Annotated in this window: 58 protein-coding genes, 1 tRNA gene and 1 pseudogene (2 of these 60 cut by a window edge); 27 read left to right on the top strand and 33 right to left on the bottom strand. The window is 72.4% G+C overall.

Annotated features, from left to right (window positions below):
* Both HNR21_RS10080 and HNR21_RS10075 read left to right on the top strand, forming a co-directional pair.
* On the top strand, positions 1-576 hold the final stretch of the coding sequence (locus HNR21_RS10080) for a class I adenylate-forming enzyme family protein (RefSeq protein WP_182704991.1). 996 nt of this gene lie to the left of the window's left edge; 576 of the gene's 1,572 nt are visible here — the last part of the coding sequence; its start codon lies off the left edge, out of view; it ends in the stop codon at positions 574-576.
* Positions 577-652: 76 nt separating this feature from the next.
* Positions 653-1,465 (top strand): phytanoyl-CoA dioxygenase family protein, encoded by an 813-nt coding sequence (locus HNR21_RS10075; protein ID WP_182704990.1) that lies wholly within the window; start codon positions 653-655, stop codon positions 1,463-1,465.
* Here HNR21_RS10075 and HNR21_RS10070 read toward each other — a convergent pair whose 3' ends face one another.
* Positions 1,466-4,684, bottom strand: a complete 3,219-nt coding sequence (locus HNR21_RS10070; protein WP_182704989.1) for an AfsR/SARP family transcriptional regulator — start codon at positions 4,682-4,684, stop codon at positions 1,466-1,468.
* A gap of 169 nt (positions 4,685-4,853) precedes the next feature.
* Here HNR21_RS10070 and HNR21_RS10065 point away from each other — a divergent pair, with 169 nt between their 5' ends.
* Positions 4,854-6,440, top strand: a complete 1,587-nt coding sequence (locus HNR21_RS10065; protein ID WP_182704988.1) for an MFS transporter — start codon at positions 4,854-4,856, stop codon at positions 6,438-6,440.
* 15 nt (positions 6,441-6,455) lie between these two features.
* On the top strand, positions 6,456-6,887 hold the full coding sequence (locus tag HNR21_RS10060; RefSeq protein ID WP_312880961.1) for a pyridoxamine 5'-phosphate oxidase family protein: 432 nt from the start codon (positions 6,456-6,458) through the stop codon (positions 6,885-6,887).
* Between the two features lie 103 nt (positions 6,888-6,990).
* On the opposite strand, the gene HNR21_RS10055 is transcribed toward HNR21_RS10060, so the two are convergent.
* From HNR21_RS10055 to HNR21_RS10015, 10 genes are all read right to left on the bottom strand, one after another.
* Positions 6,991-8,244, bottom strand: a complete 1,254-nt coding sequence (locus tag HNR21_RS10055; protein ID WP_182704987.1) for a S8 family peptidase — start codon at positions 8,242-8,244, stop codon at positions 6,991-6,993.
* 236 nt (positions 8,245-8,480) lie between these two features.
* Positions 8,481-8,789, bottom strand: a complete 309-nt coding sequence (locus HNR21_RS10050) for a DUF1416 domain-containing protein (RefSeq protein WP_119726914.1) — start codon at positions 8,787-8,789, stop codon at positions 8,481-8,483.
* A 59-nt stretch (positions 8,790-8,848) separates the two neighbouring features.
* On the bottom strand, positions 8,849-9,688 hold the full coding sequence (locus HNR21_RS10045; RefSeq protein ID WP_119726913.1) for a sulfurtransferase: 840 nt from the start codon (positions 9,686-9,688) through the stop codon (positions 8,849-8,851).
* The gene (locus HNR21_RS10040; RefSeq protein ID WP_182704986.1) at positions 9,685-10,122 is read right to left on the bottom strand and encodes a DUF4395 domain-containing protein; all 438 of its coding nucleotides are present in this window, start codon (positions 10,120-10,122) and stop codon (positions 9,685-9,687) included. The genes HNR21_RS10045 and HNR21_RS10040 overlap by 4 nt, the downstream gene beginning before the upstream one ends.
* 73 nt (positions 10,123-10,195) lie before the next feature.
* Positions 10,196-10,261, bottom strand: a complete 66-nt coding sequence (locus tag HNR21_RS36615; protein WP_376766623.1) for a putative leader peptide — start codon at positions 10,259-10,261, stop codon at positions 10,196-10,198.
* A gap of 124 nt (positions 10,262-10,385) precedes the next feature.
* A complete protein-coding gene (locus HNR21_RS10035; protein WP_182704985.1) occupies positions 10,386-10,808 on the bottom strand; it encodes a TlpA family protein disulfide reductase in 423 nt (140 codons plus the stop codon).
* Between the two features lie 54 nt (positions 10,809-10,862).
* Positions 10,863-11,585, bottom strand: a complete 723-nt coding sequence (locus HNR21_RS10030) for an anti-sigma factor family protein (RefSeq protein ID WP_182704984.1) — start codon at positions 11,583-11,585, stop codon at positions 10,863-10,865.
* Positions 11,582-12,091 carry a sigma-70 family RNA polymerase sigma factor gene (locus HNR21_RS10025; protein ID WP_312880960.1) on the bottom strand — a complete coding sequence of 170 codons (510 nt, stop codon included), beginning with the start codon at positions 12,089-12,091 and terminating at the stop codon, positions 11,582-11,584. Before HNR21_RS10025 ends, HNR21_RS10030 begins: the two co-directional genes overlap by 4 nt.
* Before the next feature lie 54 nt (positions 12,092-12,145).
* Complete coding sequence (locus HNR21_RS10020) at positions 12,146-12,835, bottom strand: LmeA family phospholipid-binding protein (RefSeq protein WP_182704983.1); 690 nt, start codon at positions 12,833-12,835, stop codon at positions 12,146-12,148.
* 118 nt (positions 12,836-12,953) lie between these two features.
* Positions 12,954-13,208, bottom strand: coding sequence for a MoaD/ThiS family protein (locus tag HNR21_RS10015; protein ID WP_182704982.1), 255 nt, complete (start codon positions 13,206-13,208; stop codon positions 12,954-12,956).
* A 148-nt stretch (positions 13,209-13,356) separates the two neighbouring features.
* On the opposite strand from HNR21_RS10015, the gene HNR21_RS10010 reads away from it, so the two are divergent.
* From HNR21_RS10010 to pstB, 6 genes are all read left to right on the top strand, one after another.
* Entirely contained in the window at positions 13,357-14,070 is a 714-nt protein-coding gene (locus HNR21_RS10010; protein WP_119726906.1) for a winged helix-turn-helix transcriptional regulator, read from the top strand.
* 83 nt (positions 14,071-14,153) lie between these two features.
* Entirely contained in the window at positions 14,154-15,047 is an 894-nt protein-coding gene (gene mshD, locus HNR21_RS10005) for a mycothiol synthase (RefSeq protein ID WP_182704981.1), read from the top strand.
* A gap of 306 nt (positions 15,048-15,353) precedes the next feature.
* Positions 15,354-16,460 carry a phosphate ABC transporter substrate-binding protein PstS gene (gene pstS / locus HNR21_RS10000; protein WP_182704980.1) on the top strand — a complete coding sequence of 369 codons (1,107 nt, stop codon included), beginning with the start codon at positions 15,354-15,356 and terminating at the stop codon, positions 16,458-16,460.
* A 98-nt stretch (positions 16,461-16,558) separates the two neighbouring features.
* Positions 16,559-17,545 carry a phosphate ABC transporter permease subunit PstC gene (gene pstC / locus HNR21_RS09995; RefSeq protein ID WP_233358907.1) on the top strand — a complete coding sequence of 329 codons (987 nt, stop codon included), beginning with the start codon at positions 16,559-16,561 and terminating at the stop codon, positions 17,543-17,545.
* Positions 17,542-18,453 carry a phosphate ABC transporter permease PstA gene (gene pstA, locus HNR21_RS09990; RefSeq protein WP_312880959.1) on the top strand — a complete coding sequence of 304 codons (912 nt, stop codon included), beginning with the start codon at positions 17,542-17,544 and terminating at the stop codon, positions 18,451-18,453. The genes pstC and pstA overlap by 4 nt, the downstream gene beginning before the upstream one ends.
* Positions 18,454-18,465: 12 nt before the next feature.
* Positions 18,466-19,242 (top strand): phosphate ABC transporter ATP-binding protein PstB, encoded by a 777-nt coding sequence (gene pstB / locus HNR21_RS09985; protein ID WP_119726904.1) that lies wholly within the window; start codon positions 18,466-18,468, stop codon positions 19,240-19,242.
* Positions 19,243-19,477: 235 nt separating this feature from the next.
* On the opposite strand, the gene HNR21_RS09980 is transcribed toward pstB, so the two are convergent.
* The 5 genes from HNR21_RS09980 to HNR21_RS09960 all read right to left on the bottom strand — a co-directional run bounded on the left by HNR21_RS09980 (position 19,478) and on the right by HNR21_RS09960 (position 26,740).
* Entirely contained in the window at positions 19,478-20,464 is a 987-nt protein-coding gene (locus tag HNR21_RS09980; protein WP_119731586.1) for an inorganic phosphate transporter, read from the bottom strand.
* Between the two features lie 220 nt (positions 20,465-20,684).
* Positions 20,685-21,302, bottom strand: coding sequence for a DUF47 domain-containing protein (locus HNR21_RS09975; protein ID WP_119726903.1), 618 nt, complete (start codon positions 21,300-21,302; stop codon positions 20,685-20,687).
* A 386-nt stretch (positions 21,303-21,688) separates the two neighbouring features.
* Entirely contained in the window at positions 21,689-21,931 is a 243-nt protein-coding gene (locus tag HNR21_RS09970; RefSeq protein ID WP_220501325.1) for a hypothetical protein, read from the bottom strand.
* A gap of 124 nt (positions 21,932-22,055) precedes the next feature.
* Complete coding sequence (locus HNR21_RS09965) at positions 22,056-25,913, bottom strand: ATP-binding protein (protein ID WP_182704979.1); 3,858 nt, start codon at positions 25,911-25,913, stop codon at positions 22,056-22,058.
* Positions 25,914-26,206: 293 nt separating this feature from the next.
* Positions 26,207-26,740 (bottom strand): gamma carbonic anhydrase family protein, encoded by a 534-nt coding sequence (locus tag HNR21_RS09960; RefSeq protein ID WP_376766622.1) that lies wholly within the window; start codon positions 26,738-26,740, stop codon positions 26,207-26,209.
* Between the two features lie 392 nt (positions 26,741-27,132).
* Here HNR21_RS09960 and HNR21_RS09955 point away from each other — a divergent pair, with 392 nt between their 5' ends.
* Entirely contained in the window at positions 27,133-28,200 is a 1,068-nt protein-coding gene (locus HNR21_RS09955) for a hypothetical protein (RefSeq protein ID WP_246442061.1), read from the top strand.
* 98 nt (positions 28,201-28,298) lie between these two features.
* A complete protein-coding gene (gene def, locus HNR21_RS09950) occupies positions 28,299-28,823 on the top strand; it encodes a peptide deformylase (RefSeq protein ID WP_233358905.1) in 525 nt (174 codons plus the stop codon).
* Between the two features lie 420 nt (positions 28,824-29,243).
* Here the strand turns inward: def and arfB are convergent, their stop codons facing one another.
* Entirely contained in the window at positions 29,244-29,669 is a 426-nt protein-coding gene (arfB, locus tag HNR21_RS09945; protein ID WP_119726899.1) for an alternative ribosome rescue aminoacyl-tRNA hydrolase ArfB, read from the bottom strand.
* A gap of 93 nt (positions 29,670-29,762) precedes the next feature.
* Between arfB and HNR21_RS09940 the strand changes: the two genes are divergently transcribed.
* A complete protein-coding gene (locus tag HNR21_RS09940; RefSeq protein ID WP_182704978.1) occupies positions 29,763-30,596 on the top strand; it encodes an oxygenase MpaB family protein in 834 nt (277 codons plus the stop codon).
* A gap of 64 nt (positions 30,597-30,660) precedes the next feature.
* Here the strand turns inward: HNR21_RS09940 and HNR21_RS09935 are convergent, their stop codons facing one another.
* The 5 genes from HNR21_RS09935 to HNR21_RS09915 all read right to left on the bottom strand — a co-directional run bounded on the left by HNR21_RS09935 (position 30,661) and on the right by HNR21_RS09915 (position 35,698).
* On the bottom strand, positions 30,661-31,521 hold the full coding sequence (locus HNR21_RS09935; protein WP_312880957.1) for a S1C family serine protease: 861 nt from the start codon (positions 31,519-31,521) through the stop codon (positions 30,661-30,663).
* 223 nt (positions 31,522-31,744) lie between these two features.
* On the bottom strand, positions 31,745-33,301 hold the full coding sequence (locus HNR21_RS09930; protein WP_182704976.1) for a sensor histidine kinase: 1,557 nt from the start codon (positions 33,299-33,301) through the stop codon (positions 31,745-31,747).
* Positions 33,298-34,002 (bottom strand): response regulator transcription factor, encoded by a 705-nt coding sequence (locus tag HNR21_RS09925; protein WP_119726895.1) that lies wholly within the window; start codon positions 34,000-34,002, stop codon positions 33,298-33,300. Before HNR21_RS09925 ends, HNR21_RS09930 begins: the two co-directional genes overlap by 4 nt.
* Positions 34,003-34,146: 144 nt before the next feature.
* A complete protein-coding gene (locus tag HNR21_RS09920; RefSeq protein WP_119726894.1) occupies positions 34,147-34,911 on the bottom strand; it encodes a crotonase/enoyl-CoA hydratase family protein in 765 nt (254 codons plus the stop codon).
* A gap of 13 nt (positions 34,912-34,924) precedes the next feature.
* Complete coding sequence (locus HNR21_RS09915; RefSeq protein WP_119726893.1) at positions 34,925-35,698, bottom strand: SDR family oxidoreductase; 774 nt, start codon at positions 35,696-35,698, stop codon at positions 34,925-34,927.
* A 186-nt stretch (positions 35,699-35,884) separates the two neighbouring features.
* Between HNR21_RS09915 and HNR21_RS09910 the strand changes: the two genes are divergently transcribed.
* Both HNR21_RS09910 and HNR21_RS09905 read left to right on the top strand, forming a co-directional pair.
* On the top strand, positions 35,885-36,733 hold the full coding sequence (locus HNR21_RS09910; protein ID WP_182704975.1) for an SDR family oxidoreductase: 849 nt from the start codon (positions 35,885-35,887) through the stop codon (positions 36,731-36,733).
* 59 nt (positions 36,734-36,792) lie between these two features.
* Complete coding sequence (locus tag HNR21_RS09905; protein ID WP_119726891.1) at positions 36,793-36,987, top strand: DUF2795 domain-containing protein; 195 nt, start codon at positions 36,793-36,795, stop codon at positions 36,985-36,987.
* Between the two features lie 155 nt (positions 36,988-37,142).
* On the opposite strand, the gene HNR21_RS09900 is transcribed toward HNR21_RS09905, so the two are convergent.
* Positions 37,143-37,328, bottom strand: a complete 186-nt coding sequence (locus tag HNR21_RS09900) for a hypothetical protein (protein ID WP_119726890.1) — start codon at positions 37,326-37,328, stop codon at positions 37,143-37,145.
* A 60-nt stretch (positions 37,329-37,388) separates the two neighbouring features.
* On the opposite strand from HNR21_RS09900, the gene HNR21_RS09895 reads away from it, so the two are divergent.
* Positions 37,389-38,414, top strand: a complete 1,026-nt coding sequence (locus tag HNR21_RS09895; RefSeq protein WP_182704974.1) for a DNA topoisomerase IB — start codon at positions 37,389-37,391, stop codon at positions 38,412-38,414.
* Here HNR21_RS09895 and HNR21_RS09890 read toward each other — a convergent pair.
* The 4 genes from HNR21_RS09890 to HNR21_RS09875 all read right to left on the bottom strand — a co-directional run bounded on the left by HNR21_RS09890 (position 38,411) and on the right by HNR21_RS09875 (position 40,598).
* Positions 38,411-39,148: a metallophosphoesterase family protein gene (locus tag HNR21_RS09890; protein WP_119726888.1), complete on the bottom strand. Its 738-nt coding sequence runs from the start codon at positions 39,146-39,148 to the stop codon at positions 38,411-38,413. The genes HNR21_RS09895 and HNR21_RS09890 overlap by 4 nt on opposite strands.
* Entirely contained in the window at positions 39,145-39,399 is a 255-nt protein-coding gene (locus HNR21_RS35150) for a BON domain-containing protein (protein ID WP_119726887.1), read from the bottom strand. Before HNR21_RS35150 ends, HNR21_RS09890 begins: the two co-directional genes overlap by 4 nt.
* Entirely contained in the window at positions 39,396-39,971 is a 576-nt protein-coding gene (locus HNR21_RS09880; protein ID WP_182704973.1) for a nucleotidyltransferase family protein, read from the bottom strand. Before HNR21_RS09880 ends, HNR21_RS35150 begins: the two co-directional genes overlap by 4 nt.
* 231 nt (positions 39,972-40,202) lie before the next feature.
* The gene (locus tag HNR21_RS09875; protein ID WP_182704972.1) at positions 40,203-40,598 is read right to left on the bottom strand and encodes an SCO5389 family protein; all 396 of its coding nucleotides are present in this window, start codon (positions 40,596-40,598) and stop codon (positions 40,203-40,205) included.
* Positions 40,599-40,782: 184 nt separating this feature from the next.
* Here HNR21_RS09875 and HNR21_RS09870 point away from each other — a divergent pair, with 184 nt between their 5' ends.
* The 5 genes from HNR21_RS09870 to HNR21_RS09850 all read left to right on the top strand — a co-directional run bounded on the left by HNR21_RS09870 (position 40,783) and on the right by HNR21_RS09850 (position 43,695).
* Positions 40,783-41,076, top strand: a complete 294-nt coding sequence (locus HNR21_RS09870; RefSeq protein WP_119726884.1) for a YiaA/YiaB family inner membrane protein — start codon at positions 40,783-40,785, stop codon at positions 41,074-41,076.
* A 668-nt stretch (positions 41,077-41,744) separates the two neighbouring features.
* Positions 41,745-42,242, top strand: coding sequence for a C40 family peptidase (locus HNR21_RS09865; protein ID WP_182704971.1), 498 nt, complete (start codon positions 41,745-41,747; stop codon positions 42,240-42,242).
* Positions 42,243-42,354: 112 nt separating this feature from the next.
* Positions 42,355-42,430 (top strand) — tRNA-Lys (locus HNR21_RS09860).
* A gap of 392 nt (positions 42,431-42,822) precedes the next feature.
* A complete protein-coding gene (locus tag HNR21_RS09855; RefSeq protein WP_182704970.1) occupies positions 42,823-43,494 on the top strand; it encodes a DUF4241 domain-containing protein in 672 nt (223 codons plus the stop codon).
* Between the two features lie 30 nt (positions 43,495-43,524).
* The gene (locus HNR21_RS09850; RefSeq protein ID WP_246442059.1) at positions 43,525-43,695 is read left to right on the top strand and encodes a phosphoribosylaminoimidazolesuccinocarboxamide synthase; all 171 of its coding nucleotides are present in this window, start codon (positions 43,525-43,527) and stop codon (positions 43,693-43,695) included.
* A 138-nt stretch (positions 43,696-43,833) separates the two neighbouring features.
* On the opposite strand, the gene HNR21_RS09845 is transcribed toward HNR21_RS09850, so the two are convergent.
* Positions 43,834-44,778: an SMP-30/gluconolactonase/LRE family protein gene (locus HNR21_RS09845; protein ID WP_312880955.1), complete on the bottom strand. Its 945-nt coding sequence runs from the start codon at positions 44,776-44,778 to the stop codon at positions 43,834-43,836.
* Positions 44,779-45,471: 693 nt separating this feature from the next.
* Here HNR21_RS09845 and HNR21_RS09840 point away from each other — a divergent pair.
* The 6 genes and pseudogenes from HNR21_RS09840 to HNR21_RS36330 form a co-directional block, all read left to right on the top strand.
* On the top strand, positions 45,472-47,178 hold the full coding sequence (locus HNR21_RS09840) for a sensor histidine kinase (RefSeq protein WP_182704969.1): 1,707 nt from the start codon (positions 45,472-45,474) through the stop codon (positions 47,176-47,178).
* A gap of 30 nt (positions 47,179-47,208) precedes the next feature.
* Positions 47,209-47,643, top strand: a complete 435-nt coding sequence (locus HNR21_RS09835) for a roadblock/LC7 domain-containing protein (protein ID WP_182704968.1) — start codon at positions 47,209-47,211, stop codon at positions 47,641-47,643.
* Positions 47,640-48,005, top strand: a complete 366-nt coding sequence (locus HNR21_RS09830) for a DUF742 domain-containing protein (RefSeq protein ID WP_182704967.1) — start codon at positions 47,640-47,642, stop codon at positions 48,003-48,005. The genes HNR21_RS09835 and HNR21_RS09830 overlap by 4 nt, the downstream gene beginning before the upstream one ends.
* Positions 47,986-48,567 carry a GTP-binding protein gene (locus tag HNR21_RS09825; RefSeq protein ID WP_182704966.1) on the top strand — a complete coding sequence of 194 codons (582 nt, stop codon included), beginning with the start codon at positions 47,986-47,988 and terminating at the stop codon, positions 48,565-48,567. The genes HNR21_RS09830 and HNR21_RS09825 overlap by 20 nt, the downstream gene beginning before the upstream one ends.
* A 32-nt stretch (positions 48,568-48,599) precedes the next feature.
* Positions 48,600-49,178, top strand: a complete 579-nt coding sequence (locus HNR21_RS09820; RefSeq protein WP_182704965.1) for a GAF domain-containing protein — start codon at positions 48,600-48,602, stop codon at positions 49,176-49,178.
* Between the two features lie 132 nt (positions 49,179-49,310).
* A pseudogene (locus tag HNR21_RS36330) lies at positions 49,311-49,895 on the top strand (helix-turn-helix domain-containing protein); the annotation flags it as partial.
* A gap of 131 nt (positions 49,896-50,026) precedes the next feature.
* Here HNR21_RS36330 and HNR21_RS09810 read toward each other — a convergent pair.
* The 5 genes from HNR21_RS09810 to HNR21_RS09790 all read right to left on the bottom strand — a co-directional run.
* A complete protein-coding gene (locus HNR21_RS09810; RefSeq protein WP_182704964.1) occupies positions 50,027-51,529 on the bottom strand; it encodes an acyl-CoA dehydrogenase family protein in 1,503 nt (500 codons plus the stop codon).
* Positions 51,530-52,166: 637 nt separating this feature from the next.
* Entirely contained in the window at positions 52,167-53,777 is a 1,611-nt protein-coding gene (locus HNR21_RS09805) for a tyrosine-type recombinase/integrase (protein WP_182704963.1), read from the bottom strand.
* Positions 53,778-54,053 carry a helix-turn-helix domain-containing protein gene (locus tag HNR21_RS35145; protein WP_182704962.1) on the bottom strand — a complete coding sequence of 92 codons (276 nt, stop codon included), beginning with the start codon at positions 54,051-54,053 and terminating at the stop codon, positions 53,778-53,780.
* Between the two features lie 274 nt (positions 54,054-54,327).
* Positions 54,328-55,209, bottom strand: a complete 882-nt coding sequence (locus HNR21_RS09795; protein ID WP_182704961.1) for a TRM11 family SAM-dependent methyltransferase — start codon at positions 55,207-55,209, stop codon at positions 54,328-54,330.
* Positions 55,206-55,533 carry the end of a hypothetical protein gene (locus HNR21_RS09790; protein WP_182704960.1) on the bottom strand. 395 nt of this gene lie beyond the right edge of the window, so 328 of the gene's 723 nt are visible here — the last part of the coding sequence; its start codon lies off the right edge, out of view; the stop codon is at positions 55,206-55,208. The genes HNR21_RS09795 and HNR21_RS09790 overlap by 4 nt, the downstream gene beginning before the upstream one ends.

Below are 55,533 nucleotides of genomic sequence, written 5' to 3'. Positions count from 1 at the left end.
GCCCGCACCTACAGCCGGCGGCGCTCCCCCGACGCCGACGGCCGGTGCGTGGGCGTGCCGTTCCCCGGCATGACCGACGTGCGGGTGGTCAGCCGCGACGGCCGCCGGCCGACCCGCAGCAACCCCGGCTACATCGAGGTGCGCAGCGACGGGCGGATCGTGACCTACCTCGGCGAGCACGAACGCTGGGAGAAGCAGGCCAAGGGCGACTGGTGGCGGATGGGCGACCTGGGCTACCGCACCCGCTGGGGATGCCTGCACCTGCTGGACCGCGAGGTCGACGAGATCGAGGGCATCGACAGCACGCTGGAGCTGGAGGACAAGCTGTTCCTGCGGCTGCCGGAGCTGGTCGAGGTGGTGATCATCCCCGACGAGAACGGCCGTCCGCTGCCCGTGGTGGCCACCCGCGACGACAAGCCGCTGGACCGGACGGCCTGGGAGGCCGCCGTGCGGGACCTGCCGCCGCTGGCCGAGCCGGTCCAGTTGCGGCACGACGAGCTGCCGCAGACCGCCACCACCAAGATCAAGAGGTTGGAGCTGGCCAGGACGCTGCGGGCCGCCGGCCAGGCGGGCTGACCCGCCGGACGGCCCGCGGCCACGACCGCGAACCCGGCCGGACCCGACCTGACCAGGCCAGGAAGGAGTTGCACACGTGCTGGACACCCAGGAGCTCACCACGCCGGACACGCTGCCGGAGGAGTTCGTCACCAGGTTCCGCGAGCAGGGCTTCGTGCACGTGCCGAACGTGCTGACCACGGAGGAGATCGCGGAGTTCCGCGCGGAGGCGCAGCGGCTGCTGACGAACGAGGACAAGAAGACCTGGGACATGGGCGACGGCGCGATCGCCCTGGACTGGGTCGCCGACGCGCACCGGGTCAGCGAGATCATGCGGCGGCTGGCCGCGCACCCCCGGGTCGCCGGCATCGCCGAGCGGCTGGCCGGCGGCCCGCTGCGGCTGTTCAAGAGCGAACTGCTGCGCAAGGAGGGCAAGGCGGGCACCACCATCACCCCGCCGCACGCCGACCGCAGCATCCTGCCGTTCACCAGCCCGACGGGGGCGCTGACCGCGTGGGTGCCGCTGATGGACGTGCCGGTGGAGCGGGGCTGCATGAGCTACATCCCCGGCTCGCACACCCGGCCCGAGAAGCCGGAGGCCGGGCCCGACGCCGACGAGTACCCGCTGGAGCACTGGCCGGAGCTGGTGTGGCAGCCGCGGATCACGGTCCCGGTCCGCGAGGGCGGCGTCAGCTTCCACCACTGGCGGACCGTGCACGTGGCGGGCGTCAACGAGACCGACCAGCCCCGGGTGGCGCTGGCCACCATCTACATGGGCGCCGACGCCACCTACGTGCCCAACCCCTACTACCGCGAGCTGTACGCCGAGGACCCCGACCTCGGCGGGCTCGACGAGGGGGCTCCGCTGCAGGGCGACCGGTTCCCCCTGGTCGGCACCGGCCAGGGCTGATCATCCCTCCGCGGCGGCCGGCGGTGGCGCACCGCCGGCCGCCGCGCCCGTGAAGGCGGCGAGCTGCTCGCCGGGCCCGGTGTCCCGGCCGCGGGCCAGCTCGGCCGCGAAGACCTCCTCCCCCAGCGCCCGCCGCGCCGCCGCCGCGATCCGGTCCACCTCGGAACGTTCGGCGGGCGGCAGCGGCGCGCCCACCGCCTCCCTGGTCGCGGCGGCGGTGCCGAGCAGGCGGGCCGCGTGGGCGTGGTCACCGGCGCGCGCCCGCACACCGGCCAGCCCCTCCAGGGCCAGCGCGACCGCGCGGGGGTCGCCGGTGGCCCGCGCGGCGGCGCTTCCCTCCAGGTGCAGGGCCAGCGCCTCGTCCACATCGCCCCGCCGCTCGGCCAGGAACCCCAGGTCGGCCAGGGTCTGGGCGATCCCGGGCTCGTAGCCGATCCGGCGGTAGCCGTCGAGGGCCTCGCGCAGGTGCCGTTCGGCCAGGTCGGTGTCGCCCCGCCGGCGGGCCACGGCGCCCAGCCCCGCCACGGCGACGATCTCCCAGAACCGGTTGGACTGCTCGGCGGCCATCCGCCGGGCCCGCCCGTACAGCTCGGCGGCCCGCGCGGGGTCGCCGGTCAGCAGCGCGATCCGGCCGAGCCCGGCCAGCTTGACCGGCACGTCGGTCCACAGCCCCAGCTCCTCGGCGATGGCCAGCCCGTCCCGGTGCAGCCGCGCGGCCTGCGCGTAGTCCCCGGTGATCTCGGCGAGCTCGGCGAGGTTGTCGGTGGCCTGCAGCTGCCCCCAGCGGTCGCCGAGGGCGCGGAACAGCTCGTGGCTGCGCTCGGCGTCGCGGCGCAGCGCCGCCAGGTCGCAGCGGACCAGCGCGTACCATCCCAGCGTCCACAGCGCCGCCGCCTCCCCCCACCGGTCGCCGAGGGCGCGGAAGTCGGCCAGCGCGCGGGTCGCCACCCGTTCCCCGGCCGTGCGGTCGCCGAAGTTGAACAGCGCGGCGCCCAGGAACCAGTGCGCCCTGGCCAGCCGGACCGGATCGCCGTCCCGCCGCTCGTACGGCGGGGGCAGCCGCACCGCCTCCCCGGTCATCAGCCCGACCCCGGCCCGCCAGGCCGCGGCCTCGGCCGCCGCCCCCGGCGGGCCGTCCAGCGCCAGCGCCCGGTCCAGCGACCGGGCGGCCTCCCGCAGCCGGCCGCGCAGGATCCAGTACCAGGCCAGCGCGTTGACCAGGCGCAGCGCCGAGTCCGCGGCCCCGTCCCGGACCGCCCCGTCGAGCGCGGCGCGCAGGTTGGCGGTCTCGGCGTCCAGGACCGCCAGCCAGCGCCGCTGCCCGTGGCCGCGCAACTGCGGTTCGGCCTCCTCGGCCAGCGCGGTGTAGTGACGCAGGTGGCGGGCGGTCGCCCGGTCCAGCTCGCCGGCCTCGCGCAGCCGTTCGGTGCAGTACGCCGCGACCGTCTCCAGCAGCCGGTAGCGGGGGCCGTCCGCCCCGTCGGTCACCGCCACCAGCGACCGGTCCACCAGCCTGGCCAGCAGCCCGGGGACCTGCCCGGCGGCCACCGGCGCGCCCGCGCAGGTCCGCTCGGCGGCGTGCAGGGTGCAGCCGTCGGCGTGCACGGCCAGCCGGCGCAGCACCGCGCGTTCGGCGTCGCCCAGCGGCTCCCAGCTCCAGTCGATCATCGCCCGCAGCGTGCGCTGCCGGGGCGGAGCCGCCCGCCGGCCCGAGTCCAGCAGCCGGAACCGGTCGTCCAGCCGGTGCGCCAGCTCGTGCACCCCCATCGCGCGGACCCGGGTGGCCGCCAGCTCCAGCGCCAGCGGGATGCCGTCCAGCCGGCGGCAGATCGCCGCGACCGCCGCGGCGTTGCCCGCGTCGAGGGCGAATCCGGGCGCCGCCGCCGCGGCCCGCGCCGTGAACAGCCGCGCCGCCGCCGACCCGGCCACCGCCGCCGGGTCCGCGTCCGGGGCGGGCACCCGCAGCGGCGCCACCACCTCCACCTGCTCGCCGGGGATGCCCAGCGGCACCTGGCTGGTGACCAGGATCCGCAGGTCCGGCGCGTACTGCAGGAGGAACTCGGCCAGCTCGGCGGCGGTGTCGGCGACATGCTCGCAGTTGTCCAGCACCAGCAGCGACCGCCGGGCGCGCAGCGCGCCCACCAGCCGGTCGCCCGGGCCGCCGGGCCGGGTCCGGCCGGGCGCGTCGCGCAGGCCCAGGACGGTCGCCACGGCCTCCTCCAGCGCCGCCCGGTCGGCCGAGGCGCCCAGCGTCCCCAGCTCCACCAGGTGAACGCCGTCGGGGAACGCCTCGCCCTGCCGCCGGGCCACCTCCACGGCCAGCCGGGTCTTGCCCACCCCGCCCGGGCCGGTCAGCGTCACCAGCCTGCCCCGGGCCAGCAGCGCGTCCACCCGTTCCAGCGCGTCCTCCCGGCCGATCAGGTCGGTGAGCGGCGCGGGCAGCCCGGCGCGCCGGGGGGCGGGCGGCGGCCGCGGCGTCGTGTCCTCGCGCAGCACGGCCTCGTGCACCGCCGCCACCTCGCGGCCCGGATCCAGGCCCAGCTCGTCCCGCAGCCGCTCGCGCAGCTCCCGGTACACCTCCAGCGCCCGGCTGCGCCGCCCGGCCCGGTGCAGCGCCAGCATGTACGCCGCGTGCAGGCGCTCCCGCAGCGGATGCTCGGCCACCAGCGCGCCCAGCTCGTCGGCCAGCGCGGCGTGGTCGCCGGTCTCCAGCCGCGCCTCGGCCCACTCCTCCAGGACGGTCAGCCGCCGCTCCTCCAGCCGGGTGATCTCCGCCCGGGCGAAGCCGCGGTCGGCGAAGTCGGCGTAGGCCGCGCCGCGCCACAGCGCCAGCGCGTCGGCCAGCAGCGCCGCGCGCTCCCGCGGATCGGCGGTCTGGCGGGCCCGGTCGGCCAGGGCGGTGAACCGGCCGGCGTCGACCGCGTCCGCGTTCACCCGCAGCAGGTAGCCCGGCGGCCGGGAGGCCACCAGCTCCCGGCCGCCCGGCTCGGCCCGTTCCAGCGCCCGCCGCAACTGCCAGATCTTGGTGTGCAGCGCGCCGGACGGGTTGCCGGGCGGCGCGCCCTCCCACAGGTCCTCGGCCAGCCGGTCCGCCGACACCGGCCGCCCCGCGTGCACCAGCAGGTCGGCCAGCAGCGCGCGCACCGTCGCCCCCGGAACGTCGACCGGCCGGCCGTCGGTCGTCCACACGCCGAGCGGGCCGAGCACACCGAACCGCATGGCGCCACCGTAGCCCAGTGCCGTGAGCGGGCTGTGAGACGGCTGTGAGACGGCCCCGGCAGGCTGGTCACGGATCCGCCCGGCCGGCTGGACCCTGCCTCGACGCGGCCGGCGGCCACAGGTGTTGTGAAGGGCTTCCGTCGTTCAGCGTCGAGAGGAGGTCACTGCGATGTCCGCGAACGCCACCGCGGCGTCCCCCGTGCGGGCGGGGCCGCGCGAATGGCTCGGGCTGGCGGTGCTCACCCTGCCCATCCTGCTGATCGCCATGGACAACACGGTGTTGTTCCTGGCGCTCCCGCACATCAGCGCCGACCTGGACGCCAGCGGCGTGCAGATGCTGTGGATCCAGGACGTCTACGGGTTCGTGGTGGCCGGATTCCTGATCACCATGGGCACGCTGGGCGACCGGATCGGCCGCCGCCGGCTGCTGCTGATCGGCGCGGCGGCGTTCGGCGTCGCCTCCATCGTCGCCGCCTACTCCACCAGCGCCGAGATGCTGATCCTCACCCGCGCCCTGCTGGGCGTGGCGGGGGCCACGCTGGCGCCGTCCACGCTGGCGCTGATCCGCAACATGTTCCCGGACGCCCGGCAGCGCACCGCGGCGATCTCCATCCTGATGACCTGCTTCATGCTGGGCGCCACGGTCGGCCCGGTGGTCGGCGGGGCGCTGCTGGAGCACTTCTGGTGGGGCTCGGCGTTCCTGATCGGCGCGCCGGTGATGGTGCTGACGCTGGTGCTGGGGCCGGTGCTGCTGCCGGAGTACCGCGACCCGCGGGGCGGCCGGCTGGACCTGTTCAGCGTGGCGCTGTCGCTGGCGGCGATCCTGCCGGTCATCTACGGCATCAAGGAGATCGCCGAGGACGGGCTCGCGGCCGTGCCGGCGGCGCTGATCGTGGTCGGCGCGGTGTTCGCGGCGCTGTTCGTGCGCCGGCAGAACCGGCTGGCCGCGCCGCTGCTGGACCTGCGGCTGTTCCGGGTCCGGGCGTTCCGCGGGGCGCTGGGCACGCTGCTGGCCGGCCAGTTCATCTGGGGCGGCGTCTTCCTGCTGCTGTCGCAGTACGTGCAGCTCGTGCTGGGCGAGTCGCCGATCGGCACCGGCCTGTGGCTGCTGCCGGCCACGATCGTGATGGCGGCGGCCGCGCTGGTGGTGCCGGGCCTGGCCGCCCGCCACCGGCCGGACCTGGTCATCGCCGGCGGGCTGCTGGTCGCCGCCGCCGGGTTCGTGCTGCTGGGCCTGCTGGACGCCGGGTCCGGGCGCGGGCTGCTGGTGGCCGGGATGGTGCTGGCCTTCGGCGGGCTGGCCCCGCTGATGCTGCTGACCACGGACATGGTGGTGGCCTCCGCGCCGCCGGAGAAGGCCGGCTCGGCGGCGGCCATGTCGGAGACCAGCAGCGAGTTCGGGATCGCGCTGGGCATCGCGGTGCTGGGCAGCGTCGGCGGCGCGGTCTACCGTGCCGGACTGGACGGCTCCCTGCCGGCCGGCCTGCCGGAGCGGACGGTCGAGGCCGTCCGTGACAGCCTGGTGGAGGCCGCCGCGGCGGCCGAGCGGCTGCCCGGCGCGCTGGGCGACCAGGTGCTGGACGTCGCCAGGGAGGCGTTCACCGGCGGGCTCAACGCGACCGCCCTCACCGGCGCGGTGCTCGCGGTGGGCGTGGCGGCGGCGGTGGTGCGGCTGCTGCGCGGCGTGCGCCCCGCCCCGGAGGGCCAGGACGAGGACGCCGCGGACCGGCCGGACGGCGTGCCGGCGCACAACTGACGACGGGAGGCGGTCGTGTCGACGCGGATGAGCGTCCAGGAGCGGGAACGGTTCCTGGCGGACGTGCACGTCGGGGTGCTGAGCGTGGCCGACGTCGACGGCCGCGGGCCGCTGGTGGTGCCGATCGGCTACGACTACGAGCCGGGCGGCGAGATCCGCTTCTCCACCGGCGCCCGCAGCCGCAAGATGGAGCTGATCCGGGCCGCGGGCCGGGTGGGCTTCCTGGTGCAGACCGAGGAGATGCCCGTCCGGTACGTCTCGGTCGAGGGCCCGGTCGTCGCCGAGGAGCCGGTGGACCCCGACGAGCAGCTCGCCAGGTCCATCAAGTACCTGGGGCCCGAGGAGGGCCGGGCCTGGTTCGAGGCCACCAAGGGCACCCTGGCCGACATGGTGACCGTCCGGGTCCGCCCGGAACGCTGGCGCACCTACGACTCCTCCCGGGGGTGACCCCGCAGCCGTGAAGGCCCGCGCCCGCCGGGGCGTCCCGGCGGGCGCGGGCCTCGCGGTCGTGGTGCGGCGCCCGCCGGGAGTCCGCGGCGGGGCGTCCGGCTCAGGAGGCCGGGTCGCGGCGGGTGGGCCGCCAGCCCCGGCGGCGGCCGGCGGGGATGACGACGCCGGCGGCTATGGCGGTGGCGGCCAGGGCCAGGGCGCCGCCGGCCACGGACAGGGCCAGGTTGCGGGTGAAGGCGTCCTCGGGTTCGGGGCGGGCGATGGAGACGGTGCGGGGCCGGGTGGTGGGGATGACGCCGCGGGACTCGCCCTCGAGGACGGCGGTGACGGCGTAACCCGGGTTGACCATGCCGCCGCCGGTGCCGGTCACGGTGCCGCCGTCGGCGGTGAGCTCGAGACGGCGCTTGACCTGCCGGTAGTTCAGGCGGGGATAGTACGAGCGGACCAGGGCGGCGACGCCCGCCACGTAGGGGGCGGCGAAGCTGGTGCCGCTGTCGCTCTTGTAGGTGCCGCCCGGCCAGGTGGTGATGATGTTCTCGCCGGGGGCGATCACGCTGACCGGGGTCTTGGCGTTGGAGAACTGGGCCAGGGAGCCCTCCGGGCCGATCGCGCCGACCGAGACGACGCCCTCGTAGGCGGCGGGGTAGGCGGCGGTGGCGGTGCCGCGCTGCTCGTCCTGGATGTTGCCGGCGGCCGCGACGATCAGCGCGTCCTTGCTCTGGGCGTACTCCACGGCCTCCTGCAGGAACCGGTAGTTGGGGGTCTGCGAGGAGACGTTGATGACCTTGGCGCCCATGTCGGCGGCCTTGCGGATGCCCTCGGCGGTCCAGCGGGGGTCGTTGTCGGTACGGCCCACCGCCGCCTTGATGGAGATCAGCTTCACCCCGGGGGCCACCCCCAGGAACGGGATCCGCTGGTGGCGCATGTCCCGGGCGGCGATGATCCCGGCCGCCTCGGTGCCGTGCCCGACGCAGTCCTGCAGGCCGCTGCCGGTGACGTCGACGCTCTCGGCGACCTTCCCCCGCAGTTGCGGATGGGAGGTGTCGACGCCGCTGTCGACGATGGCGACGGTGACGCCCCCGCCCTTGGTCTGCTGCCACACGTCGGTGAAGCCGAGCCGCTGCTGGGCCCACGGCTCGCCCTGGATCTGGCTGGCCGGGCTGCCCTGCTCGAGCTGGCAGTTGCTCTGCTGCCGGGGGCGCTGCGGCTGGGGCGCCGGGCGGGCGGACCGGGTCGGCTTGGCCTTGGCCGTCCGGGTCGGCGACGGCGAGGGGGCGGCCGCCGCCATTCCGGTGGTCGTGAGCTGTGCGGCCAGCAGCACCGTCGTGCACCATGCCACCCGTCGCGCGAGCAAGCCCCGATCCCTTCCCGAAAACGTCCCCGAATGCAGGGTCGTAGCAGACTCTAGAGCATTACCGGCCACCCGGGCATATCCCCGGAAAGGCCGGATGAGGCCTGTCCGATGGCCGATGCCGGCCGGGCCCATTTCACCGGGCGGGCGTTTTCCCGCACGCCGCGTTCCGGCGGAAAACACCGGGCCCCGCCGCCCGGAGGTCCGGGGGCGGGGCCCTGGTCGGGCGTTCCGCCGGATCAGATGGCGACCTCGACGGCGGCCACCTCGCCGGTCTTGGCGGTCACCGCGGTGTCCACGCTCACGCCGCCGGCGGCCAGCACGCGCACGGTCCACTCGCCGTCGGCGGCGAAGAAGCGGAACACGCCCTCCTCGCCGGTCACGACCTCGGCGGTGAACTCGCCGGAGGAGTCCAGCAGCCGGGCGTAGGCGTTCGGCACCGGGACGCCGCCGCGGGTGACGGTGCCCTGGATGACCGCCTCGTTGGCCAGGTCGACGGTCGCGGGCAGGTGGGCGGTCTGGGCGGGCGCTGCGCAGCCCTGGGTCATGGGTGTCTCCTGCTCTCGAAGTTCGTCGGATGAGGGGGACGACGCCGCGCCCCCGCCGCTTACTTGGGCTCGCCCAGCTCGATCGGGACGCCGACCAGCGAGCCGTACTCGGTCCAGGAGCCGTCGTAGTTCTTGACGTTCTCCAGGCCCAGCAGCTCGCGCAGCGCGAACCAGGTGTGCGAGCTGCGCTCACCGATCCGGCAGTAGGCGATGGTGGGCTTGCTGAAGTCGACGCCCGCCTCCTCGTAGAGGGCGCGCAGCTCCTCGTCGGACTTGAAGGTGCCGTCGTCGTTGGCCGCCTTGGACCACGGGATGCTGCGGGCGGTCGGCACGTGGCCGGCGCGCTGCGCCTGCTCCTGCGGCAGGTGGGCGGGCGCCAGCAGCTTGCCGGAGAACTCGTCGGGCGACCGCACGTCGATCAGGTTGTGCTTGCCGATGGCGTCCACGACCTCGTCGCGGAACGCGCGGATCGACAGATCCTGCTCCTTGGCCCGGTACTCGGTGCGCGGGCGCTCGGGCACCTCGGTGACCAGCTCGCGGGAGTCCAGCTCCCACTTCTTGCGGCCGCCGTCCAGCAGCTTGACCTTCTCGTGGCCGTACAGCTTGAAGTACCAGTACGCGTAGGCCGCGAACCAGTTGTTGTTGCCGCCGTACAGGATGACCAGGTCGTCGTTGGCGATCCCCTTGCGGGACAGCAGCTCCTCGAACCCGGTCTTGTCGACGAAGTCGCGCCGCACCGGGTCCTGCAGCTCGGTCTTCCAGTCGATCTTCACGGCGCCACGGATGTGGCCCTTGTCGTAGGCGGACACGTCCTCGTCCACCTCCACCAGGACCAGGCCCGGGTCGTCGAGGTGGGCCTCCACCCAGTCTGCGTCCACCAGGACGTCGGAGCGGCTCATGCTGGAACCTCCCTGTCGGAGCGGTTGTTGGGAATCACGCGACGGATCAGCAGATACATTTCGCAGCCGAGGCAGAACCCGAACGCCGCGTTCAGGAACGCCGCCCCCAGCGCGAAGGCGGTGGCACCGATGCCGAGCCACTCCGTCCCCAGGGCGTATCCGGCCACTCCCACCGCGGCGAAGACCAGCCCGACGCCCTGCGCGAAGCGCGGCGGGGCCTGGTCCTCGAGCTCGGCGGGCGGCCCGATCCGAGGCCTGACCAGGACCTGGTAGAGGATGCCGTACGGGGAGAACCGCAGGCCGATCAGGGCTCCGATGGCGAACACCACGGCCTGGGCGGCGAGCAGTGCCCAGCTCCCGGTCACCAGCACGAGCACCAGGACGAACGTGGTGATGCCCGCGGCCACACGCTGCCCGCGCGGATCAACCTGCATCAGGGTGCTCCAGGTGCTGAGACGTGGTCCGAGCTGGGGAACTCAGAGGGGCTCTGAAAAAGGGCTCGATGCCTCAGACCATGCGACAGAGCGAGGCGGACACGCGGCAGAAGTCGACCGCGCGACGCTTCGTGAGCATCTGCTCTGTCCAGTAACGCACGAGTTGATGGTAAGCGCTGTCTCGAGAGATGTCACATCTGTCTCGAGCGGCGAGACGGATGTCTTGCCGCAACGACACCTTCCGCCGTGCGGACCGCCGGGGGTCAGTCGATCGCCTCGCCCAGGGCGGCGATCACGTCGGGCTTGCGGGGGGCTCCCGCGGCGCGCCGCACCACCCGCCCGGCGGCGTCCAGGACCAGGACCGTGGGGGTGCGGACGACGCCCGCCCGGCGCACCAGGTCCAGGCGGGACTCGGCGTCGATCTCGATGTGGGCGACGCCGTCGACCATGGCGGCCACCTCCCCCAGGATCCGCCGGGTGGCCCGGCAGGGGGCGCAGAACGCCGTGGAGAACTGCACCAGCGTCGCCCGCTCGCCCAGCTCCGCGCCCAGGTCCGCGGCGGTCAGCCGGTCGCCGTCCAGCACGTCGCCCTTCCCTTCGCGCAGCCGCCCGTCACGGTGCCGGCGCCACAGCCCGAACACCGTCGCCGCCAGCAGCACCACGGCCGCGACCAATGCACCCGTCATCGTGCCGACACAACCCTCCGGCCGCCTTCTTTCTTCCCGCCGGGCGTCCTCCCGCTAGGCGGGGATCCTCAGGAGGGTCTCGCCGTCCTCGGTGACCACCTCGAAGGCCGTGATGTGGTCGCGCCGGAACATCGAGGAGCCGACGTGGGGATAGCTGCGGTAGGCGATCTCCCAGCTGCCCATGGAGTCGCGGCGGCCGTGGCGGTCGACGGCCTCGAGCCGGCAGCGGCTGCCCAGGGGGACGCCCTCGAGGCGGAGTTCGGCCTGGGTGCCGGACTTCTTGGTCCTGACCAGGAGGGTGGCGGAGATGCCCGTCCTGGGATCGGCCGCCGACAGCTCCTCCTCCGGGACCGGGTAGGAGTGCCCGCTGGAGGTGGGGGTCGGCGGCCGGGCGGCCCTGTCGGGGGAGCCTCCGAAGCGGTCACCCAGGAAGCCGCCGAAGAGGGCCAGGACCAGGACGACCACGGCGGCCGCGGCGACCAGCGGGGCCCAGCGGCCCGGACGGTCGAGCCGGCGGAACGGGGTGCGGCGGCGTTCGGCCGCGGCGGCGGCCAGCAGCGGCTCCAGGAGGTCGTCGGGGGGCTCGGCGAGGGCGGCGAGCTGGTCGGGGGCGACCCGGCCGAGCAGGGCGGGCAGGCCGGCCAGGCCGGCCAGCTCGTCGCGGCAGGCCGGGCACTGGGTCAGGTGGGCGTCGACGGCGGAACGTTCGGCGGGGTCGATGGCCCCCAGCACGTACACGCCGAGGGAGAGGCGGACCTCGTCACAGGTCATGGTCATGGCGCCAACCCCCGCTCCTCCAGGGCGAGCCTCAGCGCGCGCAGCGCGTAGTAGGTGCGCGACTTGACGGTGCCGGGCGGGATGCCCAGCACCCGGGCGGCCTCGGCCACCGAACGGCCCCGGTAGTAGGTCTCGAGGATCACCGCGCGGTGCGCCGGGCTCAGGTCGGCCAGGGCCTCGGCGACCGTCCAGGACTCCAGCGCCCGGTCCAGGTCGTCCTCGGCGGGCAGCGGGGCCTGCTCGCTCAGGCCGGTCTCGGGGGGCCGGGACTGCCGGGCGCGGTGGGCGTCGACGGCGAGGTTGCGGGCGACGGTGAACAGCCAGGGGCGGACCGGCCGGCCGGTGAGGGCGTCGGGATGCCGCCAGGCGCGCAGCAGCGTCTCCTGGACGATGTCCTCGGCCTGCTGGCGGTCGCCCTGGGTCAGCCGCAGGGCGTAGCCGAGCAGCGGGCCGCCGTGCTCGGCGTACAGCGCCCGCAGCAGGCGTTCGTCGGCGGTCGGTCCCACGTCGATGACACGTACGCCTTCTCCGTCCGGTTCAGCGGACGCCCGGGGGAATGCTCACAGACCGCCCAGGTGGACGTTCCGTGCGGTGGCGGTCACCCGCAGTCCCTCCGGGGTGACCCGGATGTCGGTGAGGCGGGCGGCGATGGGCAGGCGCTGCACGGGCACGGTCCACGACAGCCGCTGCCGGACCAGGTTGACCGGGATCCGCAGGCCGCCGGTGGCGACGGACCGCGGGACGACCCGCACGCCCTCGGGGGTGGCCTCGACGGAGACCACGGCGGTGCCGTTCACCGGGAGGCCGCCCAGGGTGCCCGACAGCTCGACCTCCAGGTCCTCGCCCTTGGCGCGGATGCCCCTGACCTGGTCGGGGGCGTTCCGCCGCATGAGCTCGTACGGCAGGATCGCCGAGGCCGTCGCGGTGCCCGCCACGACGTTGCTGGTGACGCCGTTCATCAGGTCGCCGAGGGGCGCCCGCAGGTCGCGCATCTCGACCCGGACGTCCTGGACGGTGACGTCGCGCTGGGTGAACTCGCGGATGCCGACCTCGATGCGCCGGTACTCGCCGCCGATCGCCTGGGTGAGGAACGGGACGCCGTGGATGGTGACGTCGGGCCGTTCGGTCAGGTCGTACTGGGCGGCGACCTCGGCGGCGATCCGGTCCTCGGCGATCCGGACGCCGATCCGGTCGGCCGCGACCAGCCCCACGACCAGCACGATCACCAGAGCGACCAGAACCTTGCGCATGTCGATCTCCCTCACGCCCGCGTGCCCGCAAACCCTAGCCGGGCCGGTCGCCGGGCTTCACCTGTTGGACCGCGGCGACCGGCCGGCAGGTTCGCGAACCGGGCGAAAAGGTGTGAGATCAGCCACCCGCGAACGGCGGGAGCACCTCGATGACCGCGCCGTCGCGCAGGGCGACGGAGTCGTGCGGGCGGGTGCCGACGGGAGTCCCGTCGACCAGGAACGAACTGCGCGCCACGACGCGGGCGAACTCCGCGTCCCTCGCCGCACCGGCGCTGTGCAGCGCCTCGGCCAGCGTGGCCGCCTCGTACGGCTCGGACTCCACGCCCGCGGCGGCGCGCGCCGCCGCCCAGTACCTGATCGTGCCCCTGGCCATGTGTTCCAGGATCTCATCCGCGCGACGGCGTGAACCGGACGGACACGGGCCATTGCCCCGTTCGCCGCCTCGGATATGCTCGTCTCGAAGGATCCGGGCGATGAGGCCCCCGGATCCTCTACGTCTTTTATGGGCGGGAGGCGGCCCTTTGAGCAGCTTGCTCTTGCTCACCAACGCGCTGGAGCCCTCCGACGAGGTCCTCCCCGCGCTGGGATTGCTGTTGCACTCGATCCGCGTCGCTCCGGCGGAGGCCTCCGCCCTGATCGACGCCCCTCCGGCCGATGTGGTGCTCGTCGACGCGCGGCGCGACCTGGTGCAGGCCAAGAGCCTGTGCCGGCTGCTGCGCACCACCGGGCTGGACTGCCCGCTGCTGGCGGTGGTCACCGAGGGCGGCCTGGCGGCGCTCAGCCCCGAGTGGGGGCTGGACGACGTGCTGCTGCAGGGCGCGGGCCCGGCCGAGGTGGAGGCCCGGCTGCGGCTGGCGATCGGGCGGGTGGCGGCCGGTGAGGCCGACGACGTGCCCGGCGAGATCCGCAGCGGGGACCTGACCATCGACGAGGCCACCTACACGGCGCGGCTGCGCGGCCGGGTGCTGGACCTGACGTTCAAGGAGTTCGAGCTGCTGAAGTACCTCGCGCAGCACCCGGGCCGGGTGTTCACCCGCGCCCAGTTGCTGCAGGAGGTGTGGGGCTACGACTACTTCGGCGGCACCCGGACCGTGGACGTGCACGTGCGGCGGCTGCGGGCCAAGCTCGGCGCCGAGTACGAGTCGCTGATCGGCACCGTGCGGAACGTGGGCTACCGGTTCGTCCCCGACCACCGGCCGGGCGAGTCGGAGGCCCGGGAGCCGGTCCGCTCCTGATCCGCGGGTTTCCGCGGGACGTTTTTGGAACGCTCCTTTGATCCCGGTGCGTCCGGTTCGCCGGGCCGACTAGGGTGGCCGGCATGGGCGAGCGCGACGTGCGTGACATGACCGCGGCGGACGGCCTGGCCGCGCCGCTGGTGGAGCGGGTCCTCGCGCTGGCGGAGGCCGCCGCCCGGCACGACGGGGTGGCCCCGCTGTCGGAGCAGGCGCTGCTGACCCTGCGCGCCGGGCGTTCCCACGCCCTGGTGCGCCTGGTGGACGAGACCGTGGTCGCCTACGCCCATCTGGATCCCGCCTCGGAGGAGGAGAGCGCCTCCGGGGAACTGGTCGTTCACCCCGGGCACCGCCGCCGCGGGCACGGCCGGGCGCTGCTGCGGGCGCTGCGGCGGGAGGCCGGCGGCCCGCTGCGGGTGTGGGCGCACGGCGACCTTCCCGCCGCCGCCGCGCTGGCCGAGGCGGAGGGCCTGACGAGGGTACGGGTCCTGCTGCAGATGCGGCGGCCGTTCGACGGCGTTCCGCTGCCCGAGGTGAGGCTCCCCGACGAGGTGCGGATCCGCACCTTCGAGGTCGGCCGGGACGAGGAGTCCTGGCTGCGGGTGAACGGCCGGGCGTTCGCCGACCATCCCGAGCAGGGCGCCTGGACGATCGAGGACGTGCGCGCCCGCCAGGCCGAGCCGTGGTTCGACCCGGCGGGACTGTTCCTGGCCGAACGGGACGGCCGGGTGATCGGCTTCCACTGGACCAAGGTGCACCCCGAACCGGTCGGCGAGGTGTACGTGGTGGGCGTGGACCCCGACGCCCAGGGCCTGGGGCTGGGCCGGACCCTCACCCTGGTCGGCCTGCACCACCTGCGGGAACGCGGGCTCCCGGCGGTGATGCTGTACGTCGACGAGGCCAACCGCCCGGCGGTCCGGCTCTACGAGTCGCTGGGCTTCGCCCGGCACGCCGTCGACGTCATGTACGGCACCCGCTGACCCGGGCCCCGCGAAGCGCAGGCCGGGCGTCCCGCCGCGCGCTCGCCTGACCTGCGGGGCGTCCCGCTGTGCGGTCTCCCAGACTTTTCACCCGCTGTGGTTGATCACGGTGACCAGCGGTGTTAACCGAGCATCCATCAGGAATCGACCCAACCTTCCCGGTGGTGCCCAATCCAGTTCACTCCTCGTTCACCTGGATCAGGGTGGCTATACACCTGGCCTGCCTAGCGTCGCCTGCGACGGTGATCCCAACGCCTCCTACGACTACGGGGATCCACCGCACGACGACCTAGAGGAGAATCCCCGGTGAAGAACGGCTCTCGGCTCGCCGCGCTCGGCGGCGTGTTCGTCGCGGGCGCGCTCGCGCTGTCCGCGTGCGGCTCCGACAACAACACGGGCGGCACCAGCGCCTCGAACGCGCCCAGCAACGTGGACTGCGTCAAGGGGACGGTGAACGCGGCCGGCGCCAGCTCACAGAAGAACGCCATCGAGGAGTGGAAGAAGCTGTACGCGCAGGCCTGCGCGGGCGCCACCCTCAACTACAACCCGGCCGGCTCCGGGGCCGGCATCCAGGCGTTCACCGCCGGGCAGGTGGCCTTCGCGGGCTCGGACTCCGCGCTGGACCCCGACGAGGCCGCCAAGGCGCAGCAGCGCTGCCAGGGCAACCCGGCTTGGAACCTTCCCATGGTGGTCGGCCCGGTCGCGGTGATCTACAACCTGCAGGGCGTGGACGGCCTGCAGCTCAAGCCCGCCACCCTGGCCGCGATCTTCGCCGGCAAGATCACCAAGTGGAACGACCCGAAGATCGCCGCGGACAACCCGGACGCGCAGCTCCCGGCCACCGACATCAAGCCGATCCACCGCGCCGACGAGTCCGGCACCACCGAGAACTTCACCGAGTACCTCGGTGCGGTCGCCAAGGACGAGTGGAAGTGGGAGGCCGAGAAGAAGTGGCCGACCGAGGCCGGCGGCCAGGGCGCGCCCAAGTCCGACGGCGTGGTGACCGTCCTCAAGCAGACCCAGGGCGGCATCTCCTACGTCGAGATGTCCTTCGCCAAGAAGAACAGCCTGCAGACCGCCAAGATCCAGAACGGCGCGGGTGAGTTCGTCGACGTCTCCGAGCAGAGCGTGGGCAACGCCCTGGACGGCGCCAAGCAGGTCGGCCAGGGCAACGACCTGGCGCTGGAGCTGGACTACAACGCCAAGACCCCGGGCGCCTACCCGATCTTCCTGGTCACCTACGAGGTCGTGTGCTCCAAGGGCCTGCCGGCCGAGCAGGCCGAGTTCGTCAAGGCCTTCCTGAAGTACACCGCCAGCGAGGACGGCCAGAAGGTGCTCTCCAACGTCGGATACGCCCCGCTGTCGCCGGGCCTGGCCGCCAAGGTCCGCACCGCCGTCGAGGCGCTGTCCTGACCGACGCCAGAACCGCCGCAGCAAGCCCCGCCACCGGCCGCACCGGTGGCGGGGCCGCTGTGGGTTCTGCACCCGGCACCTGAGAAGGAGATGAACACGTGACCAGCGAGATCGACGTAGGCTCCCGGGCCGGCGTCAAGGGCGGCGGCGACATCGCCGGACGCCGGATCGGCACCGGCCGGCGCGGCGACCAGGTCTTCGCGCTGTCCGCCCGCGCCTCGGGCATCCTGCTGCTGGCCATCATGGCCGCCATCGGGGTGTTCCTGGTCTGGCGGGCCATCCCCGCGCTGCAGGCCAACGAGGCCAACTTCCTGACCGAGGAGGAATGGAACCCGAACGCGACCCCGCCGGTCTTCGGCATCGCCCAGCTGGCGTTCGGCACCCTGATGTCGTCGTTCCTGGCGCTGCTGATGGCCACCCCGGTGGCGATCGGGATCGCGCTGTTCATCTCCTTCTACGCGCCCCGCCGGCTGGCCGCCGGGCTCGGCTACCTGGTCGACCTGCTGGCCGCGGTGCCGAGCATCGTGTACGGGCTGTGGGGCCTGCACTACTTCAACACCAAGATGGACGACGTCGGGCGGTTCCTGAACGAGTACTTCGGCTGGATCCCGCTGTTCGGCGGGGACAGCGTGGGCGGCCGGTCGCTGCTGACCGCCTCGGTGATCCTGGCGATCATGATCCTGCCGATCATCTCCTCGATCACCCGCGAGGTGTTCCTGCAGGTGCCCAACGCCAACGTGGAGGCCGCCCTGGCGCTGGGCGCCACCCGCTGGGAGGTCATCAAGCTGGCGGTGCTGCCGTTCGGCCGGTCCGGCATGATCAGCGCCGCGATGCTGGGCCTGGGCCGGGCGCTCGGCGAGACCATCGCGGTCGCCATGGTGCTGTCCACCGCGGCCGGGATCAGCATCCACATCCTCAAGGACGGCGGCAACACCATCGCCGCCAACATCGCCAACAGCTTCGCCGAGGCCGGCGAGACCGGCCGGGGCGCGCTGATCGCCTCCGGCCTGGTGCTGTTCGTGATCACCCTGGTCGTCAACATGACCGCCCGCGCGATCGTGGCCCGGCGTAAGGAGTTCGTGTGAGCGTCGTGACCGTCAAGGGCGACAGGGCGCCGGCCGGCGGCGCGCTGCCCCGGATCTCCCCCCGCCGGCGGGTCGCCGACAAGGTCGTGCAGGCGCTGGTCTACGTGGCGTTCGTGATCGCGATCGTGCCGCTGGTGTCGGTGCTGTGGATGGTGATCACCCGGGGCCTGGAACGGCTGGACATGACGTTCCTGACGTTCTCGATGAACGGGCTGTCCAGCGGCGACGAGGGCGGCGGCGCCAACCACGCCATCGTCGGCACCCTGCAGCAGGTCGGGCTGACCTCCGCGATGGCGGTGCCGCTGGGCATCCTGACCGCCGTCTACCTGGTCGAGTACGGCGGGGCCAGCCGGCTGGCCAGGGTCATCACCTTCTTCGTGGACGTGATGACCGGCATCCCGTCGATCGTGGCGGGCCTGTTCGTGCTGGCGTTCTGGCTGCTGGCGCTGGGCTTCGACTACTCCGGCTTCGCCGGGTCGCTGGCGCTGGCCATCCTGATGCTGCCGACCGTGGTGCGGGCCACCGAGGAGATGCTCAAACTGGTCCCCAACGACCTGCGCGAGGCGTCCTACGCGCTGGGCGTGCCGCGCTGGCGGACCATCTGCTTCGTGGTGCTGCCGACCGCGCTGACCGGCATCGTCACCGGGGTGATGCTGGCGGTGGCGCGGGTGATGGGCGAGACCGCCCCGCTGCTGCTGCTGATCTTCATCACCGACGCGATCAACTCCAACCCCTTCGAGGGGCCGCAGGGCTCGCTGCCGACGTTCATCTGGTACCAGGCCGGCGACCCCAACCCGCAGGCCATCGAGCGGGCCTGGGCCGCCGCGCTCACCCTGATCCTGATCATCATGCTGCTCAACCTGGGTGCGCGGCTGCTGTCCCGGCTCCGCAAGCCCGTGTCCCGATAGGAGTCGACCCCCATGGCCAAGCGCATCGAAGTCTCCGGGCTGCACGCCTACTACGGCCAGGTCCACGCCATCGAGGACATCTCGATGACGATCGAGCCCCGGTCGGTCACCGCGTTCATCGGGCCCTCCGGCTGCGGCAAGTCCACGTTCCTGCGCACCCTGAACCGGATGCACGAGGTGATCCCGGGCGCCCGCGTCGAGGGCAAGGTGATGCTGGACGACGAGGACCTGTACGGGCCGGGGGTGGACCCGGTGGCGGTCCGCCGGGTGGTGGGCATGGTGTTCCAGCGGCCCAACCCGTTCCCCACCATGTCGATCTACGACAACGTGGCCGCCGGGCTGAAGCTGAACGGCATCCGCCGCAAGTCCCAGCTCGACGAGATCGTGGAGCGGTCGCTGCGGGGCGCCAACCTGTGGAACGAGGTCAAGGACCGGCTGAACCGCCCCGGCGCCGGCCTGTCCGGCGGTCAGCAGCAGCGGCTGTGCATCGCCCGGGCCATCGCGGTCGAGCCCCAGGTCCTGCTGATGGACGAGCCCTGCTCGGCCCTGGACCCGATCTCCACGCTGGCGATCGAGGACCTGATCGCCGAGCTGAAGAGCCAGTACACCATCGTGATCGTGACCCACAACATGCAGCAGGCCGCCCGGGTCAGCGACCGCACCGCGTTCTTCAACATCGCCGGCACCGGCAAGCCCGGCAAGCTCATCGAGATCGACGACACCAGCAAGATCTTCACCAACCCGTCCGAGAAGGCCACCGAGGACTACATCACCGGAAGGTTCGGGTAGGCAGGAGGAAGTGATCGGGGCCTGGCCGCACCATGCGGCCAGGCCCCGATCGTTGGAGCGCCGGACGGCCTCAGACTCTGCACCCGAAGGCACCGAAGGCCACCGCGAGCGGGCCCGCGTGGTCGTGAGGAGGAGCGGGGCAAGATCACGAGGAACGAGCGATCTTGCCCCGCGACGACGAACGGCCGCGCGTTCAAAGGCCCGCGAGCCGCCGCGCCGGAGGCGCGGCCATAAGTCACGCGCCGAACAGGTGGACGGTCCAGTAGACGACGGCGGCGACCAGGGCGGCCATGGGCATGGTGAGGACCCAGGCCATCACAATGTTGCCGGCCACGCCCCAGCGGACCGCGGACAGGCGCTTGGTGGCGCCGACGCCCATGATGCAGGACGTGATCGTGTGGGTGGTCGAGATTGGAGCGTGCCAGACGTATGCGGCCAGGTAGAGGATGGACGACGCGGTGGCCTCGGCGGCGAAGCCCTTGGGCGGGTCCAGCTCGATCACCCGGCGGCCCAGGGTGCGCATGATCCGCCAGCCGCCGGCGTAGGTGCCGGCCGCCAGCGCGCCCGCACAGGCCAGCACCACCCACAGCGGGACGGTCTCGCCGTCCGAGTAGCCGGTGGTGACCAGCGCCAGCACGATGATGCCCATGGTCTTCTGGGCGTCCTGCAGGCCGTGGCCGAGCGCCATCGACGCGGCCGACAGCGACTGGGCGATCCGGAACCGGCGGCCCACCCGGCCCGGATGGGCCCGGCGGAACATCCACAGGATGGCCACCATCACCAGGTACGCCAGGCAGAAGCCGGTGACCGGGGAGACCACCATCGGGATGGCGACCTTCTCCACGACGGTGCTCCAGCTCACCGTGGACGCCGAGGCCAGGCCCGCGCCCACCACGCCGCCGATCAGGGCGTGCGAGGACGAGGAGGGCAGCCCGAAGTACCAGGTGATCATGTTCCAGGTGATGGCGCCGAGCACCCCCGCGGCCACCACGGTCAGGCCGTGCAGCCCGGTCGGCGGCGTGATCACGTCGCTGACCGTCTTGGCGACCTCCACCCCGAGCAGCGCGCCCAGCAGGTTCATCAGCGCGGCCATCACCAGCGCCGCGCGCGGCGTCAGCGCCCGGGTGGACACCGAGGTCGCGATGGCGTTGGCGGCGTCGTGGAACCCGTTGGTGTAGTCGAAGCCCAGCGCGATCACGATGACCAGCACCAGCACGGCCATCTGCTGGTCGGCGCGCAGCCCGATGGCGCCGGCCACCACCACCGCCAGGACCAGGGCCAGCAGCCCCAGCCAGGCCGTCCGCGAGACCCGGGAGGCCTGCTCGCTCAGCGGCGGCGGCTCCGGGCTCGGCGGCGTCGGCGTCAGCACCGCGCCGCGCTCGTCGCGTTCGCTCACGGCCGTGCCTCCCGGGTCGCGGCACGGACCGTCCGGTGCGCGGCCGTCATGATTCCTTGACCGCGATCGCCTCGACGGTGTTGGCCACGTGCTCGAACGCGTCCGCGGCCTCCTCCAGCCGGTCGATCACGCCCTTGAGCTTCATCACCGTCAGCGCGTCGTAGGTCCCGCCGAACAGGTGCGCCAGGAGCCGCCGGTAGATCTGGTCCCCCTGGTTCTCCAGGCGGTTGATCTCGATCCAGTACTCGTTCAGCTCCTTCATGGACCGCAGCCGGGGCATCGCCTCGGCGGTCAGCTCGGCGGCCCGTTCGAGGACCTCGACCTGCTGGACGATCTCCTTGGGAAGCTGCTCGATCTTGTACAGCACGACGAGGTCGGCGGCCTCCTCCATCTCGTCCATCACGTCGTCGAGGCGGACGGCCAGCGTGTGGATGTCCTCCCGGTCGAACGGGGTGATGAAGGTTTCGTTCAACCGGTGCACGATCGCATGAGTCGCCTCGTCGCACGCGTGCTCGCACGCGCGCAGCTTCTCCGCGATGGCTTCCCGGTCGGCGCCGTCGCTGATGAGCTCCACGAGCAGTCTGGCCCCTGTGACCAGGTTGTTCGCGGAGTCCGCGAACATGTCGTAGAAGCTGTCCTCACGCGGCGTGAGACGCAGTCGCACGTCATACTCCTGAAGTGCCGGAACGATCCGCAGAGATCGTAGGCGTTACCAGCCCGAAAAAGAACCTTCCCCCCTTGTTCTCCCGGGTGTACCCAGCTTCTCACCCACAGGGCTGCCCTCGTCCACAGCGGGCACACGTCGATGCGGCCTATGCCCGCAGGGCCCGTACATGGGGCCGTATGCCCCTTCCGCGGGCTCTCACGCGGGGGTCCGGTCCACCGGGCGTCATGATCGCGCAGGCGTCCGGCCGACGGGACCGTGAGATTGCTTACACAACCCCGTCTACGCTGCGGGAACACCGCCGGGGGAGGTCCGGGCGGGATGAGGAACGGCCGGGGCGCGCCCGGGCTCCCGGATGCGCGCCCCGGCCGTTCCGGGACGGATCACTACTGTGGCGTCAGCTCGCGACGACCGGTCTCATCCTCCGAACGGACTCCGAGCACCATGTCGATCTCGTCGATGGTCAGCGGCCGCTCGGCCGCCGCCACCGCGCTCAGGATCTCGGAGTACAGCTCGATCTCGTCCAGCGCGACACGGTCGTGGACGCGCAGATCGATCTGCTGGCGCACCGCGTCCACCTCCTGGGGGCGTCCCCGCGTGCGCGGGGAGCTGAGCTCGTTCGTTCCCACACCCGTCACCGAGGCTACGCGGGAACGCGGGACGGCACATGACCCAAGAGGACCATTCGTCGGCCACCCTTAAGAAGGGTCCGCACCGCCGCGGGCGGGTGGTGCCGGATCCCCCGACCGGGCCCTACCGCTCCCGGTGGAAGTCCCCCAGGATCTGCTCCAGCGGGGATTCGGGCAGGTCGCGGGCGGTCAGCCGGGCCACCGTGGCGGCGTTGACGTCGGCTCCGGCCAGCCGGGCGGCCTGGCGGGCCACCGTCTGCTCGAACATCTGGCGCGCCGTCCGGGCGTAGGCGAAGTCCGGGTTCTCGCGCATCCGGGCGAACCGCGCCAGCAGTTCGACCCGCAGCTCCTCGTCCAGCAGGTACAGGTCGCGTTCGGCGTAGCCCTGGAACAGCCGGACCAGCTGCCGGTCGTCGAGCCCGGTGAACTCCAGGGTGCGGCCGAACCTGGCCTTGAACGCCGGGTTCCCGGCCAGGAAGCCCGCCATCTCCGCCGCCGGGCTGGTGCAGATCATCAGGAACCGGTCGGCGCGCTCGTCCAGGTGCCGCAGCAGCTCGTGCACCACCTGCGGGGAGCGGTCCAGCCGGTACGCCTCCTGGACCAGCAGCACCCCGCCCATCGCCTGGTCGACCATCCCGGCCACCCGGGTCTCGGTGTCGAGGGCGTCGCGGCCCGCCAGGTGGACGGGACGGCAGGCCACCACATGGCCGGAGTCCAGCAGGCCGAGCGCCGCGTAGACGCCGCCCACCAGCCCGGCCACCGTGCTCTTGCCGGTGCCGGGCGGGCCGAGGAACAGCAGATGCCGGTCCCGGCGGGCGGTGGGGACGCCGTGCCGGGCCCGTTCGGCCTCGATCTCGGCGTCGGCGACCAGCTCCTCGACGGCGGCCTTCACCTCCTCCAGGCCCATCAGGGCGTCGAGCTGGGCGAGGTAGCCGTCGATGTCGCCGGGCGGGCGCAGCGCCGGCTCGATGGCCTCGGCGACGCCGGAGAAGTCCTGGGCGGCCAGCACCAGCCGGTGCTGCGCGGCGCCGGCCCGGTCCAGATGCCGCTGGCAGGCCTGGTCCAGGTACGCCTCCACCAGCCGGGCGCCGGTCAGGTCGCCGGGGCCGCGCAGGCGTTCCAGGTCCTGCTCGGCGACCGCCAGCGCGTCGGGGCCCAGGGTGACCCGGCGCTCCTCGGCCAGCAGGTACAGCAGGGTCATCCGGTTCTCCAGCCGGCCGAAGTCCGGCAGCCGGTACGTCCGGAAGATCTCCAGCAGCCGGGGATGGTCCTGCTGGAGGCGCTTGAAGTGGCGCGGCTCGCAGGTGGCGATCAGCGTGGTCCGGCCGGGACGGCCGCGCACCGACCGCACCACCCGGACCATGGCCTCGGGGTCGGCGGACTCCAGCAGCGCCGCGTCCAGCCGTTCGAACAGCAGGGTCGGGCCGCCCGGCTCCAGCACCGCGGCCAGCCCCTCGGGCGGCGCGCCGCGCACGTCGGCGGCGTCGGCGGTGCGGATCGCGGCGTCCCCGATCCCGGCCTCGGCCAGGGTGAGCGCGATCAGCCGGGCCAGCCGGCGCTGCCCGGTGTGCGGGCCGCCGACCAGCAGGATGCTGGGCGGGGTGCCCGCGGAGGGCCGGCCGTCGACCCGGGTCGCCTCCACGTCCTGCACGGCCCCCGAGGACCAGGCCGGATGGTCGCGGACCTCGTCGAGCAGGGCGGTGACGTCCTCCTCGCCGGACACGAACGCGATGCCGTACCGCTCCACGACCCGGCGGCGGTCCGGGCGGTCCTCGGGCGGGTCGATCTGGTCGACCGGCCGGGCGGGCATCGGCGGGGCCTCGCTGAGGAACTCGAAGTCCCCGATCATCGTCTCGGACATGATCCGGGTCCCCGAGCCGGCCCCGGCGGAAGCGGCGGGCGCGGGCGGCACCGGCGGCCCGTGCGCGGGTGCGGGGGCGGCGTCGTCGCCGACGTCCTCCTGGCGCAGGATCCTGGTGCGCGGCGGCCCCGCCGCGGCGGACGGGGCGGCGAGCTCCCGTCCGCCGTCGATCCTGGTGGCCAGGGGGTCCAGGGAACCGGCGTCCGGTACGGCGCTCCCCCGGCCGGGCTCGTTCGCTCCGGGCTGCGGGCCGTGCGCGGCCATGCGGGGTCCGTCCGGCCGGTCGGGCGGCTGCCGGTGTCCCGGGTCGGGCGGAGGCCGGTTGTCCCCGCCGGGCGGAGGCGGCGGAGGCTGCTCGTATCCCTGCGGTCCTTGTGGCCCCTGCGGCTGGTTCCACTGCTGGGGCTGCGGCTGGGCCGGCCGGCCGGGCGAGAAGCCCAGTTGCGTGTAGGGAACGACGAACCCGTCGCCCTGCTCCTCCTCGTCCTCTCCCGGGCTCTGGAGCGGCTCCGGCGGAGCGATCTGCCCCGGCGCACCCGGCCCGCCGGGAACGCCGGGCTGCTCGGGGGCGGCCCCGGGCACACCGGGCCGGCCGAAGGGCTGACCCGGGCCGGCACCGGGAACGCCCGGCTGCCCGAACCCCTGGTCCGCATCCGGCTGCCCCGGGCCCGCGGCGGGCGTACCCGGCGGGCCGTACGGCTGGGCGGACTCCGGCTGGACGGGGACCTGGACGAACGGCCGGCCCGGTTCGGGCTGGTGGCCGGGGACGCCGGGGGTGGCGAAACCGCCCGGGGCGGCGGCGGGGGCGCCCGGTGCGGGCTGCCCCGGCTGGCCCGGGGTCTGCAGGGGCGGCGCCGCCCCCGGCGGCGGGGTCATCGGGGCGGCCGTGCCCGCGGCGCGCGCCCGGGTGCGGCCGATGATCTCGGCGAGGATCGCGGTGGGCACGGGGAAGCCGCGGGGCCGGGCCGGGATGCCCGCCAGCCGGCACCAGGCCAGGTCGGCGGCGTAGGCGGCGCCCAGCAGCGGCTCGGGACCGTCGGAGGCGGCGCCCTTGAGATTGCCGCGCAGCGGCTCGGGGAGCCGGGCGTCCTGCGGCCACAGGCGGCGCAGCGGGTGCCCGGGCTGCCCGTGCACGGCCTGGACGGTGTAGCGGATCTCCGGGTCCAGCCACGGCACCACCTTGCCCGCGACGTCCTGCCGTACCTTGGCCAGGTCGGCGGCCATCATCGCGGCGGCCACCAGCCGCGGCTCGATGTAGCCGGGGTCGGCGGGGTCCCCGGCGATGGGGGTGACCGCCTCGGCCAGTTCGTAGAAGGCGTGCCGGACGTTGTCGCCCGGGGAGCTCTCCTGGCGCAGCGCGGGGGCCAGGTTCGGCGGGCAGCGGGTCAGCCACTGCTGGACGATGGCCTGGTCGCCGTACGAGAGGGCGCCGTAGTCGACCTGCGGGTTGGCCAGCGTGGTGCCCAGGACGCCCATCAGCGCGTCGGCGCGGGCCTGGAACCTCGGGTCGTCGCGCAGCGCGCTGGCCGTCGCCCACATGGTCCGCAGCACCGACACGGCCGCGTCCACCCGCCCGGCGCGCAGCCGTTCGGAGTACAGGGCGACCACCGCCTCCAGCGGCGGCGGGGTGAGCCAGCGCGGCCCGTCCACGGCCGGCAGCGGCTTGACCCGGTACGGCGTCCACAGCTCCAGCAGTTGCGCGTCGAGCCCGGAGTCGAAGACCGGCGCGGCCGCGCACCACAGCATCACGCCCCAGGTGACCGCGACCGTGCCGGGCGTCTCCTGGGTGAACAGCGACCACCAGTGCGGATAGTCGGGGGCGGGCAGCGCCGCCGCCTGCTCGATGGTGGCCCGCATCCGCGCGGTCACGTCCGGGGAGATGGCGCGGCCCACGAACGGCAGCGGCGCGGGCGCCCGGTAGGCGAAGTCCGGGCCGGCGGGCAGCACGTGCGGCGGCAGTTCGGGGAGCCGCCCGGCGTGCTGGGCGGGCCGCGCCGACATGCGGGTGGCGGGGGCCTGCGGGGGCGGGCACAGGTACCACTGGCCGTCGGACGGGTGCATCCGATACCAGCGGGCCCACGCGCCGAACACCCACCAGGTGCCGTCGGGCAGCACGAGCATGCGCCCCGCGATCGCATGCTGCCGCTGCTGCGGCGGCGCCGACGGCCACCAGCCGGCGGACACCATCGCTCTCGTGTCGTGCTCAGCCGCCGTGAACGGATCCTGCCCCATCGGGGGTGCCGCCGGACCCTGCCCTATCGGGGGCGGAGCCCCGTATCCCGGTCCCCACACCACGAGGTCATGGTAGTTCCGCCGCGACCCCGGGCACCTCCCGCATATCGCCGCGGAACGTCACCGACCGGCCCCGTGCCGGTCAGAGCACCGCGAAAGGGCACCGCGAGAGGGCGCGGCGATCAGCCGCCGGAGTTCCAGGACGCGGCGGTGCGGTGGTGTTCGGCCTTGCGGACGTAGACCTGCCAGGTGTGCTCCAGCACCAGGCGGTCGTCGTCGTTCAACTCCCGGACGATCTTGCCGGGGACCCCGGCGACCAGCACCCCGGAGGGGATCCGCTTGCCGGGCGCGACCAGCGCGCCCGCCGCGACCAGGGTGCCGGCGCCGATCCGGGCGCCGTTCAGCACGATCGCGCCGATGCCGATCAGCGAGCCGGTCTCCACGTGCGCGCCGTGCACCATCGCCTTGTGGCCCAGGCTGACGCGGTCCTCCAGGATCGCGGGCATCCCCGGGTCGGCGTGCAGGCAGCACAGGTCCTGGATGTTGCACTCGTCGCCGACGACGATCTCCTCGTCGTCGCCGCGCAGCACGGACCCGTACCAGACGTTGGCGGACCGGCCCAGCGTCACCTTGCCGACGACCACCGCGCCGGGCGCGATCCACGCCTGGGGGTGGATGTTCGGCTCATCGGATCCCAGCGACCCCACGTAGCTCATCTGGCTCATGACGGCGATCGTACGGAAGGCGGCCGTTCCCCCGTCGCGCGAGCCCCGCCGCCCGCGGCCGCGCCGGGCGGTGCGCGTCCCGTGGACAGGGTGCGGATGGGGACGGCAGCGCAACGACGCACCGCGGGCGCGACGGGGCCCGCGTATAGGAAGACGTCACCCGCGCACGGCCGGGTTGCGTGCCCGGCCGTCACGCTCCGGGATGAGGAAATCGCAGCGAGAACGGGCATTCCGGTTGCGCGCGCGGGGTGGTCGGGGCAAGAGTCGACTCTTGACGTCTGTGTGCTACTACAGAGGTTCCTGAGCGGGACCCACCCCGCCCGCCGATCGTCGACTCCGACCCCCTTGACGGGGCACGCCCCGCCAACGACCCCCTTAGGCTCATGAGCAACGAAGCTGAAATCCTGCCGAATCTCCTCAAACAGGACGAGGAGTTCGAGATCGTGATGCGCGGCTACAACCGCCGCCAGGTGGAGGACCGCCTGCGCGATCTCAAGACCAAGTACCAGAACCAGATCCGTGACCTGGAGGCCCGGCTGGCCCGCGCGCTCGACGACGTCGAGCGGACCCGGCGGGAGATGGCGGAGCTGCGCGAGGCCCGCAAGCCCACCGGCGACGACCTGAGCGAACGGCTCCGCCAGATCATCAACCTGGCCGAGGACGAGGCGCGCGACAAGGTGGCCGAGGCCGAGGCCAGGGGCGAGCAGATCCGCAGGGAGGCCGAGGCCGAGTCGCGGCGGATCGTCGACGAGGCCCGCCAGGCGGCCGACCGGGACGTGGCCGAGGCCAAGGACAAGGCCGGACAGGTGCTGGGCACCGCCAAGCAGGAGGCCGAGGCGATCCTGTCGGCGGCCAAGGCCGAGGCCGAGCAGACCGTCTCCACCGCCCGGCTGGAGGCCGAGCGCACGCTGACCACGGCCGAGCGCCGGGCCAGCGTGATCAACGAGGGCGCCACCCAGCGGCTGGAGAAGCTCACCCGCAACCACACCCAGGCGCTGCAGCGGCTCACCGAGATCAGCGAGACGCTGACCGGGCTGCTGCGCGCCGAGAACGAGGCGGGCCCGCTGGAGAAGATGGTCGACGACGCGGTCGGCCAGCTCGCCGCGCCGCGCAAGCAGCCCGCTCCGGCCGCCCAGTCCGCGCAGTCCGCCCAGCCCGCCCCGGCCGCGCCCGCCAAGCCGAAGCCGGCCCCGACGCCCAAGCACGCCGTGGCCGCCGCGCCGCCCGCGCCCGCCGCGCCCGCCGAGCCCGCGCCGCCGGTGGCCGCCGAACCCGCGCCCGCACCCGCTCCGGCGGCCGCGCCCGCGCCCGCGGCCAAGCCCGCCCCCGCGGTGCCGCCGCCGGCCAACGCGCTGGACGACAAGATCGTCCTGGACGACCTCGACGAGCTGGAGGGCCCCGCCCGGCCGCTGCCCGGCCAGGCGCCGTCCGCCCCGGCGGCCGACGCCTGACCCGGGCCACCGGTCGGACCGGGAGTCGGGGCTCCGCGACCGGGGCCCGCCGCATCGTGCGGCGGGCCCCGGTCGTGTTCGTTGACTAGGCTTTGCCCGTGACCTCCGAGAGCAACGGCCGTGGCACGGTGCGGCCGATCCGCCGGCTGGGCGATCCGGTGCTGCGCACCTCCTGCGATCCGGTACGCGAGTTCGACGCCGCCCTGGAACGCCTCATCGACGACATGTTCGCCACCATGTACGCCGCCGAGGGCGTGGGCCTGGCCGCCAACCAGATCGGGGTGTCCCGCCAGATCTTCGTGTACGACTGCGAGGACGACCAGGGGCGCCGCCACGTGGGTCACGTGGTCAACCCCGTCCTGGTCGCCGAGGACGGCGACGTCGTCACCGACAACGAGGGCTGCCTGTCCGTACCCGGCCTGTACTTCCCCACCCCCCGCTACGAGCACGCGGTGGTGGAGGGCGTCGACCTCAAGGGCTCCCCCGTACGCATCGAGGGCACCGGCTACTTCGCCCGCTGCCTCCAGCACGAGACCTACCACCTGCGCGGCGGCGTCTACATCGACGTCCTCAAGGGCGACACCCGCCGCGAGGCCATGCGCGCCGTCCGCGCTCTTTCTTAGTGTGGGGGGGCGACCCCCCACACCCCCCGCACGCGGATCCGGGCATCCTCGCCGCCCCGGCTCCGCTCGCCTGGGGGCTCGCTGCGCCGTGGTCGGCTGCGGTGCCCGGACCGCGCTCAGTCGGCCGAAGCTCCGCCTGGAGGCTCCGCTCCGGCCGACTGAGGGCTGGGTTGGTCTGGGGTTGCCGTGGAAGTCCTGGGGGCTCCGCCCCCAGACCCCCGGCTGGATCATCGGGCGCCGGCGCGTGGGGCACGGGGTTCCACTTCGATCGGCTGCAGGAGCGTCGGGTGCACTGGGACTCGGGCTCGGTGCGCCTGGGGCGATCTTCGAGGTGTTGTGCGTCTGGGGTGCTTGTCCGGCGAGTGGAAATGCGTTCTGACCTGCGCGGCGAGGCGGGTCGGTTGCCGGTGTTCGTCCCGTTCAGTCCCAGCGGGTGGAGCGGGAGCGTTTGAGTTCGCTGCGGTGGCGCTTGTTCTGGAGGCGGCGTTCGTGGACGCGGCGGCTCGGTTTGGTGGGGCGGCGCGGCTTGGGGGGCGGGGCGGTGGCCTCGTGCAGGAGCATGGCGAGGCGTTCGCGGGCGGCGTCGCGGTTGCGCTGTTGGGAACGGTGCTCCTCGGCGCGGATGGTGAGGACGCCTCCGGTGAGGCGGCCCGCCAGGCGTTCCAGGGCGCGGCGCCTGTAGGACTCGGGCAGGGACGGGGAGCCGGCGACGTCGAAGGACAGTTCGGCGGCGGTGGCGCTGGTGTTGACGTGCTGCCCGCCGGGGCCCGAGGAACGGGAGAAACGCCAGCGGAGCTCGGACTCCGGGATGGTGACCGAGCCGCGGACGCGGATGGTGACGGGCATGGCCCGATTATCCCCGTCCGGTCTGGATCATGTCGCCCGGTTTTCGGCGGGGGCCGACTGGCGGCTAAGCAAGTGGTTACTTACACTCGGGGCATGAGCGACGGGCTGTTCCATGACGACGACATCATCCGCAGGGTCACCCAGGAGGGGCTGCTGATCGCGGCGGGCGGGGTCGCCTCGCTGCTGCAGACCTCCCATCCCAAGGTCGCGCAGGGGGTGCACGACCACAGCTACACCTTCGACGATCCCATGGCGCGGCTGCGCAACACCATGGGCTGGGTCTACACGGTGGTGTTCGGCAGCCGTAAGGAGGCCGAGCAGATCAGCGCCATCGTCACCCGGATGCACGACAAGGTGGTCGGGCCCGACTACGAGGCCAACGACCCCGAGCTGCAGGTCTGGGTGGCCGCCACGCTGTTCGCGGTGGCGGCGCAGGCGTACCAGATGCTGTTCCGGCGCCGGTTCACCGAGGCCGAGCTGGAGGAGTACTACCAGCAGTCCAAGATCTACGCGACGATCCTCGGCTGCCCCGAGGAGCGGATGCCGGCCACCTACCGGGACTTCCGCGAGTACTACGCGCACATGGTCGGCACCCTGCGGATCAACGACGCCTCCCGGTACATCGCCGACGGGGTGCTGCACCCCACGAACCTGCCGCTGGTCATGCGGCCCGGCCTGGTCCCGATCCGGCTCATCACCTACGGGCTGATGCCGCCGGCGATCCGCGAGCAGTACGGCTGGAGGTACGGCAGGCTCCGCGAGATCCAGTTCCACCTGCTGATGATGGTGCTGTCGCTGGTCTACCCGCGGCTGCCCGAGCGGATCCGCACCCTGCCCCGGGCGATCTACCTGTACCAGACCCGCAAGATGCTCAGCAGGCGGGCGGGCGGCGGGCCGCGGCTGAAGGTCCGTTCCACCGCGGCCTGACCCCGCGCGCACGGGCGCCCCGCCCGCCTCCGGAGGGCGGACGGGGCGTCGCCGGTCACGGAGGTCAGGCCAGGAGCCGGTTCGCGACCTTCATCGCGTCGTTGACCGGGATCGCGAACCCGACCCCGATGCTGCCGCCGCCCTGGCCGGCGGTGGCGATGGCGGTGGTGATCCCGATCACCTGACCGGCCGCGTTGACCAGCGGGCCGCCGGAGTTGCCGGGGTTGATGGCCGCGTCGGTCTGGATGGCGTTCTCGATGGTCGTGGCCGCCTCCCGCCGTACGCCCTGCCCGAGCCCCGGCGGCACGTCCGGCCGGTTCCGGCTCTCCTGCACCGTACGGCCCAGCGCGCTGACGATCCCCGAGGTGACGGAGCCGTCCAGGCCCAGCGGGCTGCCCACCGCCAGCACCGGGTCGCCGACCACCAGCGAGTCGCTGTCGCCGATGGAGGCGGCCTTCAGCCCCGACACCCCCCGCGCCCTGATCACCGCGACGTCCTGGGAGTCACCGGTCCCCAGCACGTCCGCCGCCGCGGTCCTGCCGTCGCTGAACCGCACCCGCACCTGCGACGCCCCCTCCACCACGTGCGCGTTGGTGAGGATCGTCCCGTCCGGGCGCAGGATCACCCCCGATCCACCGGACGTCCCGCCGTCGACCTCCGCGCTGATGGACACCACGCTGGGCTGCACGGCCGCGGCGATCCGCGCCGCCGACCCCTTCGAGGCCGCCGCCGGCACCCCCGCCACCCCCGGCGCGGACGCCCCGCCATCGACCAGCGACACCGCCCCCACGGCCCCGACACCGCCCGCCCCGAGCGCGATCAGCACCCCGGCCCCCGCAACGAGCAGCTTCCGCCTGAGCCCCCACCCGGAACGCCCCCCGGCCCCGTGGCCGGGCGTCCACCCGTACGGACCACCAGGATTCACCGCGGCCTCCTGCTCCCCCACCGAAGGCACGGCCGGACCGGTCTGGTGTGGAGTGCCGGTGGGCGGTGGCCATCCGTACGAAGGGTGGGTGTGCTGTTCGGGCTGTGGCTCGCGTGCCGGGGGCACGGCGGGTGGGGTCCATGCGTTCGGGCGGTCGGCGTTCATCTCGGTTCCCCTTCCGGACTCTCACGTGGAAGAGTCGGCTCCCGGACTGGACCCCGCCTCAGCACAACCTGAAAGTCCCCTGAATCCCGAAATCCTGCGGTGTCCGGCCCGCCCGCGGGGGACGTGGGGGGTCGTCCCCCCACAGAGGCAGGAGCACTCGGAAGGTGGCGCCCTGGCCGGGGGCGGTCTCCAGTTGGACGACGCCGTTGTGGGCGGCCACCAGGGCGGCGACTATGGCCAGGCCCAGGCCGGTGCCGCCGTCCTCTCGGCTGCGGGACTCGTCGGCGCGGTAGAAGCGTTCGAAGACGCGGTGGGCCTGCTCGCGGGTGAGGCCGGGGCCGGTGTCGATGACCTCGCAGACCACGGCGGGCGTGCCGGGCGGGGCGCCCCGGGTCTGCAGGAGGTGCCGTTCGGCGGGGGTGCCGGGGCGCAGGCGCACCTCGACGGGGGTGCCGGCGGGGGTGTGGGTGACGGCGTTCTTGAGCAGGTTGCCCAGGACCTGGCGGAGCCGTGGTTCGTCGCCCATGACCTGGTAGGCCATGCCGCCCTCGACGGACAGGTCGATCCGGCGGTCGGGGGCGACGACGCGGATCTCCTGGACGGATTCGGCGGCGACGGCCAGCAGGTCGACCGGGCTCAGCTCCAGCGGGCGCTGCCGGTCCAGGCGGGCCAGCAGGAACAGGTCCTCCACCAGCAGGCCCATCCGGGCGGCGGCGTCCTCGATGCGGCCGATCAGGCGGTCGACCTCCGCGGGGGTGCGGGCGGCGCCCTGCCGGTACAGCTCGGCGAAGCCGCGGATGGCGGTGAGCGGGGTGCGCAGTTCGTGGCCGGCATCGGCGACGAAGCGACGCATCCGGCGTTCGGACTCGCGGGCGGCGCTCTCGGAGATCTGCCGGGCCCGGAACGCGGCCTCGATCTGGGCGAGCATCCCGTTCAGGGACCCGCCGAGCCTGCCCACCTCGGTGCGCGGGTCGGCGTGCGGGACGCGGCGGGACAGGTCGCCGGCGGCGATGGCCCCGGCGGTCTCCTCGATCGCCTCCAGGGGGCGCAGGCTGGCGCGGACGACCCACACGCCCACCCCGGCCAGCACGAGCAGCACCGCCAGCCCCACCATCAGGTCGATGGCGATGAGCCGCCGCACGGTGCGGTCGGCCTCGTCCAGGCTGACGCCGACGACCACGCTGCCGCCGCCCTCCAGCGGGGCCGCCATCACCCGCCAGGAGGCCCCGTCGCCGGTGCCCGGGACGGTGAACGGCTCGCCGTACCGCCCGTCGAGGTCGGCGGGGACGCGCGGGCTGCCGGTGATCCAGGGGGCCCGGGTCTCGGTCTGCACGGTGCCGTCGGGGGCGCGGATCTGCCCGTACATGTCGGCGGGCACCCGCAGCACGACCCGGCCGTCCGGGCCGACCAGCGGACGGGCGATCTGGTCGACCAGCCGTTCGGTGGTCATCCGCAACTGCTCGTCGGCGCGGTCGGTCAGGTAGCCGCGCAGCACCGACACCCCGGCGACGCTGATCATCGCCAGGCCGACCAGCACCAGCGTCAGCACGGCGGCGATCAGCCTGACGCGCAGCGGGGTGCGGTCCGACAGGCGGTGCAGCGCCGCGACGGTCATGATCCCTGGGGCGGGCGGAGCACGTACCCGACCCCGCGCAGGGTGTGGATGAGCCTGGGGTCGGTGTTGTCGACCTTGCGGCGCAGCGCCGACACGTAGGACTCGACGATCCCGGCGTCGCCGCGGAAGTCGTAGTTCCACACGTGGTCGAGGATCTGCGCCTTGGACAGCACCCGCCCGGCGTTGGCCATGAAGTAGCGCAGCAGCTTGAACTCGGTCGGCGACAGCGCGATCGGCCGGCCCGCCCGCCACACCTCGTGGCTGTCGTCGTCCAGCTCGATGTCGGCGAACACCAGCCGCGGGGAGGGCGCGGGCGCGTCCCCGCGCGCCCGCCGCAGCACCGCGTGGATGCGGGCGATGACCTCCTCCAGGCTGAACGGCTTGGTGACGTAGTCGTCGCCGCCGATGGTCAGCCCGGTGATGCGGTCCTGCACGGCGTCCCGGGCGGTCAGGAACAGCACCGGCGTGCGGGTCCCGCCCGACCGCAGCCGCCGCACCACCGCGAACCCGTCGAGGTCCGGCAGCATCACGTCCAGCACGATCAGGTCGGGCCGGTGCCGCAGCGCGGCCTCCACCGCGGCGGTGCCGCTGGTGGCGGTGACCACGTCGAACCCGGCGAACCGCAGGCTGCCCGCCAGCAGTTCGAGGATGTTGGCGTCGTCCTCGACCACCAGCAGCCGTGCGGCGGTGTGCTCGTTCACGGAACGTTCCCCTCGTCCATCATGCCCAGGCTGGCCGGCGAACCTGAACGCGACCTGAAAGCACGCCGAGTGCGGGCCGGGAACGTCGAGGGCGCCCCGGCCGGCGGCGGCCGGGGCGCCCTCGTGCGCCGTCTCAGCGGGGCGTCACTCGCCCTTCCACACCGGCTTGCGCTTCTCGGCGAAGGCGGCCGGGCCCTCCTGGGCGTCCTTGGAGGTGAAGATCGGCGTGGTGATCTCGTTCTGCTTGACCCACACCTGGTCGGCGGGCCAGGTCGGGGACTCGACGATGATCTTCTTGGTGCCGGCCAGCGCCAGCGGAGCGTTCTCGGCGATCTTGAGCGCCAGCTCCTTGGCGGCGGTCAGCGCACCGCCGGGCTCGGTCAGCCGGTTGACGAAGCCCAGCTCGGCCATCCGCTCGGCGCCGTAGAAGTCGCCGGTCAGCGCGATCTCCATGGCGATGTGGTACGGGATCCGCTGCGGCAGCCGCAGCAGCCCGCCCCCGGCGGCGACCAGCCCGCGCTTGGGCTCGGGCAGGCCGAACTTGGCCTCCTTCGAGGCGACGATCATGTCGCAGGCCAGCGCGACCTCGCAGCCGCCGGCCAGCGCGTAGCCCTCGACCGCCGCGATGATCGGCTTGGCCGGGGGCTTCTCCACGATGCCGGCGAACCCGCGGCCGTCGACCCACGGGGCCTCGCCCTTGAGGAAGCCCTTGAGGTCCATGCCGGAGCAGAACGTGCCGCCCGCGCCGGTGAGCACGGCCACCGACAGGTCCTTGCGGCCGTCCAGTTCCTCGATCGCCGCGGCGATGCCCTGGGCCACCGCGGCGTTCACCGCGTTCTTGGCCTCCGGGCGGTTGATGGTGATGACGAGGACGGCGCCATCGGTCTCGGTCAGTACGGCGTCGGACATGCCTGCCTCTCCCTTACTTGGGCTGGAAGCGAATGCCGCCGTCGAAACGGATGACCTCGCCGTTCATGTAGTCGTTCTCGACGAGCGCGCGCACCAGGTGGGCGAACTCGGCGGGACGGCCCATCCGCTTGGGGAACGGCACCGGCGCGGCCAGCTTGGCCTTGAACGCCTCGGCGTCCGGGCCCTCGCCGTAGATGGGGGTGTCGATGATGCCCGGGCAGATGGTGTTGACCCGCACGCCGATGGCCGACAGGTCGCGGGCGGCCGGCAGGGTCATGCCGACGATGCCGCCCTTGGAGGCCGAGTACGCCACCTGGCCGGTCTGGCCCTCCAGTGCGGCGATGGAGGCGGTGTTGATCACCACGCCGCGCAGGCCGTCGGCGTCGGCGGGCTCGGTCTTGGCGATGGCGGCGGCGCCGATCCGCATCAGGTTGAAGGTGCCGACCAGGTTGACGGCGATGACCTTCTGGAACGAGGCCAGGTCGTGCGGGGAGCCGTCGCGGTTCACCGTGCGGGTGGCCCAGCCGATGCCGGCGCTGTTGACGATGATGCGCAGCGGGGCGCCGGTGTCCACGGCGGCCTGCACGGCGGCCTGCACCTGCGCCTCGTCGGTGACGTCGGTCTTGACGAACACGCCGCCGATCTCGTCGGCCAGCGCCTTGCCCTTGTCCTCGTTCAGGTCGGCGACGACGACCTTGACGCCGTGCGCGGCGAGGTCGCGGGCGGTGGCCTCGCCGAGGCCGCTCGCCCCGCCGGAGATGACGGCGGAGACTCCGTTCAGGTCCATATGCAGCACCTTACGTCAGGGACCGAATGTCGTTCGGGTTGATGTTACCCAGGGGTCAAGCTATCGGGAATGTTTGGCCCCCCGCCCTCCGGGGACGCGCCTTGTCACCGCGGGCCGCGGGCCGGCTCACCCGCCGACGACGACCACGCGCGGCCTTGTCACCGAGTGAGCATCCTAGGGGGACCCATGAGCGAACGACCCGCCCAGAGCCAGCCCTACCCAGGCGAGAGCGGGGATATGACACCCGAGCCCAGGGACGAGATGCGCGGTTACACCGGCAGCGGGCTGCTGGCCGGGAGGCGGGCGCTGATCACCGGCGGCGACTCGGGCATCGGCCGGGCCGTCGCGGTGGCGTTCGCCAAGGAGGGCGCGGACGTGGCGATCACCTACCTGTCCGAGGACGCCGACGCCCGGCACACCGCCAAGCTGGTCGAGCAGGAGGGCCGCCGCTGCTTCACCTTCGGCGGCGACATGGCCGAGGAGCGGCACTGCCGCGAGGTGGTCGGGCACGCCGCCCGCGACCTCGGCGGGCTGGACGTGCTGGTGCTGCACCACGGCACCCAGCAGCCGGTGCGGGACCTGCGCGAGATCGACGACCGGCAGCTCACCCGGACCTTCGCGGTGAACGTGTTCAGCCTGTTCTGGACCGTGCAGGCGGCGCTGGACCACCTCGGCGAGGGCTCGTCCATCGTGATCACCGGTTCGATCAACGGGCTGCGCGGCAACAAGACGCTGATCGACTACGCCGCCAGCAAGGCCGCCGCGATGAACCTCGCCCAGTCCCTCGCGCAGAACCTGATGGACAAGGGCATCCGGGTGAACTCGGTGGCCCCGGGCCCGGTGTGGACGCCGCTGATCCCGGCCACCATGCCGGAGGAGAAGGTGGAGAAGTTCGGGCAGCAGGCCCCGATGGAGCGGGCCGCCGACCCCGACGAGATCGCCCCCTCGTACGTGTTCTTCGCCAGCGACCGGCTGTCGTCGTACTACACCGGCCAGACCCTCGTCCCGGCGGGCGGGGAGATCCATCCGGGCTGACCCCGTTTCGCTCCCGCGCGGGGGGTAGGGCCGCTTCCGGACGTAGAAAGGAGTACCCGATGGCCCAGGCGAGCTTCATCGAGGTCCAGAAGGCCCTGTCGGGCGTCGACTATCCGGCGACCAAGCAGCAGCTCATCGAGCACGCCAAGAAGAACAAGGCCGGCAAGCAGGCCATGGAGGCCCTGCAGGGCCTGCCCGACAAGGAGTACGACGGCCCCAACAAGGTCAGCCAGGCCGTCGCGAAGGAGTCCTGACCCCTTACCGCAGCGAACCGGGGCCGCCGTGCTCGGCGACCCCGGTTCTCCTCTCTCCAGCCCGTGTCCGGGCTACCGGACACGGTACGTCACGGGCTCACGGTACGGGTGGCCCCCCTGCACCCCCGCCCGGGGGCTCGTTGCGGGCGGATCGCCTACGGTGCGCGGGTGTGCGGCTCGTACCCTTCCGCCTCACCGCCGGGGGCGTCCTCCTGCGCGTTGGGCGGGTCGGTGGGGCCGGGCGTGTGCTCGCCGCCGATGTCGGGCTCGCCGTCGGGGTCGACCGGGGCGCCCGCCTCGGCCCGCCGGTCCGCCAGGGGCTTGTCGCGGTTGTCAGCCATACCCCATACGTCACCGGTCACAAGGTTTCAAACACGGCGACCGGGGATCCCATGTGCGTGATGGAGCTCAAGCGCAGCGACCCCTCCGCGCCCGGCATCACCCGGCGCCGGCACGGCAGGGGTTTCCGCTACCTGGACGCCGACGGGCGGCCGGTGCCGCCCGGGACGGTGGCCCGGATCAAGGACCTGGTGATCCCGCCGGCCTGGAACGACGTGTGGATCTGCCCCGACCCCGAGGGGCACATCCAGGCGGTCGGCACCGACTCCGCGGGCCGCCGCCAGTACCTGTACCACCCGCGGTGGCGCGAGCAGCGGGACCGCGAGAAGCACGACCGGGTGCTGGACTTCGCCGACGCGCTGCCGGCCATCCGCAAGCAGGTCGCCGAGCACCTGTCCGGGCGGGGCTTCACCAGGGAACGGGTGCTGGCCGCCGCGGTGCGCCTGATCGACCTGGGGTTCTTCCGGGCGGGCGGGGAGGAGTACGCCGAGGAGAACGGCACGTACGGGATGGCCACGGTGCTGCGCGAGCACGTCACCTGCCGTCGCTCCGAGGTGATCTTCGAGTATCCGGCCAAGGGCTCCAAGGACCGCTACCAGGCGGTCGCCGAGGAGTCGGTGTGCCGGGTGGTCGGCGGGCTCAAGCGGCGCCGCGACGACGGCCCTGAGCTGATGGCCTACCGGCTGCCGGACGGCGGCTGGCACGACGTGACCGCCGCCGACATCAACGAGTACCTGCGGGAGATCTCCGGCGGCGACTTCACCGCCAAGGACTTCCGCACCTGGCACGCCACCGTCCTGGCCGCCGTGGGCCTGGCGGTCTCGGTGCGGGCCGCGACCTCCGACTCGGCCCGCAAACGCGCGGTGAGCCGGGTCGTCCAGGAGGTCGCCGAGTACCTGGGCAACACCCCGGCGGTGGCGCGCGCCTCCTACATCGACCCGCGCGTCATCGCCCTGTACGAGCGGGGCGTCACCATCGCCCCCGCCCTGACCGCCCTGGGCGAGGAGGCCGACTTCGGCGAACTCGCCACCCAGGGCGAGGTCGAGCACGCCGTCCTGGACATGCTGCGCCGCAACCCCGACGCCTAGGCGCGGGCCATGGACGGCTCGAGGCAGTAGACGGCGTACGCCTGCTTGATCACCGGGAGGGCGACGTTGCGGACGCGCGTGCCGTTCGAGGTGACGCCCTTCTCGGTGCCGTGGTGGGCGTGGCCGTGGATGGCCAGGTCGGTGCCCGCCTCGTCGATGGCCTCGGCCATCAGGTAGCTGCCGAGGAAGGGGTAGATCTCCAGCGGCTCCCCGGCCAGCGTCTCCTTGACCGGCGAGTAGTGGGTGAGCGCGATCTTGACGTCCGCGCCCTGCTCGTCCAGTTCGGTCAGCGCCGTGCGCAGGCGGTCGGAGAACTCGCGGGTCTCCCGGACGAACTCCTTCATCACCTGCTCGCCGAACTCCCCGGCGCTGCGGCCCGGGAACCCGCCGCCGAAGCCCTTGCCGCCGGCGACGCCCAGCCGGGTGCCGTTGCACTCGACGATCGTGCCGTCGCCCTCCAGCACGGTGATCCCGGCGTCCTGGAGCATCTTGGTGATCTCGTCCTGGGCGTCGGAGTGGTGGTCGTGGTTGCCCAGCACGGCGATCACCGGCACCGGGGCGTCCTTGAGCTCCTCCACCGCGACCCGGCCCTCCTCAAGGGTGCCGTGCCGGGTCAGGTCGCCGGCGACCAGCAGCACGTCGGCGTGCTCGGCGAGCCCCCTGGCCCGTCGCCGGTACTCCCCCGCGGTGTCCACGCCCACATGGATGTCACCGACCGCGGCGACGCGGATCATGAAAGATGCTCCTCTCCGTCCGGCTCCCGGGACGAGACCACCGACACCTCGTTGCACACGGTGTGCCCGTGCGCGGCGGCGCGGGCGGCCTCCTCGATGTCACGCCTGCGCTCCTCGGACATCACCTGGCCGCGCAGGTAGACCTTGTCCCCCCGCACGTCCACCTGGATGCCCAGCTCGTGCGCCTGTTCGGCGACCCGGTCGCGGATGTGCTCGACCAGGTAGTGCGGCACGTCCTCGGTCCTGGTCACAGGAAGTCCCCCTCGATCACGTCCAGCCGGTGCAGCAGCGTCAGGAACGCGTACGCGTACGGGGAGTGCGCCGTCTCCTTGGCCACCTTCGGCCAGTCCACCTGCTCGCGCAGCGCCCGGCACACGTGCAGGAAGTCGCTGAAGTCGCAGGCCGTCTCGGTGAACGCCAGCAGCCGCATCACCATCAGGTCGTCGGCGGGCAGCACCGGCATGTTCACCGCCGCCACCGGCAGTTCCTCGGCCCGTGCCAGCAGCCCCTCGTCCACCGGCCGCCCCGACGGCCGGAAGATCAGGTCGATCAGCCGGTCGTCGTCGTACACCTTGGCCAGCCAGTCCTCCGGGGCCTCCTGGTAGCGCATCCCGGCGGCGGTGAGCGCCGCCACCGCCGCGTCCACGTCCTGCTCCCGCAGCACGAAGTCCACGTCGTGGGTGGAGATCGCCGCTCCCCGCGCGTACGCCGCGAAACCACCGGCCAGCGCGAAGCGGACGTCGGCCTCCTTCAGCACGCTCGCCGCCCGCTTCAGGCTGGTGAGCAGCGTCTCCTCACCGGCCTGCGACTCGACATGCGACATGCCCACCCCTGCCTTGTGCCTCGTGGTCTCAAGCTCCTGCGCGCGTCGTGCCGACGCCGTACCCGCGCATCGGGTCCTCATGCGCCGGATCCGTCTTTCCAGGTGGTTTGTTCTCCGGCCGGGCGGCGGGGAGCGGACCGGGCCGGGACGGCGGGGTTCCGTCCGGCGGTCCTCCGGCCCGGGCGGCGGGGAGTGGACGCCGCCCGGACCGGACGCCGGATCGTGCCCGGCTCAGCAGTCCACGAGCTCGGGGGACTGGTTGAGCAGCTGGGCGCGCGGCGAGACGAAGGTCGCGTACCGCTCGGCGGCCCCGGGGGCGTCCGGGACGAACGCGGCGACGCGGTGGCAGTTCTGGAACGCCAGGCGGACGTCGAAGTGGCGCTCGAGGGCGCCGCGCATGGCGTCGCCGGCGAGCGCCCGCAGCAGCTGGCCGCGGGCGGCCTCGTCCGGCGGCGGCACCCGGTTGTCGGCGAAGCCGTCCGGGGTCCGCCGGGAACGTCCGGCGACCTCGCTGATCACCTGCCAGGCGTACGGGAGCGAGTCGCGCACGCAGGCCACGAAGTCGGCGTCGCTCACCTCGCCGCTCCGGGCCCGGCGCAGCAGGTCGTCGCTGACCGTCAGGGACATGGCGGGTCCTTTCTCCTGTCGTGGTGGCCGGATCCGGCCGTGGCCCCGAGTCTTGTATGAAAACGATTTTCATTGCAAGCCTTCCGGGCGGCGGGTCGTGGCGGCGGTACTCAGGTGGGGGTCGAGTACGCGGATCCGTCGCCGTACTCATGCGGGCCGGTCCGGCGTGGCCGACAGTGGCCGCATGAACGCTCTGCTCCAGCTCAAGGGCACGACCGCCTTCTTCATCCAGTCGGCCGCCTCGTTCACGGTGGCCACCTGCGGGGTCGGCGTGGGCATCGCCTTCCTGCCGGCGCCGACCTGGATCCGCGCGTTCCTGGCCCTGGGGACGCTGTACGTGATCACCTCGACGTTCACGCTGGCCAAGGTCGTCCGCGACCGCCAGGAGGCCGCCGCCCTCATGGACCGCCCCGGCCCGCAGGCGGCGCTGCCGCCCAATGCCCCGTACGTCGACGCCTCGGGAGGGTCCTGGGGCTGACCGATGCCTTCGGGGGTGGATTCCGACATCGCCCATGGGCGCTCTCCGGGAACGGGGAGCGCCCTTTCTCTCAGGTAATGGAAATATGCCTTTCCGAACCGGATCGACCGGGTCGCGGGGCGGTCGTGATGATCTTGTGATGGGCGTCGGAGGACGGGTCCGGAGCCCGCCGCGGCGGCCGTCTCCGCGCCGTGCGAGGCGGACTTCCGGGCGATGCGACACAGGTCACAGATTAATGATCATTCTTGCCGTTCCCGCAGGCAGCGACCTTGATCACCACAGTGTTGCAGCACTTTCCGACATACCTGCCGATGCCGGACATTTGCTCTTGTGGGACGGATGTGGTTAGCGTTCTGCCCGTTCCGGCGGCGACCGGATCGCCGTCGACAACCGAACATCGCCGGCCTGGCGCGCGGTGCGCGACACCGCTGCCGAGCCACGCCGGCATGCCGAATCCGTGCAGCAGGGAGGCACGGAGCCGGGAAATCCCGCCCGCAATGCCGCGGGTTTCGGGACGCCATTCAGCCGAAACGCCGAACCGGCCGTTTCCGGCTGCCCGGTAGGCATCACCCGCTAGGGCAGGAGCAGTTCTGAATACCCCCCGTACCATCCGCTTCACGCTGGGCGGACTCGCGCTGAGCGCGTCCGCGACCCTGTTCACCACCGCGGTGGCGACCCCTCCGGCGAGCGCCGCCACCGAGCCGGCCCTCTTCTACCCGGCCACCCCCGCCAAGCCCGCGGCCCCGGCCAAGCCCAAGGCCCCGGCCAAGAAGAAGCCGCTCACCAAGGCCCAGAAGCAGGCCCAGAAGGCGGAGAAGGCCGTCCAGTACGCCACCAAGCAGCTCGGCGACCGCTACCGCTACGGCGGCACCGGCCCCAACAGCTGGGACTGCTCCGGCCTCGCCGGCGGCTCCTGGCGCAAGGCGGGCGTGAAGCTCCCCCGCACCACCACCCAGATCTACAAGCACGTCAAGAAGAAGGTCTCCTACAAGGGCCTCAAGCGCGGCGACCTGATCTTCTTCTACAGCGGCCGCGGCCACATGGGCGTCTACGTGGGCAAGGGCTACATGATCCACGCCCCCAGAAGCGGCAAGAAGGTCCAGAAGGTCAAGCTGAGCACCTACTACCGCCAGCACTTCAACGGCGCGGTCCGCCCCGGCCTCTGACCCCCGGCCCGGCGGCGGCGCCGTGGGCGCCCCCACCCGCACGCCCACGGCGCCGCCGCCCACCCCCATATCCCGTCGCGAACCCGCACCCCGCCTGGGTACCCTTACCTGCGGGTCGCTAGCTCAATTGGCAGAGCTCCGGACTTTTAATCCGTAGGTTGTGGGTTCGAGTCCCACGCGACCCACCACCTCTGACCTGCACAAACCCGCAGGATGCCGGGTATGCCCGGTGTCCGGTTGGCCCCGGTTCGTTCCCGTGTTCGCTCCATGTTCGCTCGGCGGCCCGAACCGGGACACGAACGGACCCCGATCGCCCTGTCACATCCCCCCGACGGCTCCGGCCGTGTTCCGGGATAGGTTGCGCACCGTCCGCCCGTAGAACGGCCACAGCCGCCGTGGGACGGCCCAGCGCCCGCCTGATATCGCTCACGCATGCCACGGTCCGGGGCGCCGCCCCATGGCGTTGTCCGGCCCGGCGGGTCGGTCGCCACCGGATCGCCATGGCCCCGAGCCGCGCGGGGCAGGTCCGTCGTCCACACGGCCCTGGGATGGCCTGGTGGTATCTGCGATGATCGCGGGCATGCTCCAGCCCCCGGACTTCGACCCGATGTTCCGCGTCGGAACCCGCTACCGCTGGGACGATGACGATCCCTCGGTCATCGATGTCCAGCCGGTCGGCGAGCTGTACCTGCCCAGCGGGCGGCTGATCGCCCAGGACCCGGGCTGGGGAGCACATCCGAGGGTGGCGCCCTTCACGGTGACCGTTCCTCCGGGTCGTTACCCGGTGACCCTGTCGATCTCGCACTGGGAGCGGTCATCAGACCCGGACGTCCCGTCTCCTTTGCGGGTGGTCAACGCCGCCAAGCTCACAGTGCGGGACGAACCCGCCGTGTCCTGGGAACTGGCCCTGCTGCCCGGTCAGAATCCGGCGGGTCTGCAGGACGGTGAGTTCTTCGGGTTCGGCGTGGACTCCGGCACCGGATGCTTCCTCGACGCCTCAGCGCTCACCCACCTCGACCGCATGAGCTATCCCCGGCACCCGGCACTGCACGACGCCATGCGCAACGCCTACAAGCTCGGCGGCACCGACCTTCCCACCGACGACCCCGACCTGAACATCATCGTGTTCAGCTGCGGCATGGGCGACGGCGCCTACCCCACCTGGATCGGCCGCACCGCCACCGGCGACATCGCCTGCTTCATCTCCGACCTGGAACTGCTCCACCACAGCCTCGGCCCCGAAACCCCCTGAACCCACCCGCGTCCCGCGGACGGAACGCTCATGCCGGCGGATGAAGTCCTCACCTCAGACTCGTCCCGCTTCTGGCCCGCCGACGACTGGAGCCAGGCCACCCACAGCACGCGCTGGACAAGCGGTTCGTCCGTGACGGGTCATCCACCATCGCCAACTGGGACCGCACTTCCCCTGGGTCCCCCATCCCTGCCGACGTAGTCGAGGCCGCCCAGCCCACTACATCCATGTCTACGAAACCCTCACCGGCAAGCGCCGGGAGTCCTGACCATGGCCCAGACCTACGGCATCAACCGCTTCCTACGCGAAACCGAAGCCCTCCTCTGGTAGGCAGGCCATCTAGCCGGCGAACTCGCGTACCGGTCTGCCCTTCACGCCCACCGCCGCCCGGAACAGTGATCCGGCCGACGGATCGTCACCCGGGGCGAGGCCTTCGCGAGATGTGGTGATGAAAAGCTCGTCCAGGGCAGGGCCGCCGAAGGTGCAGGCGGTGACCCCCCGCACCGGCACCTCCACCACCTCGTCCAGCACACCGGCCGGCGTGTAGCGGTGTACCTCCCCGCCCTGGTTCAGCGCGACCCACACCCCGCCCTGCGCGTCCACGGTCAGGCCGTCCGGAGCGCCGTCCTCCTCCGGGATCGACACGAACGTCCGCCGCCCGGTCAATCCCGAGGCCCTGTCGTAGTCGAATACGGCAACCTGCTGTGTGGCCGTGTCGACGTAGTACGCCAGGGCGTCGTCCGGGCTCCACTTCAGTCCGTTCGAAACGGTCACACCGTCCAGCACCACCGCCGTGGAACCATCGGGGTCGAGCCGGTAGAGCGCACCCGCGCCCGTCGTCTTGTCATAGGCCATGGACCCGCAGTAGAAGCGGTCGTCCGGATCGCAGCCGCCGTCGTTCATGCGAACGCTCTGATCGGCCCATAGTTCCGGCAGGTGCGTCAGCGTTCCGTCCGCGTCCTCCAGCGCGAAACCCCGCTCGACGCCGATGACCGCGCCTCCTCCGCGCCGAGGACGCAGCGCGGCCGCGGCCCCGCCGACGTGCCGACGGCCGATCGTTCCATCGGCCCCCAGCGACATGACATCACCGGCCAGCATGTCGACCCAGCGCAGCCCTCCCCAGCGTGATGACCAAACCGGCCCCTCCCCGTGAAAGGTCACCGCATCGGTGTTCCGTTCAGCATGCGGCAAAGCCTTCCCCTCCCCAAGCACCCGGCATGTCAGAGAGATCCAACTCTCTGTGGCCATGTCGCCACGCTCCTTATCCAGGTGGCCGAACACCACGCCCTGGACGGGAGGACGGGAACGGCCGGAGGCCTGCCATCCGAGGTGCCGCGGCGGGTTGCGATCAAAGCCGTGACTCCGCAGGTCACGGGAGAAGGGCATCTGCCACAGCGCTATCTGCAGAGCACCGCCCCAGCCGCAACCGCCGGCCACGGCGTCAAGCGCACAGCCGACGTGGGCGTGCCGGGGCGCCGCCATCGTGTTGTTGCCGTAGGGCTGCGACGCCTTCGAATGGTCGCGGCATGTGGGGCAAGGAAGGGACGCCATCTCGGCAGGTGCCGCGGTTCGCCATGGTGCCGCACCGGGGATGATCGGCGGTCCTTCGCGTGGCCGGTACGCGCCGCCGCCCGGCAAGGGACGACCACGAGTACCTGATCGATGCTTCCGGGAGCGCTCTCAACCTGGCGGTGCGCAATGGTCCTGCCACGTCGCCTCACCGGCCGCCCGGCTTGCTTTTCAGCCGCCCCTCCAGCGCGACCTTCGCCGGTGACGCGCGGTGGGATCGGTTCCGGCACATATTCCGACGAACTGGACATTATGGACAAACAGCCAGATAGTGCTCACGAGCCGCCGGAATCTCGGCAATCGGCGCTCCCCGGTCCAGCGTTGTGCCAGCCTATGTACCGGCTGTACCCATACGAGCACGTATCACTCAGTATCGTGATCCCTGCCGTCGACGCACCGAGGACGCCGATGCCTGACTTCTTCGAGCCTGCCGCCGGCGCTGAGCGCCAGGATGTCCGACGACATGGCAGGCCACTGACCCGTGGTAAGCGTCGCCAGAGCAGTAGCATACGCGCGTTTCACTTGTCCATTTCCGTCCTTCCCGCGGCTGTCGTGGGGCTCTTCGGACTCGCCGCCGTGGCGGTGCTGTACAGCGGCGACGCCGTGACCCAGAAGACGCGTCTGGTGCTGGCCGTGGCCGCCGCGGGAGCCGCGATCACCCTGGGAGCCGCCGTGTTGGCGGCGGACGCGGCGACCCGGCGGATGCAGCGGCAGTACGCCCAGTCGGCCGTCCGCGACCGTGAGAACGTGCAGCGGTGGCTCGGCGAGCTCGGGTTCCTGGTCGCCCAGGGCCGGCAGGACCTGCAGGAGCTGGTCGAGCGGCTCAGGGCCGGCGAAACCGTCGCATCCCGTGCCGAGGACCACCCGGCCACCGACACCGGCGACCCGTTCCAGCGGCTCGCATGCGAACTGCGGAAGGCGCAGAGCGAGGCGTGGAACGTCGCGCTCGACGCCGCGAGCCGCAAACCCACCGACGGCGCCGACCGGCGGGTCGGCGTTTTCGTCAACCTCGCCCGGCGGATGCAGACGCTGTCCCATCGGGCCATCCAGGGACTCGACGAGCTGGAGAACCAGGTCGAGGATCCGGACCTGCTCAAAGGGCTGTTCAGGGTCGACCACCTCACCACGCGCATGCGCCGTCAGGCCGAGAGCCTCGCCGTGATCGGCGGCGCCGCATCGCGCCGCCAGTGGACCAGGCCGGTGACCGTGTACGAGGTGCTGCGCTCGGCCATCGCCGAGGTGGAGCACTACAACCGGGTCAAGGTGGTGCCGCCCGTCGACGGGACCCTGCACGGCGGCGCGGTCGCGGACGTCATCCATCTGCTCGCCGAACTCATCGAGAACGCCACCAAGTTCTCCCCGCCGCACACGCAGGTGCTCGTCCGCGTCGAGAGCGTCACCGCGGGCCTGGCCATCGAGATCGAAGATCGCGGCCTCGGCATCCCGCGGGAGGACCAGCGGCGGCTCAACGACCTGCTCGCCGACCACGAGCAGGTCGACACCGGCGAGCTTCTGCAGGACGGGCGCATCGGGCTCCTTGTGGTCTCCGCGCTCGCTCGCCGTCACAACGTCCGCGTTCAGCTCCAGGGCAATCTCTACGGCGGTACGCAGGCCGTCGTCGTCGTGCCCAAGGAACTGGTCGGTACGGAGGCCGAGAAGGCCGCGGTCCGGCCCCAGGCGCAACCGGCGCACTCCCTGCCCGCTCCAGCGCCGGCCGCGAGCGCACCGGCGGCCGTCTCGGCCCCGCCCCGGCTCGCCGGCTTCGAGCAGGGCGTCGACGCCGGACCGGATCCGGCGGGAGACGACCGTGACGCCCTCGGCGCCCGCCCGGCCGCCCGACCGTCCGCCGCGGCCGAAGTGCGGTCCGATCCGCAGGCCGGCGTGCCGGCCCCCCGCACCGGGCCCACCCGCCCGACGGGAGCCGGCGAACGGCCGCCGTTGCCGCGCCGCCAGGCCCAGACGCACCTGGCGCCCGAACTGGTCAACGCTCCCGAGCCCCGGCAGGACGACCAGGAGGTCGAGCACAATCCCGGACTGATGGCGGCATTCCAGAAGGGCATGCGCAGCGCCCTGGAGAATGACGGCACTGCGGATGACATCGAGAGCGCGAACTGATGAAACGTACGAAACGATAAGGAGCGTCCATTGAGCGCTGTCTCCCCGAACCAGACTCAAGATCTTGCTTGGCTGTTGCGGGGGCTGGGCGAGGAGGTTCCGGTCATACGCGGCAGCGTGCTGCTGTCCTCCGACGGCATGCTGAAGGCCGCCCACGGCTTCGACCGCGCCAGTGCGGAACAGCTCGCGGCACTCGCCTCGGGGCTCTTCTCCCTGGGCCGTAGCGCCGGAACGAAATTCGACAACAACAACGAGGTGCGGCAGGTGGTGGTGGAACTCAAGTTCAGCCAGCTGTTCATCTCATGGGCCGGTTACAACTCCGTGCTGGCGGTGCTGGCCAGGGCGGAGGCCGACCCGGCCGTCGTCGGTTTCGAGATGGCCCGGCTGATCAAGGCCGTCCGGCCGTTCCTGCACACCGCGGCACGCCCGGCGGCCACCACGAGCGACCACGATCGATCGATATGACGGCCGGTGACGACGAGGTCTGGCTCGACGACGACGCCGGGCCGCTGGTACGCCCGTACACGGTGACCGCCGGCCGCACCCGCCCAACCGTCGAACTGGACCTGCTGTCCCTGGTGGTGGCGACCGGCGACCCTCCCCCGGCCATGGATCCCGAGCACGCCAAGGCGCTCGAGCTGTGCCGCACGCCGACCTCGGTCGCCGAGATCGCGGCGCATCTGCGGCTTCCCGTGGCGGTCACCAAGGTCCTCCTCGCCGATCTGGTGGAGGGCCGGGCGCTGACCACACGAGCACCGCGCACCGCGGCCGATCCCACCGACCGAGTCCTCTTGGAGAAGCTGCTCGATGGCCTACAACGAGTCTGAGGCGTTCCCCACCCAGGTCAAGATTCTGATAGCGGGCGGTTTCGGCGTCGGGAAGACGACGTTCGTCGGAGCGGTGAGCGAGATCGAACCGCTGAGCACCGAGGAGCTCATCACCACGGCCAGCGTCGGCGTCGACGACCTCGGCGGGGTGGAGGAGAAGTCCACCACCACCGTGGCGCTCGACTTCGGCAGGATCACCATCGAGCAGCACCGGATCGTGCTCTACCTGTTCGGAACACCCGGGCAGCAGCGGTTCTGGTTCATGTGGGACGAGCTGTCCGCCGGGGCGCTGGGCGCCGTCGTGCTCGCCGACACCCGTCGCCTGGAGGACTGCTTCGACGCCGTCGACTTCTTCGAGAACCGGGGAACCCGGTTCATCGTCGCGGTGAACGAGTTCGACGACGCGTTCCGTTACGAACCCGACGAGGTCCGGGCCGCCCTCGGACTCGACCCGCATGTGCCGATCGTGCTGTGCGACGCCCGGGACCGCCACTCGGCCACATCGGTGCTGAGGGCCCTGATCCAGCATCTTCTCGCCACCGCCCCTGTCCCCTCCGTCTGACGCAGACCCCGCCCCACCTGGAGATCCCCGTGATGCACGACCCGCTCTACGAACCCTCCGGCCACCTGCTGACACCCGTCGACCCCGAAGTGCCCCGGCGGGTGACGCGGCTGCGGGAGCTCGGTCTCGGCCAGGGACCGGACCCCGAGTTCGACGCGTTCGCCCGCGACCTCGCCGAAGCCGCCCAGCGCCTCATCAGCGCCGACCACCCCCCGTTCGCGATGGTGAACTTCGTCACCGACCGGCAGTACCTCGGCGGCCTGTACACCCCGCCGGCCCCCGGCGGCGATCCGGCCGGCGCCGTCGAGCTGGGCCGGGAAGTGCCGCTCGACCACGGCTACTGCCCGCACGTCGTCGTACGCCGCAAGGCGCTCGTCCTGGACGACGTGTGCGACTATCCGCGCTTCGCCGGCAACCCGGTCGTCGACAAGCTCGGCATCCGCACCTACCTCGGAGCCCCCCTCATCGACCGCACGGGCACGGTCCTCGGCACGATCTGCATCGTGGACAGCGAACCGCGCCCGTGGGGCCATCCCGGGCTCAACCTCATCAAGGAGCGGGCGGCGGACCTGATCCAGCTGATCCGCCGCCGTGAGGGACTGCTGACCTAAGCGCATATCCAGAGGTTCTGCGCGTAACCGGGGTGAGGCCGTCGGGACAGGTGGGCGTTGACAGCGGCCTCGCCGGGGGTTGGATCGAAGTTGCCCACAACGTCCATCCCACCCGGCGAGGCCGTGGTCAGTATGCGCCCGCCCAGCGTGTTCGCCAACCGTTCGGCCTGGCAGAACCAGGAGTTGCGCCGCCTGCTGCGGGGCAGGTGGCGGGTGGCGGTGCGGGCGGTGATGGTGCTGCTGTCGCTGCACGGGCTGTCGGCGGCGCAGATTGCCGTGCTGCTGGAATGCGATGCATCCACGGTGCGGCGCTGGATGGCCCGGTTCAACACCGAAGGCTCGGCGGGCCTGGACGATCGTTCTCGTAGCGGGCGGCCTCCGGTGGGCGGGCCACGGCTGGCCGCGCGGATCGCCCGGCTGCTGGCCCGTCCCGGGCTGTGGACGGTGCGGCGGATCTGGCGGTATCTGGGGCGGCCCCGAATGAGCCTGCGGACGGTGTACCGGCGGTTGCGGCAGATCGCGGCATGGCGGCGGCCCAAGCTGATCGGCCGCGGTGATCCGGCCCGGGAGGCGATCGTGGCCGCGATCGCCTCCCGGCTACGGTTGTTGCCGGACGGCGCGGTGGTATGGGCGGTCGATGAGACCCATCTGCATCTGCTGCCGCAGGTGCGTGCGTCCTGGACACTGCGCGGACGCCGCCCCCGCCTGGCCCGGCCGCTAGCGGCAACTGCACGCCTACTTCCGCGCCCGCTCACCCGACCAGTTCCTGACCACCGCCGCGCCCTGGACCAGCCCTTGGTTCCCGGCCAGTTACGACCAGAAGTTCTGGAAAGCCGCTCAGCGCCGGATCACGCCTCGGTGGCGGCGGGAATGGACCGCGAGAACGGCACGCCGGCCGGGGGCGCGGCGGCGTCGTCTCCGAGGCCGGGCAGGCCCGTGGCGAGCAGGCCGAACTCGGTGGCGACGCCGGCGATGTCGGCCTTGAGGAACTCGATCGCCGCCCGGGTCCTGCCGGCGTCGGCGCCGGTCTCGGCGGCCCACCGCATGACCTGGCCGATCGCGAACACGTAGGCGATCGCGCGGCCGGCCAGGACCATGTGCTCCTGCCGCAGATCCTGGTCGAGGAAGCCCAGGTCCAGCCGGTGCGCGGCGACCGCGGGCGCCGTGAGCGGCCACTCGGCCAGGAACCGGCTGAGCGCCCGGCCGTCCGTCCTGGCCAGGCAGTACTCGGTGAGCTGCTGGCTGAGCAGGTCGTTGGTGCCGTCGAAGATGGTGTAGACCCGGGCGTCCAGGAACGCCTGGGCGGAGATGTTGGTGGGGGATCCGCAGCGGTATCCCTCACCGCCGACGAGCTGCTGGTAGTGGTGCGCCGCGCTGAGCATCCGCTCGGTGGCGACCGTCTTGATGGCCTGTACGGCGGGGAACGCGCCGATCATGGCGTCCTTCATGTCCAGCGCGGTCTGCAGGTGGTGGTTGAGCGCCGCGCAGACGGTGTAGGAGGCGTCGATGGCCGCCAGCCGGTAGCGGACGAAGCGGATCGCCGACTGCGGCCCCGGGCCGATCCGGCGGCGGTCGGCGTAGGCGTGCGCCTCGCGGCTGATGCGGCGCAGGAATCCGCAGCCCATCGCCGCCATCATCGCCCGCGACGCCATGAGCATCTCCACCATGGGGCGCAGGGTCCTTCCGTCGGCCGGGATCCGCCGGTGCCGGGGGACGACCGCGTCGATCTCGTTGAGGCCGTAGTCGATCACCTTCAGGCCCAGCGGCTCGTACGGCTGCAGGGTGCGGAACCCCTCGCTGCGCTTGACGATGAAGTAGCCGTACTCGCGGCGGCCGTGCTCGTCGTTCTTCGCGCTGACCAGCCACCAGTGGGCGCTGAGGCTGAAGGCCTGCCAGTGCTTGCGGCCACGGATCCGGTAGCCGCCCTCGACCTCCTCGAAGGTGGTGGTCATGCCGGACATGGCCGAGCCGCAGCCGGGCTCGGTCGAGGCGAACCCGCAGATCATGGGATCGCCGCCGGCGTACAGCGGCAGCACCTCCTGCTTGGCCTCCTCGCCGGCCCACAGCACGATGGGCCGCAGCGCCACCGCCGTGATGACCGTGACGTACATGCCGAGCGGCAGGTTCCATTCGGACAGGGTCTCCACGACCCGGCACATCTCGATGTGGCTGTCGCGGCCGCCGTACTCCTTGGGCAGCGTCGGAAGCAGTACGCCGGCCCTCGTCAGGAGCGTCCAGTCGTCGGCCGGAAGGTTCTGCTGCGGGTAGGTCGCGGAGTCGAATCGGGGGGCGATTGCCTCGATGCCGGCGATGAACTCGTTCGTCGACAGAGACAGCAGGTCATTCGTCATGTGTCCGCTCTCACGGGTCGGCCTGTCAATGTGGGGAAGGCGTCAGGTTCCGGCGATCAAGAGCATGTTGAGGTCCGATTCGCTGTGCAACGGCAGACCATGAACCTCCTCCCGCATCGTCCGCCACTGAGGGACCTCACGTCATGGTGAGTCGACTGATCACTAAACGCAAGAAACATCTGGCTTACCGTAGTGGGCGCCGAAGAACCGTGTCACCTCATGCGGCCTGCGCGGACTCAATCGCACCTGCGCGGCGCCCGCACCGGCGTGCAGATGAGCCTGATGCCGACCGAGGTGAATACCACGGCGAACACCGTGGTGAACCCGACGCACCGTTCGCGGACCCGACCTCAGCAACCCATGTGATGGTGATGGTGGTCGGCGCGGCGCGGCATCGGCGGCATGGGCTTTAATCCGTAGGTTGTGAGTTCGAGTCCCACGCGACTCACCAGCCCTGACCGGCCCATCGCATCCCCCGAGCGGCCCCGGCCGTGTTCCCGAGATGGGCCATGTGACATCACCTGTGCACACCACAGCCCGCCGTGGAACGCCCACCCCCGCCTGACGCCCGCACGCATGGCAACGGGCCGGACATCGCCCTGTGGCGTTGTCCGGCCCGTCAGCGTGTCCGGTCGGGTCACCGTGGTGTCAGCGCGGTCACCTGGCCCCGGTGTGTGGGCCGGTCATGGTCGGTGTCGGCGTTGAGGATGACGGCGGCGGCGTCTTCGGCGGACTTGCGGGCGAGTTGGGGCAGGAGGCTGGTGTAGATGTCGGCGGCGATGGTGATCGACGACAGCCGCAGCGTCTCCTGCACCACCTTCAGGTCATAGCCGGCCGCCAGCAGGAACGAGGCCGCCCCGTGCCGCAGATCGTGCAGCCGCACCGGCGGAAGCCCGGCCTCCATCGACAGCTGCTCGAACTGCTCGGTGACATCGTTGGGGTTGACCGGCCCGCCGGTCTCGGTGGTGAACACATAGCCGGACTCCACCCAGGCATTGCCCGCTGCGAGACGCTCGGCGTTCTGCCGGGCCTTGTGCGCACGCAGCTCCTTCACCGTGGAGGTGTCGAGGCTGATGGTGGCCTCGCCGGCCTCGGACTTGGGCTTGCCCGCGAAGGTCTGTGAGCCGATCTGGGTGATCTGCCACCGGACCGCCACCGCCCCGTTCTTCAGGTCCAGGTCACTCCACCGCAGCCCGCATGCCTCTCCTCTGCGCAGGCCGCGGAAGGCGATGAGGTGGAACAGGGCGTACAGCCGGTGGCCTCGTGCGCGGTCCAGGAACCGCTTGGTCAGCGCGGGGGTCCACACCATCACCTTCGAGGGGCGGGGCGCGCCGATGTAGGCGTCGAGCCGGTTGATGCGGTCCCCGATCCGCTTGTGCGGCTCCACCTTCGACAGATGCCTGCGGCGGGCGTCCATCAGCGCGGTGTGGGCGGCCAGGTCCTTGCGCCACTGCTCGATGCGTTCGTCGGTCCACACCAGCGCCTTCGGTGCCTTCCCCGACGGCAGCTCGATCAGGGAGGCGACGTTGACCTCGATCAGCCTCTCTTTGATCGCCCGGTTCAGCGCCGCCCGCAGCGTCGCCCGGACCCGCTGCTTGGTCGCGGCACCGATCAGCCTTCGTCCCTTGACCTTGGCGCGCAGCTTCGGGTCGCCGGACTCGCGTGCGCGGGTGATGAGCTCGTTCAGCTCGTCGATGGCGTCGAAGATCCGTTCCACGTCCCGGACCCGCAGCTTGTCGAGCTGGATGTGGCCCAGGTGGGGGGTCAGGTAGAGCTTGATGTGGCTGGCGTAGCTGCGGCGGGTCGCCTCCCGCAACCCCCGCCGTCCGGCCAGCCACTGCTCCAGGTACTCCCCTACCGTGACCTGCCGGGACAGGTCCTGGCCGACGCGGACCTTGCGGCGCACCACCTGCGGGTCCGGCAGGGACTTGGTTGTGCGGACGGTGGTCACGATGAGGTCGGCGATCTGACGGGCGGTCTCCTGGTCGTCACCGGCGATGGCCAGCAGTTCCTTGACCCGGTTCATCTCCGCTTCGGCGGCGTCCTGCGAGGTGAACCCGCCTCGGCGCAGCGGGCCACGGCGGGTGCCGCCGGCGGTGGGCGGGAGTTCGAGCTGGTAGTTCCACGAGCCGTGGGTGCTGCTCCACCGGCCGTCGCTACGACGCAGCTTCGGGCACTTCTTGCGCAGCAGCCGGCCTTCTTCGTCGCGGCATCCGCAGGTCTTGAACGTGCTCCCGGTAGCGGCCATTCAGCCTTCTCCCCCATGATGCGAAGGCCGCCCATCTCCCACCGACCCGGCAGACTCCGCAACGGTGTCCTGGGCGGGAAGGCCGAGCACCGCGAGCAGGTCGGCCGTGACGACCCGGTAGCTGCGGCCGACCCGCAGCACCCGGCACGGAAACCGACCGGCCTGCGCCAACTGATAGGCCTTGGTACGCCCGATGCCGAGCGCGCGGCCGGCGGTGACCAGATCGATGGTGACAGGCAGCGAACGGACATCCGCCGGAGTCAGCCCCCGCCTCACGACCCGTTCCTCTCGCGCCGCGAGCCGATACCGGCTCCGGCGCTCGCATAGTGGTGGGTGCGGACGGCATGGGTCCCTTCCGGCGGTTCGATACCGCCCCGCATCCCGATGCGTCCCATACCGGGCCGGACACCACCGCACAGGCACACACCGTCGATGGCCGCACCGGTTCCCGGGTCGCCCGGAACGGGGCGACCGCATCGACCCGCACCTCCATGCCCACCTTCAAGTGCACCATCGATCGGGCGCGGTGAGATCAAGCGAAAAGGCTTGCTCATTCCCCGTCTCCTTGGCTGTCGGCGACGGGCTGGAAGATCAGGAGATCCTCGTGGGCGGTGATGCAGGCGGGTACTCCCCGCTCGCGTGCGCGTCGGGTTTCGAGGTTCTGGAAGAACGACGCCCGCGTGACGAGCCCGCCGTCACGCAGCCCGCACAGCAACGCCGCGAACCGTTCGACCAGAACCAGGCCGTTGTCCTCGGCGACCTCGATGACACGGCCGGGCAGGTCGACCAGCTCACCTTTGATCCGGATGGGACGGACGGTGACGGCCACGACTCCCCCCGGCCGCAGCAGGCCGGCGCTGGCGGCCAGGATGCGGCCGACTCCGTGCAGCAACTCGTCCAGGTTGCGGTGGGCGAGGTTGCCCCGGTCGTGGGAGTACCGGTGGTTCCACTTGGTGAGCCGGTCGGCGCCGTCCCGCTCGGTTCGGACGTGCCCATGGGTGCTGGCCCCGTACGGCGGCGAGGTCAGCACCAGCGCCACCCGCCCGCGCAGCTCGGCGAACGTCGTGCCGATGGTGTGGGCGTCTCCGCAGACCACCTGCGCCGTTCCGGCCGCGCCTTGGGATCGGGCGTGGCGGACGTTGGCCGCCGCCATCTGCGCGAAGTCGGGCTCGTACTCCATCCCTGCGGCATCGCAACCGAGATGGACCGCCTCGACCAGGGTGGTGCCGATCCCGCACATCGGATCGACCACCAGATCCCCCGGCCGGGTGCAGACCGAGATCGCCTGGGCTGCGATGGCCGGGAGCATCTTGCCCGGATGCCGCATCGACTCCGGCAGATAGCGGCCCTGGCGCTGCAAGCGCGACGGCCGCTGCCCCGTCGCCCACACCGACGCCAGCGCCTCGGCTCCGGCATTGGGTTCGTGGTTCATCGGTCACCGTCCCGACCTGGGTGGCTGGCGGGTTTGGTGAACAGGCACACGTCGGCGTGCACCCTGGCCACCGGCGGCAACGCCCGCGACCGCACATCTCGCAGCTCGGCGAGCCCCCGCGGGTCGGTCTGCACGACCAGCGTGTCCCCTGCGACGGGCACCCGGACGGCGATGACGTGCTGCACGTACCGGAATCGCAGACCGGCCGCGTGGCGAACGATCCAGGGCGCCGGATCCACCAGCCGCCCGCCTTCGTGCCGGGCGGTGGTGACAACAGCGAGGTGACCGCCGGGCCGCAGCACCCGCCAGGCCGCCGCCATGAAC

The organism is Thermomonospora cellulosilytica (assembly GCF_014138835.1).
Taxonomy (GTDB): Bacteria; Actinomycetota; Actinomycetes; order Streptosporangiales; family Streptosporangiaceae; genus Thermomonospora; species Thermomonospora amylolytica.
This window is presented reverse-complemented; position numbering and strand designations above follow the sequence as displayed.

Coding starts and splice junctions, on each gene's coding strand:
- HNR21_RS10070 (WP_182704989.1), bottom strand. CDS start 4,684: ATGCGGTTCGGTGTGCTCGGCCCGCTCGGCGTGTGGACGACCGACGGC.
- HNR21_RS10065 (WP_182704988.1), top strand. CDS start 4,854: ATGTCCGCGAACGCCACCGCGGCGTCCCCCGTGCGGGCGGGGCCGCGC.
- HNR21_RS10050 (WP_119726914.1), bottom strand. CDS start 8,789: ATGACCCAGGGCTGCGCAGCGCCCGCCCAGACCGCCCACCTGCCCGCG.
- HNR21_RS10045 (WP_119726913.1), bottom strand. CDS start 9,688: ATGAGCCGCTCCGACGTCCTGGTGGACGCAGACTGGGTGGAGGCCCAC.
- HNR21_RS10040 (WP_182704986.1), bottom strand. CDS start 10,122: ATGCAGGTTGATCCGCGCGGGCAGCGTGTGGCCGCGGGCATCACCACG.
- HNR21_RS10035 (WP_182704985.1), bottom strand. CDS start 10,808: ATGACGGGTGCATTGGTCGCGGCCGTGGTGCTGCTGGCGGCGACGGTG.
- HNR21_RS10030 (WP_182704984.1), bottom strand. CDS start 11,585: ATGACCATGACCTGTGACGAGGTCCGCCTCTCCCTCGGCGTGTACGTG.
- HNR21_RS10020 (WP_182704983.1), bottom strand. CDS start 12,835: ATGCGCAAGGTTCTGGTCGCTCTGGTGATCGTGCTGGTCGTGGGGCTG.
- HNR21_RS10015 (WP_182704982.1), bottom strand. CDS start 13,208: ATGGCCAGGGGCACGATCAGGTACTGGGCGGCGGCGCGCGCCGCCGCG.
- mshD (WP_182704981.1), top strand. CDS start 14,154: ATGGGCGAGCGCGACGTGCGTGACATGACCGCGGCGGACGGCCTGGCC.
- pstB (WP_119726904.1), top strand. CDS start 18,466: ATGGCCAAGCGCATCGAAGTCTCCGGGCTGCACGCCTACTACGGCCAG.
- HNR21_RS09980 (WP_119731586.1), bottom strand. CDS start 20,464: ATGGCCGTGCTGGTGCTGGTCATCGTGATCGCGCTGGGCTTCGACTAC.
- HNR21_RS09965 (WP_182704979.1), bottom strand. CDS start 25,913: ATGCTCGTGCTGCCCGACGGCACCTGGTGGGTGTTCGGCGCGTGGGCC.
- HNR21_RS09960 (WP_376766622.1), bottom strand. CDS start 26,740: ATGAGCTACGTGGGGTCGCTGGGATCCGATGAGCCGAACATCCACCCC.
- HNR21_RS09955 (WP_246442061.1), top strand. CDS start 27,133: ATGAGCAACGAAGCTGAAATCCTGCCGAATCTCCTCAAACAGGACGAG.
- arfB (WP_119726899.1), bottom strand. CDS start 29,669: ATGCCCGTCACCATCCGCGTCCGCGGCTCGGTCACCATCCCGGAGTCC.
- HNR21_RS09940 (WP_182704978.1), top strand. CDS start 29,763: ATGAGCGACGGGCTGTTCCATGACGACGACATCATCCGCAGGGTCACC.
- HNR21_RS09930 (WP_182704976.1), bottom strand. CDS start 33,301: ATGACCGTCGCGGCGCTGCACCGCCTGTCGGACCGCACCCCGCTGCGC.
- HNR21_RS09920 (WP_119726894.1), bottom strand. CDS start 34,911: ATGTCCGACGCCGTACTGACCGAGACCGATGGCGCCGTCCTCGTCATC.
- HNR21_RS09915 (WP_119726893.1), bottom strand. CDS start 35,698: ATGGACCTGAACGGAGTCTCCGCCGTCATCTCCGGCGGGGCGAGCGGC.
- HNR21_RS09910 (WP_182704975.1), top strand. CDS start 35,885: ATGAGCGAACGACCCGCCCAGAGCCAGCCCTACCCAGGCGAGAGCGGG.
- HNR21_RS09905 (WP_119726891.1), top strand. CDS start 36,793: ATGGCCCAGGCGAGCTTCATCGAGGTCCAGAAGGCCCTGTCGGGCGTC.
- HNR21_RS09900 (WP_119726890.1), bottom strand. CDS start 37,328: ATGGCTGACAACCGCGACAAGCCCCTGGCGGACCGGCGGGCCGAGGCG.
- HNR21_RS09895 (WP_182704974.1), top strand. CDS start 37,389: ATGGAGCTCAAGCGCAGCGACCCCTCCGCGCCCGGCATCACCCGGCGC.
- HNR21_RS09890 (WP_119726888.1), bottom strand. CDS start 39,148: ATGATCCGCGTCGCCGCGGTCGGTGACATCCATGTGGGCGTGGACACC.
- HNR21_RS09880 (WP_182704973.1), bottom strand. CDS start 39,971: ATGTCGCATGTCGAGTCGCAGGCCGGTGAGGAGACGCTGCTCACCAGC.
- HNR21_RS09875 (WP_182704972.1), bottom strand. CDS start 40,598: ATGTCCCTGACGGTCAGCGACGACCTGCTGCGCCGGGCCCGGAGCGGC.
- HNR21_RS09870 (WP_119726884.1), top strand. CDS start 40,783: ATGAACGCTCTGCTCCAGCTCAAGGGCACGACCGCCTTCTTCATCCAG.
- HNR21_RS09855 (WP_182704970.1), top strand. CDS start 42,823: ATGCTCCAGCCCCCGGACTTCGACCCGATGTTCCGCGTCGGAACCCGC.
- HNR21_RS09850 (WP_246442059.1), top strand. CDS start 43,525: ATGCCGGCGGATGAAGTCCTCACCTCAGACTCGTCCCGCTTCTGGCCC.
- HNR21_RS09840 (WP_182704969.1), top strand. CDS start 45,472: ATGCCTGACTTCTTCGAGCCTGCCGCCGGCGCTGAGCGCCAGGATGTC.
- HNR21_RS09830 (WP_182704967.1), top strand. CDS start 47,640: ATGACGGCCGGTGACGACGAGGTCTGGCTCGACGACGACGCCGGGCCG.
- HNR21_RS09825 (WP_182704966.1), top strand. CDS start 47,986: ATGGCCTACAACGAGTCTGAGGCGTTCCCCACCCAGGTCAAGATTCTG.
- HNR21_RS09820 (WP_182704965.1), top strand. CDS start 48,600: ATGCACGACCCGCTCTACGAACCCTCCGGCCACCTGCTGACACCCGTC.
- HNR21_RS09810 (WP_182704964.1), bottom strand. CDS start 51,529: ATGACGAATGACCTGCTGTCTCTGTCGACGAACGAGTTCATCGCCGGC.
- HNR21_RS09805 (WP_182704963.1), bottom strand. CDS start 53,777: ATGGCCGCTACCGGGAGCACGTTCAAGACCTGCGGATGCCGCGACGAA.
- HNR21_RS09795 (WP_182704961.1), bottom strand. CDS start 55,209: ATGAACCACGAACCCAATGCCGGAGCCGAGGCGCTGGCGTCGGTGTGG.